This window comes from Hymenobacter metallilatus, assembly GCF_003944705.1.
In the GTDB taxonomy this organism is placed as follows: Bacteria; Bacteroidota; Bacteroidia; order Cytophagales; family Hymenobacteraceae; genus Hymenobacter; species Hymenobacter metallilatus.
The window spans coordinates 1-56730 of the sequence record NZ_RWIS01000020.1; the positions used below are offsets into that span (position 1 = coordinate 1).

General features: G+C 59.8%; 45 protein-coding genes and 2 tRNA genes. 23 read left to right on the forward strand and 24 right to left on the reverse strand.

All coding sequences use genetic code 11. The annotated features are described in order from the left end of the window. Positions 1-141: 141 nt before the first annotated feature. The 3 genes from EI290_RS21155 to EI290_RS21165 all read left to right on the forward strand — a co-directional run bounded on the left by EI290_RS21155 (position 142) and on the right by EI290_RS21165 (position 2505). Positions 142-1542 (forward strand): radical SAM protein, encoded by a 1401-nt coding sequence (locus EI290_RS21155; protein ID WP_125433644.1) that lies wholly within the window; start codon positions 142-144, stop codon positions 1540-1542. Between the two features lie 349 nt (positions 1543-1891). After that, positions 1892-2173, forward strand: coding sequence for a hypothetical protein (locus tag EI290_RS21160; RefSeq protein ID WP_125433645.1), 282 nt, complete (start codon positions 1892-1894; stop codon positions 2171-2173). Positions 2174-2223: 50 nt separating this feature from the next. After that, positions 2224-2505 carry a hypothetical protein gene (locus EI290_RS21165; protein ID WP_125433646.1) on the forward strand — a complete coding sequence of 94 codons (282 nt, stop codon included), beginning with the start codon at positions 2224-2226 and terminating at the stop codon, positions 2503-2505. Positions 2506-2610: 105 nt separating this feature from the next. Here the strand turns inward: EI290_RS21165 and EI290_RS21170 are convergent, their stop codons facing one another. From EI290_RS21170 to EI290_RS21180, 3 genes are all read right to left on the reverse strand, one after another. Next, positions 2611-3099 carry a lipocalin-like domain-containing protein gene (locus EI290_RS21170; RefSeq protein ID WP_185817107.1) on the reverse strand — a complete coding sequence of 163 codons (489 nt, stop codon included), beginning with the start codon at positions 3097-3099 and terminating at the stop codon, positions 2611-2613. A gap of 316 nt (positions 3100-3415) precedes the next feature. Beyond that, on the reverse strand, positions 3416-4234 hold the full coding sequence (mutM, locus tag EI290_RS21175; protein WP_125433648.1) for a DNA-formamidopyrimidine glycosylase: 819 nt from the start codon (positions 4232-4234) through the stop codon (positions 3416-3418). A 186-nt stretch (positions 4235-4420) separates the two neighbouring features. Continuing rightward, positions 4421-5311 (reverse strand): M48 family metalloprotease, encoded by an 891-nt coding sequence (locus EI290_RS21180; protein ID WP_125433649.1) that lies wholly within the window; start codon positions 5309-5311, stop codon positions 4421-4423. 186 nt (positions 5312-5497) lie between these two features. On the opposite strand from EI290_RS21180, the gene EI290_RS21185 reads away from it, so the two are divergent. Then, positions 5498-7564 carry a T9SS type A sorting domain-containing protein gene (locus EI290_RS21185; protein WP_125433650.1) on the forward strand — a complete coding sequence of 689 codons (2067 nt, stop codon included), beginning with the start codon at positions 5498-5500 and terminating at the stop codon, positions 7562-7564. Between the two features lie 16 nt (positions 7565-7580). Here EI290_RS21185 and EI290_RS21190 read toward each other — a convergent pair whose 3' ends face one another. The 5 genes from EI290_RS21190 to EI290_RS21210 all read right to left on the reverse strand — a co-directional run bounded on the left by EI290_RS21190 (position 7581) and on the right by EI290_RS21210 (position 14915). Beyond that, positions 7581-9362 (reverse strand): ABC transporter ATP-binding protein, encoded by a 1782-nt coding sequence (locus tag EI290_RS21190; RefSeq protein WP_125433651.1) that lies wholly within the window; start codon positions 9360-9362, stop codon positions 7581-7583. A 226-nt stretch (positions 9363-9588) separates the two neighbouring features. Next, complete coding sequence (locus EI290_RS21195; protein WP_125433652.1) at positions 9589-11286, reverse strand: MFS transporter; 1698 nt, start codon at positions 11284-11286, stop codon at positions 9589-9591. A 385-nt stretch (positions 11287-11671) separates the two neighbouring features. Beyond that, complete coding sequence (locus EI290_RS21200; protein WP_125433653.1) at positions 11672-13831, reverse strand: hypothetical protein; 2160 nt, start codon at positions 13829-13831, stop codon at positions 11672-11674. Between the two features lie 170 nt (positions 13832-14001). Then, positions 14002-14073: transfer RNA gene (locus EI290_RS21205), tRNA-Glu, on the reverse strand. 125 nt (positions 14074-14198) lie between these two features. Continuing rightward, the gene (locus EI290_RS21210; protein ID WP_125433654.1) at positions 14199-14915 is read right to left on the reverse strand and encodes a TVP38/TMEM64 family protein; all 717 of its coding nucleotides are present in this window, start codon (positions 14913-14915) and stop codon (positions 14199-14201) included. Between the two features lie 176 nt (positions 14916-15091). On the opposite strand from EI290_RS21210, the gene EI290_RS21215 reads away from it, so the two are divergent. Then, complete coding sequence (locus EI290_RS21215; RefSeq protein ID WP_125433655.1) at positions 15092-16879, forward strand: glycoside hydrolase family 15 protein; 1788 nt, start codon at positions 15092-15094, stop codon at positions 16877-16879. Positions 16880-17061: 182 nt separating this feature from the next. Here the strand turns inward: EI290_RS21215 and EI290_RS21220 are convergent, their stop codons facing one another. From EI290_RS21220 to EI290_RS21240, 5 genes are all read right to left on the reverse strand, one after another. After that, entirely contained in the window at positions 17062-19236 is a 2175-nt protein-coding gene (locus EI290_RS21220) for a bifunctional alpha,alpha-trehalose-phosphate synthase (UDP-forming)/trehalose-phosphatase (RefSeq protein WP_125433656.1), read from the reverse strand. 139 nt (positions 19237-19375) lie between these two features. Next, entirely contained in the window at positions 19376-19741 is a 366-nt protein-coding gene (locus EI290_RS21225) for a DUF4260 domain-containing protein (RefSeq protein ID WP_125433657.1), read from the reverse strand. A 184-nt stretch (positions 19742-19925) separates the two neighbouring features. Beyond that, entirely contained in the window at positions 19926-20519 is a 594-nt protein-coding gene (locus EI290_RS21230; RefSeq protein ID WP_125433658.1) for a Crp/Fnr family transcriptional regulator, read from the reverse strand. Between the two features lie 267 nt (positions 20520-20786). Further along, complete coding sequence (locus tag EI290_RS21235) at positions 20787-23546, reverse strand: alpha-L-rhamnosidase-related protein (protein WP_246009026.1); 2760 nt, start codon at positions 23544-23546, stop codon at positions 20787-20789. A gap of 113 nt (positions 23547-23659) precedes the next feature. Continuing rightward, positions 23660-23731: transfer RNA gene (locus EI290_RS21240), tRNA-Glu, on the reverse strand. 140 nt (positions 23732-23871) lie between these two features. Here EI290_RS21240 and EI290_RS22550 point away from each other — a divergent pair. The 7 genes from EI290_RS22550 to EI290_RS21270 all read left to right on the forward strand — a co-directional run bounded on the left by EI290_RS22550 (position 23872) and on the right by EI290_RS21270 (position 30022). After that, on the forward strand, positions 23872-24012 hold the full coding sequence (locus EI290_RS22550; RefSeq protein WP_185817108.1) for a hypothetical protein: 141 nt from the start codon (positions 23872-23874) through the stop codon (positions 24010-24012). Between the two features lie 23 nt (positions 24013-24035). Beyond that, on the forward strand, positions 24036-25043 hold the full coding sequence (gap, locus tag EI290_RS21245; protein ID WP_125433659.1) for a type I glyceraldehyde-3-phosphate dehydrogenase: 1008 nt from the start codon (positions 24036-24038) through the stop codon (positions 25041-25043). 249 nt (positions 25044-25292) lie between these two features. Next, positions 25293-25685: a hypothetical protein gene (locus tag EI290_RS21250; RefSeq protein WP_125433660.1), complete on the forward strand. Its 393-nt coding sequence runs from the start codon at positions 25293-25295 to the stop codon at positions 25683-25685. After that, positions 25672-26244, forward strand: a complete 573-nt coding sequence (locus EI290_RS21255; RefSeq protein WP_125433661.1) for a hypothetical protein — start codon at positions 25672-25674, stop codon at positions 26242-26244. The genes EI290_RS21250 and EI290_RS21255 overlap by 14 nt, the downstream gene beginning before the upstream one ends. A 75-nt stretch (positions 26245-26319) precedes the next feature. Then, positions 26320-27189, forward strand: a complete 870-nt coding sequence (locus tag EI290_RS21260) for a diacylglycerol/lipid kinase family protein (protein ID WP_185817110.1) — start codon at positions 26320-26322, stop codon at positions 27187-27189. Between the two features lie 96 nt (positions 27190-27285). After that, positions 27286-27630 (forward strand): translation initiation factor, encoded by a 345-nt coding sequence (locus EI290_RS21265; protein ID WP_125433663.1) that lies wholly within the window; start codon positions 27286-27288, stop codon positions 27628-27630. A gap of 259 nt (positions 27631-27889) precedes the next feature. Then, on the forward strand, positions 27890-30022 hold the full coding sequence (locus EI290_RS21270; protein WP_125433664.1) for a glycoside hydrolase family 97 protein: 2133 nt from the start codon (positions 27890-27892) through the stop codon (positions 30020-30022). 77 nt (positions 30023-30099) lie between these two features. Here the strand turns inward: EI290_RS21270 and kdsB are convergent, their stop codons facing one another. Continuing rightward, the gene (gene kdsB, locus EI290_RS21275; protein ID WP_125433665.1) at positions 30100-30849 is read right to left on the reverse strand and encodes a 3-deoxy-manno-octulosonate cytidylyltransferase; all 750 of its coding nucleotides are present in this window, start codon (positions 30847-30849) and stop codon (positions 30100-30102) included. Positions 30850-31137: 288 nt separating this feature from the next. On the opposite strand from kdsB, the gene EI290_RS21280 reads away from it, so the two are divergent. From EI290_RS21280 to rlmF, 4 genes are all read left to right on the forward strand, one after another. Then, a complete protein-coding gene (locus tag EI290_RS21280) occupies positions 31138-32166 on the forward strand; it encodes a LysM peptidoglycan-binding domain-containing protein (protein WP_125433666.1) in 1029 nt (342 codons plus the stop codon). Positions 32167-32280: 114 nt separating this feature from the next. Continuing rightward, complete coding sequence (locus EI290_RS21285) at positions 32281-33039, forward strand: TIGR02757 family protein (protein ID WP_125433667.1); 759 nt, start codon at positions 32281-32283, stop codon at positions 33037-33039. A gap of 198 nt (positions 33040-33237) precedes the next feature. After that, positions 33238-35655 carry an endonuclease MutS2 gene (locus EI290_RS21290; protein ID WP_125433668.1) on the forward strand — a complete coding sequence of 806 codons (2418 nt, stop codon included), beginning with the start codon at positions 33238-33240 and terminating at the stop codon, positions 35653-35655. A gap of 207 nt (positions 35656-35862) precedes the next feature. Next, positions 35863-36789, forward strand: a complete 927-nt coding sequence (gene rlmF, locus EI290_RS21295) for a 23S rRNA (adenine(1618)-N(6))-methyltransferase RlmF (RefSeq protein ID WP_125433669.1) — start codon at positions 35863-35865, stop codon at positions 36787-36789. 151 nt (positions 36790-36940) lie between these two features. On the opposite strand, the gene EI290_RS21300 is transcribed toward rlmF, so the two are convergent. The 8 genes from EI290_RS21300 to EI290_RS21335 all read right to left on the reverse strand — a co-directional run bounded on the left by EI290_RS21300 (position 36941) and on the right by EI290_RS21335 (position 46531). Next, positions 36941-39232, reverse strand: coding sequence for a phospholipase D-like domain-containing protein (locus tag EI290_RS21300; RefSeq protein ID WP_125433670.1), 2292 nt, complete (start codon positions 39230-39232; stop codon positions 36941-36943). 129 nt (positions 39233-39361) lie between these two features. Further along, positions 39362-40378 (reverse strand): hypothetical protein, encoded by a 1017-nt coding sequence (locus EI290_RS21305; RefSeq protein ID WP_125433671.1) that lies wholly within the window; start codon positions 40376-40378, stop codon positions 39362-39364. A gap of 193 nt (positions 40379-40571) precedes the next feature. Further along, entirely contained in the window at positions 40572-41600 is a 1029-nt protein-coding gene (gene murB / locus EI290_RS21310) for a UDP-N-acetylmuramate dehydrogenase (RefSeq protein WP_125433672.1), read from the reverse strand. Positions 41601-41767: 167 nt separating this feature from the next. Next, positions 41768-42775, reverse strand: a complete 1008-nt coding sequence (locus EI290_RS21315; protein WP_125433673.1) for a Brp/Blh family beta-carotene 15,15'-dioxygenase — start codon at positions 42773-42775, stop codon at positions 41768-41770. 99 nt (positions 42776-42874) lie between these two features. Then, on the reverse strand, positions 42875-43648 hold the full coding sequence (locus EI290_RS21320) for a bacteriorhodopsin-like (RefSeq protein ID WP_125433674.1): 774 nt from the start codon (positions 43646-43648) through the stop codon (positions 42875-42877). 230 nt (positions 43649-43878) lie between these two features. Beyond that, a complete protein-coding gene (locus tag EI290_RS21325; protein WP_125433675.1) occupies positions 43879-45276 on the reverse strand; it encodes a sugar MFS transporter in 1398 nt (465 codons plus the stop codon). An 85-nt stretch (positions 45277-45361) separates the two neighbouring features. After that, positions 45362-45799 carry a Zn-dependent protease gene (locus EI290_RS21330; RefSeq protein ID WP_125433676.1) on the reverse strand — a complete coding sequence of 146 codons (438 nt, stop codon included), beginning with the start codon at positions 45797-45799 and terminating at the stop codon, positions 45362-45364. Between the two features lie 177 nt (positions 45800-45976). Next, on the reverse strand, positions 45977-46531 hold the full coding sequence (locus EI290_RS21335) for a hypothetical protein (RefSeq protein WP_125433677.1): 555 nt from the start codon (positions 46529-46531) through the stop codon (positions 45977-45979). Between the two features lie 106 nt (positions 46532-46637). On the opposite strand from EI290_RS21335, the gene EI290_RS21340 reads away from it, so the two are divergent. Both EI290_RS21340 and EI290_RS21345 read left to right on the forward strand, forming a co-directional pair. After that, a complete protein-coding gene (locus EI290_RS21340) occupies positions 46638-47819 on the forward strand; it encodes a THUMP domain-containing class I SAM-dependent RNA methyltransferase (RefSeq protein ID WP_125433678.1) in 1182 nt (393 codons plus the stop codon). 134 nt (positions 47820-47953) lie between these two features. Continuing rightward, on the forward strand, positions 47954-49834 hold the full coding sequence (locus tag EI290_RS21345) for a glycoside hydrolase family 13 protein (RefSeq protein ID WP_125433679.1): 1881 nt from the start codon (positions 47954-47956) through the stop codon (positions 49832-49834). 195 nt (positions 49835-50029) lie between these two features. Here the strand turns inward: EI290_RS21345 and EI290_RS21350 are convergent, their stop codons facing one another. Continuing rightward, on the reverse strand, positions 50030-50374 hold the full coding sequence (locus EI290_RS21350) for a four-helix bundle copper-binding protein (protein WP_125433680.1): 345 nt from the start codon (positions 50372-50374) through the stop codon (positions 50030-50032). 158 nt (positions 50375-50532) lie between these two features. Between EI290_RS21350 and recQ the strand changes: the two genes are divergently transcribed. From recQ to EI290_RS21370, 4 genes are all read left to right on the forward strand, one after another. Next, positions 50533-52803, forward strand: coding sequence for a DNA helicase RecQ (gene recQ / locus EI290_RS21355; protein ID WP_125433681.1), 2271 nt, complete (start codon positions 50533-50535; stop codon positions 52801-52803). A gap of 213 nt (positions 52804-53016) precedes the next feature. After that, positions 53017-53823 carry a LexA family transcriptional regulator gene (locus EI290_RS21360; protein WP_125433682.1) on the forward strand — a complete coding sequence of 269 codons (807 nt, stop codon included), beginning with the start codon at positions 53017-53019 and terminating at the stop codon, positions 53821-53823. A gap of 153 nt (positions 53824-53976) precedes the next feature. Continuing rightward, positions 53977-54696: a pirin family protein gene (locus tag EI290_RS21365; RefSeq protein WP_125433683.1), complete on the forward strand. Its 720-nt coding sequence runs from the start codon at positions 53977-53979 to the stop codon at positions 54694-54696. An 8-nt stretch (positions 54697-54704) separates the two neighbouring features. Continuing rightward, positions 54705-55424 (forward strand): GAF domain-containing protein, encoded by a 720-nt coding sequence (locus tag EI290_RS21370; RefSeq protein WP_125433684.1) that lies wholly within the window; start codon positions 54705-54707, stop codon positions 55422-55424. 115 nt (positions 55425-55539) lie between these two features. Here the strand turns inward: EI290_RS21370 and EI290_RS21375 are convergent, their stop codons facing one another. Then, positions 55540-56355 (reverse strand): alpha/beta hydrolase, encoded by an 816-nt coding sequence (locus tag EI290_RS21375; RefSeq protein WP_125433686.1) that lies wholly within the window; start codon positions 56353-56355, stop codon positions 55540-55542. A gap of 285 nt (positions 56356-56640) precedes the next feature. On the opposite strand from EI290_RS21375, the gene EI290_RS23110 reads away from it, so the two are divergent. Next, positions 56641-56730, forward strand: a 90-nt coding sequence (locus EI290_RS23110) for a transposase-like zinc-binding domain-containing protein (RefSeq protein ID WP_449404933.1), incomplete at its 3' end; no start/stop codon positions are given.

A 56730-nucleotide genomic window follows, 5' to 3' on the forward strand; every position in this document is an offset into this window, starting at 1 on the left:
TGGTTAGCCTGCTTTCGCCGCGTGGTCGTTGATTACGAATTCACTCCCGCTAGCCATGTTGCTTGGCTATTACTAGCTAACATCACTATGTCGCTCAATCGGGTCTGAATTCCCAAACACGCTCTAATCCTTACCTCCACCATGCCCGAACGGCCCTACACCTACTACGACTTCACCCTGAGCCTATGCCCGCATTGTTTGCGGCGGGTGGAAGCCAAGATTGTGTTTGAAGATGGTGGCGTGTACATGCTCAAGCGCTGCCCCGAGCACGGCCGGCAGCGCGTACTCATTGCCACCGACGTGGAGTACTACAAGAGCATCCGCAACTACGTGAAGCCCAGCGAAACACCGCGCCGCTTCAACACCGCCACTCACTACGGCTGCCCCTACGACTGCGGCCTCTGTACCGACCACGAGCAGCACAGTTGCCTCACCGTCATTGAAATAACGGACCGCTGTAACCTCACCTGCCCTACTTGCTACGCCGAAAGCAGCCCCCTGCACGGCCGGCACCGCACCCTGGAGGAAGTGGAAGCTATGGTGGACGTGCTGGTGGAAAACGAAGGGGAGCCCGACGTAGTGCAGATTTCCGGCGGGGAGCCCACGCTGCACCCGCAGTTCTGGGAAATTCTGGATATGTGCAAGCGCAAGCCCATCAAGCACCTGATGGTGAATACCAACGGTGTGCGCCTGGCCAAAGACGAGGAATTTGTTGCCCGGCTGGCGACTTACGCCGGGGCCTTTGAGGTGTACCTGCAGTTCGATTCGTTCCGGAAAGAGGTGCTGGAAAGCCTGCGGGGGAGGGATTTGCGCGAGGTGCGGATGCAGGCCCTGGAGCACCTCAACAAGTACAACCTCAGCACTACGCTGGTCGTCACGCTGCAAAAAGGACTGAACGACGACGAAATGGGCGAAATCATCGACTTCGCCCTGAAGCAGAAGTGCGTGCGCGGCGTCACGTTTCAGCCCACCCAGGCCGCCGGCCGCCTCGAACACTTCGACCCCGCCACCGACCGGCTCAGCCTCACCGAAGTGCGCCAGGGCATCATCGACCAGAGCCCGGTGTTCACGGCCGAAGACCTGCTGCCGGTGCCCTGCAACCCCGACGCGCTGGCCATGGCCTACGCCCTTAAGCTCGACGGGGAAGTATTCCCGCTGACCCGCTACGTGGACCCCGCCGACCTGCTGCAAAGCGGCGGCAACACCATTGTGTACGAGCGGGACCCACGCCTGCGCCAGCACTTGCTCAAGCTCTTCAGCACAGCCAACACCGTGGATACCGTGCTGCCCGAAATGAACCAGCTGCTGTGTTGTCTGCCGCAGGTGCAGGCCCCCAACCTTAGCTACGACAACCTGTTCCGCATCATCATCCTGCAATTCATGGATGCCTGGAACTTCGACGTGCGGGCCATCAAGAAGTCCTGCGTCCACATCGTAAGCAAGGATTTGAAAATCATTCCCTTCGAGACGATGAACATGCTCTACCGCGACGAAGAGAAGCTGGCCCGTCTGCAAGTGCTGCGCGATATTCCGGTGCTCTGATGAAACCGCCCAAGTCCACATAAGAAAGCCAACGCCTATATATCTGGCCGCTGGGCCTCAACCTGGGGTTGTTACTGCTACTGATTGGGCTTCGCTGGCCACGCATATACAGCCTCGGCTTTCCGTTGCTATTGGTGGCGACATTTAATGCGTTGCTCGGCTTTCTGTTCCTGTTGATTGAGCGGCGGCGCGATGCTGGCTATGCTGGCGGGCTTTTTCTGTCGTCGTTGCTCTTACTGCTCATTGGCTTTGGGATGTGCTCGAAAGATGCGGAAAACCATAGACGTGCAGAAGCAAGTCCGGCTTCTACGAGCCAGATTGAGCAGTGATGAAATCATAATGCATGCGTATGCAAGCACCCGAACTACCCCCGAAACCTGAAGAAACGACGAGTAATTTGCTGGCCAAGATTGTGGCCGTCAACTTTGTCGTTTTGCTGTTGCTGGGCGCGGTTTGGGGCATCGGGGTAATGTTGGCCCTGCCTGTGCTCAATATGGTTGTGGGCCTGGGGTTGCTGTTTACCCGGCACCGGAAGCTGGGTAAGGTGCTGCTGCTGACGGGGCTGGTAGTAGGCCTGCTGGGCCTGGGTACCTGTGCCCTCATTCTAAGTAACCTGCACGTAAACCATTGAGCCGTGCTGTGCGTGTAAGCCTTACAACAGTGCTCTAACCGTCTGCTGCCATGTCTGAACCTACTCCCACTTCCCGCATTTTGCGCATCAACGTGCTGGCTATCCTGGCCGTGGCCGTGGTGCTGGGGCTGCTGAGCCAGGTATCGAATGGTGCTTCTATGGTGCTGTTTGTGGTGATTTATCTGGGCCTGGCGCTGGTGAATCTGGTGCTGGGTATCGTGCATTTCCGGCGTGGGCCGGCCGCGTATTTTCTAAGTGCCCTGCTGGTGTTCCTCATCGGCTTTGGCTCCTGTGCGGCCATGTTCATGCTGGGCGGGCTGGGGAACATATGAGCGCCAGACTACCTGAGCCGGAGGCCCTTCTAAAAACAAAACAAACCGCCCCGCTGGTGCCAGCGGGGCGGTTTGCTTATGAACGGTGGTGAAAATCGGGGCGGCTTAGCGCGAGAAAACCGACGTGTAGGTAGAACCGTCCTGCGCAAGCTTCACGCGCAACGTGGTAGTGTTCAGTTCCTCCACGAAGAAGTGGCGGGTTACGTTGGGCTGGCTTACGGTGAGCGAGTCGCCGTTCAGCTTCCAGGTGCCAGTGGTTTGCTGAGGGGCTTCGGGGTACGCCTTCAGAGCAGCTTCGTCGAGCACGTAGCCGCCGTCAGCTTTAAACGTGTGCTGATTGTCGCGCTGGGCGTCTTTCAGGCGAGGCAAAATATCGACGGCGGGGGTAGCGGCGGCTCCCTGGGCAGCGGTGCTGAGCGTGAGGCTGGTGAGGTGCCAGGGGCCAGCAGCCAGCAGTTCGGGCTTCGACTGCACGGTGGCGGCGGCAGCTGCCACTTCCTGGGCGGGGTCCTTCATCTCCTCAATTTCTTTCTCACACGAGGCAAACACCAGGGTGCTTGCCAGCAGGCTCAGGAATACGGGCAGTTTCTTCATGAAAACGGGTTTTGGTGAATGTGCAACAACACGCTTTTCGGCGTAGTACATCTGCGGCATATGCCTCACAATTAAACGTCCAACTTCTCTACTACATCGGCTGCCTTCGACTGCCGTTGTGCAAATCTAACTGATTATAAATCGTACTGGTTCAGGTGGTTGTGAAATTTGGTCGTTTCTTCCAATGATGTATCTAAGAAGTACTATAATTGCGTTATTTTCTTGATTATTTGATGGTTAAATCCCTGAAAAACAAAATAGCCCGGTCTGCTGAACAAACCGGGCTACTTCTATAGTAAATTGTACTATACGTAGCTTAAATTTCTGGCTGGCAAATAGGGCATGTGTAAGTGGCCCTACCACCTACGTAAGTTTTTACTATTTCAGTGTCCCGATGACGGGGGCAAAACCGGTGGGCATCTGTCCCGGGAGTCGCGGAATCGTCCCATTCACGCGCATGAATCAGAAAGCTGGCCGGGAATGTACGGTAGTTTGCCTCGTGCTTAATGGCCGTGCGCAACACCAGTTGAATGGCCGCGTGCAGGCTGGAAAACTCCGCTTCGGTTAAGGTGGCCGCCACCCGCTCCGGATGAATGCGGGCCTGAAACAGTACCTCATCCACAATCCAGTTGCCCAGGCCAGCCGTGAGGTGCTGGTCGAGCAGGGCCGGCTTCAATAAGGATTTACGGCGGCTTAGGGCAGTATGCAGCTGTTTGGTGGTAATGGCCAGGGCATCGGGGCCCAGCTTTTTGGCCTGCTGGTACGCCTCCACACTTTCTGCCAGCCGAATCCGCCCGAATTTGCGCGGGTCGATAAAGGCCAGGCGCAGGCCGGAGCCCAGGTGCAGGGCTACCCGCGTAAAGCGGGGCGCGTCCGCCTCGTCGCGGTAGGCACCCACGTCGCCGGTCATGCCGAAGTGGAGCACCAGTACGTGGCCGTCACTCAGGTGCAGAAAGCAGTTTTTGCCAAGGCGGCTGGTGCCGGTAATGCGGCGCCCAACCAGGGCCGTACGCAGGACTTGCTCGTCGGTGGCGAGTACGTGGCGGTCTTTCACTTCAAACGCGGCTACGGTTTCTTCCACTGCCAACTCGTGGAGGAAGCGCCGGTAGGTTTCAACTTCGGGTAACTCAGGCATCAGCAAATAAACAGAAAACGTGTACCTCCCCAACGGAGGAGGTTGGGCATGGGTTGGCGTAGGTAGCAAAACAGCACAAGCCGGCTTCCTGGACAGGAAACCGGCTTGTGTAAGCTGAAAAGCGGTGAGGCAGCACAACACCGTACCAGGCTACTATCCCAGCCCGGGCCGCCTCAGTACCACGGGCTAGGAGGGGTCGGAAAGCGAGGCAACCTGCCGTCCGCTGGTATCGAAGATGCTGCCGGTGCGGCTGATGTACAAGCGGCGCTGTTGGCCATCAACCAGCACAAAGGGATAGTTCACGCTTTCGGAGCGGGTAAGTCGGCCCACTACCTGGGCCGTGCGGGCACCCGTGTCGAAACGAACCACACTCAGGTGGTTGGTAACATAATAGTCTTCATCAGGCTTGTCGCGGAAAGTAATCTTGCCGAGCACGCTGAGTGCAGATGCCGAATTAGCTGCTACCGTTCGGGCGGGGGCGGCGGTGCGGGCAGTCAGTACGGCGGGGGCGGCGGAAGGGGCCACTGTGCGCGTGGTAGCAACAATCTGCTGATTGGCCCGCAGCCAGCCGTCGCTGATGGCGGTGAGGCGGGTATGACGGCCGGGGTGGGTAGGAGAGGCTTCATCGTCGGATACGACGGCCATGCCTGCCTGGGCCTCCGCCATACTGGCGCCCATTTTCCGGAGCACGAAGCCCGAGAATTCATCGGCTTCCAGCTCATCGGTAGGATTAGAGCCACCGGGGCGCAGGGTGTGCCCGTTGAGATGATGCCCCATTTCGTGAGCCAGAATGCTGATGCCAGCCCAGTCGGTGCGCCCGGCGCGGTTTACGGCCGCTACAAACTGCGGATTATACAGCAGGTACCGCTGACCACCATACACGACGGCCGCCGCATTTTGTACCTCAGTAGTAGCCCGCAGCTGAAAACGCGGCTTCAGGCCCACCACATCGGTAATTTCGCGCAATACGTCGCGTTGTCCGGTAGCGGCCGACTGGGCCGCAGCTGAGCCGGTTACGACAAGCCACCCGGCAAGTGCCAGACCTGCGAAGCGGCGGAAGAAGCGGGTGTTGTTCATGGAAAAGTGCTTTTTAGGAACTATTGAAGTTGCAATTACCTTGCCGAAAGTAAGTACCTGGTTTGGCTAGCTGTCAAGCTTTGAGGAACTGACAGAAAGCTTAATTCGGTATATTAGCAAATTCTGATATACTGGTGCAGGCGGGGAGGAGGTGGTAGGAAGGGAAACTGAAAGATTTCATCTCGCATGAAAAAAACACAATTGCTCGGGGAAGGGTTCCGGCCCGCTTGGTTGCTGACCATGGTGTTGCTGATGCTGGCCGGGCCGTTGCGGGCCCAGGAAGCGTGTTTGCTGGAGGCCGTGCCCCTGGCCCAACGGCTGGAGCAGGCCACGCTGGTAGTAGAGGCGCGGGTGAAAGCCACCCGCAGCCAGGATACCGGGGCGCATATCTTCACCTTCAACGAGCTGGAGGTATTTAAAGTATTTGCCGGGACTATGCCGCCTGGCCCCCTCACGGTGGTTACGGCCGGTGGGACGGTGGGGCTGCGCCGGGAGGAGGTATCCAATGAGCCGGTACTGGGGCCCGATGAGCAGGGTATCTTTCTGCTGGAGCCCAGCCCTAACCAACCGGGCCGCTTTCGGCTCACGGCCGGACCGCAGGGGCTTATTCGCTACAACCTGCCCACTGCCACCGCTTCCGACCCATTCCGGCGCTATGCCTCCATTCCGGGGGAGGTGTACGCGGCCCTGGAGCAACTCACCGGCCGTCCGTACGCCCCGCTACAGCCCAACCACGTTCTGGAAACCCGCCTGCGTGAGTCGGCCCGCCCTGGTGCCGCCGCTGTTGTTACTGGTTTCACTCCGGCAGCCGTTGCGGCTGGTACCGGCACGGTGCTGACGATAACCGGCACCGGTTTCGGGGCTGTGCAGGGCAACAGTACGGTAGGGTTTGCAAATGCCAATACGGGAGGTAGTTCCTATGTAACGCCCCTGGCAGTGGATTACCTGAGCTGGTCGGACACCGAAATCCGGGTGCGGGTACCCTCCGTTACGGTGGGTGGCGCGGGCCCGGCCGGAACCGGTAAAATTCAGCTCACGGTGGGAGGTGCCGTTGCGCTGAGCCCGGAGGCACTCACGGTACAGTATGCGCTCAGCAACCTGCAGTACCAGGACGCGCCTTATGCAGTGGCCATGGTTGGCACCAACGGTGCCGGAGGCTACACCCTTACTTACAACGAAAACTTTGCGGCCAACGCTGCCGCTAAAGCAGCCTTCGAGCGGGCCCTGGCTACCTGGCGCAACGGAACGGGAGCTAACCGTATTGTGGCACCTGCTACTACCCCCGTCAACAGCAACATCTCCAACGATAATATCAATGTGGTGGCTTTTGATGACGCCGCGGAGCTGGCAGCGGGAGTACTGGGCGTAACCTACTCGTACTATACGGGATGCAGCGGGGGGAGCGGCATCAGCTGGGTGCTTACCGGTACGGATTACATCTTCGACGGGGAGAGAAGCTGGCAGTTTGGGCCGGCGGCTCCCACGGGCGGGCAGTTCGATTTTGAAAGCGTGGCCCTGCATGAGCAAGGCCACGGTATTCAACTGGGCCACATTATCAAACCCGGCGCCGTAATGCACTATGCTATTGCGGCCAACTCGCAGAACCGGGTACTTAACGCAACGAGCGAAGTAGCTGGGGCCACTGCAGAAATAGACCTGAGCCTGGTGGCTCCGCGCTGTGGCAACGCCGCCTACGCCCGTTTGGCTTCCGCGCTGCCCGTTACGCTGGTGCGCTTCGAGGCTATCCGCAGCAGCGCCGGAGTCCGGGTGAGCTGGGAAACAGCCGCTGAGGTAAACAGTGCCTATTTCGCCGTGGAAGCAACAGTAAACCCTGCCGGGCAGTGGCAGGAACTAGCCCGGCAACCGGCAGCCGGCACCAGCAATACCCCCCGCTCCTACACCTATCTGGACCAGCAGCCACGCCCAACCCAACGCTACTACCGCCTCCGGCAGCAGGATGCGGATGGTACGGTGTACTACTCAGGAGTGGTGGCTGTGGCCGCAGACGAAGTGGCGGAGCTTGGGGCCTACCCAAACCCGTTTACCGATGTTCTGCAGGTGCAGCTGCCCAGCCCGGCCGCCGCAGTGCTGACGCTCTACGATGCCTCGGGCCGCCGGGTGCTGCAGCAACCGGTGGCTCAAGGCCAGCAGCTGCCCACCTTAAGCGGGGCTACCTTGCGGCCCGGGGTATACCTACTGGAATGGCAGAGCGTAACCGGGCAGAAAAGCCGCATTCGGGTGCTGAAGCAGTAGGCGGGCTTGGGTCCGGTTACTTGGCTACCATATCCTTGGCTACTTCCCGCTCCCCGATTTGCTGCCGCCACATGGCGTAGTACAGGCCCCGTTGGGCCAGCAGCTCGTCGTGGCGGCCGGCTTCGGCCACGTGGCCCCGCTCCAGCACAAAAATCCGGTCGGCGTGCAGAATGGTGCTGAGTCGGTGCGCAATGAGGATGGTGATATGCTGGCGGGAGCCGGATAGGTCCCGCACGGTCTGGCTGATTTCCTCCTCCGTCAGGGAGTCCAGGGCCGAAGTAGCTTCATCGAATACCAGCAGGGTAGGGTGGCGCAGCAAGGCCCGGGCAATGCTCAGGCGCTGCTTCTCCCCCCCGGATACCTTTACTCCCCCTTCGCCAATTACGGTATCCAGGCCCAGGGGGGCACGGGCCAGCAAAGAGTCGGCGGCGGCTTGGTGCAGGGCCAGCAGGCACTGGGCGTCGGTAGCCTGGGGCGCTACGAAGCGCAGATTTTCCCGAATGGTGCCGGCAAACAGCTGGGTGTCCTGGGTTACAAAGCCAATCTGTTCGCGCAGGGCATCAAGGTCCAGTTCCAGGCCCGGAATACCGTTGTAAAGAATGTGTCCCTGCGCCGGCGGATACAGCCCTACCAGCAGCTTTACCAAGGTAGTTTTACCCGAGCCCGAAGGCCCTACGAAGGCAATGGTTTCGCCGAGCCGGGTGCTGAAGCTGATGCCATCCAGGGCCGGAGAGCTGGCCGTGAGGTGCTGGAAATGCACGTTGTCGAAGGCCAGCGTTTCAATGGTGTCAATAACCTTGGGATGAGCAGGCTTTACCTCCTTGGGCGTGTCCAGAATCCGCTGGTAGTTGGTGAGGGACGCCTCGGTTTCGCGGTACACGTTGATAATGGTACCCAACTCCTGCAGCGGCCCAAACACGGCAAATGAGTAGAAGAAGAAGGTAATAAACTCCCCGGGCTCAATTACCTCCCGCACCACCAGAAACACCAGCATCAGCAGAATCACGTTGCGCATCAGGTTCACAAACGTGCCCTGCACAAACGACAAGGACCGGAGGTAGCGCACTTTTTTGAGCTCCAGCTTCAGAATCTTTTCCGTGGTAGCATTCAGCCGCTGGGTTTCCTGCTGGGCCAGGCCCAGGCTCTTAATCAGCTCGATGTTGCGCAGGCTCTCGGTGGTGGAGCCGGCCAGGGCCGTGGTTTCGGCCACAATGGTCTTCTGAATTACCTTGATGCGCTTACTCAGGAAAAAACTAAGCGTGCCCAGCAGCGGGATGGTAAGAAAATACACCAGGGCAATAGGTTTGTACACGCTGTACGCAAACCACGTAACGAAGATGATGCCCACCAGGGAGATGAACAGCACGTTGATAAGGCTCTGGATAAGTTTCTCCACGTCGGTCCGCACCTTCTGGAGCTTGCCCAGCGTCTCGCCCGAGCGTTGGTCTTCAAACACTTGGTAGGGAAGCTCCAAAGAATGGCGCAGGCCATCCGAATACAGGGCCGCCCCCAGCCGCTGGGTGATGACGTTCGTGTAATAGTCCTGGAAGTTCTTGGCAATGCGCGACACCATGGCCACGCCCAGCGCCTGCAGCACCAGCAGGCCGGCTCCACCCATCAGAAAGGCCCAAAACGTAGGATGCAGCCCACTTTTTAGTTTGGGCGTGACGTACCGGTCGATAATCTGCCCCAGAATGTAGGGGTCGAGCAGGGAAAAAATCTGGTTGATGGCCGCCAGCAGCAGGGCCAGCGCCAGCAGGCCCCAATAATGGCGCAGGTAGCTGTATAATACTTTCATTCGGAGAGAAAGAGGGGAGAGACGGATGTAAAGCGGCGAAGGGCCAGGAAGGTTTCAGGTGAAGTGGTAAGCTTCTGTCATCCTACGCAGAGGACCTTATTACGTCAGCCCAATGTCGTGCAAGCATTTTTAGCCCGCAGACGCCGCAGAGGGCTTCGCAGAGGGCGCAGAGTCGTGCTGATGTGGGAAGGTCCTTCGCTGCACTCACCATCTCACCACTTCACCGCTAGGCCGTGGCCTCGCCGGCGGTGCCGGCTACCAGGCGGGTACTGCCAGGCACCATCGGGAGCGAATCGGGGGTGGGGCGGTAGTGCTGAGCCAGCAGATGCGTTACCTGGGGCGGGTCGGGGCCCTCGTGTAACTGCCGGATCTGATTTTTCAGCTCGGCCTCGTCGCGGCTGACGCCCCGCTCGTGCTGCTGGGCGTGCTCCTCCCACGATTCCACCATAAAGTATTCCACCATGCGGCCTGGGTCGGCCAGGTCGGCGTACAGGCCCCAGCCAATGGCTCCTTCGCGCCGCCGGATGCGGCCCAGTTGCTCCAGCAGGTACGTAAAAGGCGGGCGGTTGCAGGGCTCAATGCGGTAGGTGGTGGTAATGATAACCGGGCCCTCCGTTGGCGCCGGCGCCTCGGCCAGCACTGGCTCCAGGCGGGGGCGGGCGGGCGTGTGGTCGAGAGCTTCGGGAGCCATGCGTAGCGAAAACTGCAGCCCCAGGGCCATACTCAGGCCCAGCCAGGCGGCAGCTCCGGTGAGGGCCACCGGTAAGCCCCACTGCCCGGCTACCGTGCCCCATACCACGCTCCCGAGCGCCATGCCTCCCTGAATAGTAAGCAGGTACAGACTGATGGTACGGGCCTGTACCCAGCGCGGCACCACCGTTTGTACTCCCACGCTAAACGAGTTAAGGACCAGCATCCAAGCCATGCCAACCATCGTCAACAGCCCGTACAGCAGCCAGTGGTTGTTGGCGTAGCCCAGCCCCAGCAGCCCCAGGGCAAAGGCCGCCGTAGCCAGCGTCACGCGCCAGTCGATGGTGAGGCGACGGTTGAGGCGGGGCAACGTGACGGCTGCCAATACGGCTCCCAGCCCCATACAGGAGAGCAGCAGGGAGTAGAAGGAGGTGGGCAATTGTAACCGCCGGGCCACTACGGCCGGCATCAGGGCAAACAAGGCGCTGGCCCCAAACGTGAAGCTCACGCCCCGCACCAGAATATGCTGTACCGGCGGCGCAAACCGGGCATAGCGTATGCCGCCTCGGATGGCGGCCACTACCCGCTCGGTGGCCAGCGTGGAGGTAGCCTGGGGTTCCCGCTTCCAGCTATACACCATGTAAATGGTAGCCAGAAACGACAACCCATTCAGTAAAAACGCCGCTCCCGCCGAAAAATACCCAATTACGAATCCGCCCAGGGCGGGCCCAAACGCCCGGGCCAGGTTAAAGCTCACGCTGTTAAGAGCTATAGCCTGGGGCAGCTCCTGGCGCGGCACCAGCTCGGGCGTCACGGTTTGCCACACCGGGTTATTCAGCGCCCCGCCCAGGCCCAGCAGAAAAGTAAGGGTGAGCAGCAGCCAGGGCGAGGTAAGGTGCAACAGGGTTGTAGCGGCTAGCAGCAGAGCCACGGCCGCCATCCAGGTTTGGGTGGCCAGCAGCATCCGGCGGCGGTCCACCAAATCGGCCAGGGCCCCGGCAGGCAAGCTCAGCAGAAACACCGGCAGCGCCGAGGCCGTCTGCAACAGGGCCACCAGCACCGGTGAGGCCGTCAGCTCCGTCATCAGCCCCACCGCGCCCACGTTCTGCATCCAGGTGCCAATGTTCGAAACAAATGAGGCTACCCATAACATCCGGAAAAACGGAATCCGGAGCGGGGTAAACGGCGAAGTGGAAGCCGACGGCGGCGCAGGAGCAGTAAGCGGAGCAGACATGTAGCCTCCTTACGTAAAGGGTGGGTAGGAGGGTAGGAGTATGAGGATAGGTAGATAACAGAACGTCATTCCGAGTGAAGGCGGAGCCATAGTCGGGGAGTCTCGCGTGCTGACGCTGTGTGTGTGGGGGGTAACTATTGGGCTTCGTTCTGGCATTGCGCCTCACAGGACCCCTGCGGAGCCGGCCGCCTCTCTGAGAAGGAACGGGGGAGCCAAACGATTGAAGTTGGCTTCTTCGGTCAGCACGCAAGATTCCTCGCAAGCTCGGAATGGCAGTTACTTTGGCAACATCAGCACGCGAGATTCCTCGACTACGGCTCCGCACCCTGGCTTGATGCGCCACATGCTCGGAATGACGTTCTGTTACCCTCATACCCTTATACACTCACAACCGAATCCCAATCCCCGGGCCAAACAGGAAGAACAACGACTTCTTGTTCATCAGGTAGCCGCCGCCCAGGTACAGCGGGAATGTCAGCTTGGCGTCGGAGCGGGTGGGATACACGGAGCCCAGCACCACAATGCCCAGGTCGCGGTTCACGTTGGAGTCCTGGCTGAGGTTGAAGGCATTGAGGGCCACAAAGCCTGCCCCCACCTTGTAGGGCCGCAGCTTGTTGATGCGGGTAGGGTGGTAGAAGCTGAACTGCGCCAGCGTGGCTAGGGAAATACCCCCGAACGAGGTAAAGCTCGACTCTCCCTTGTACTTCGTGAGCAACCCGCCCGGAAAGCTGATATCGATATCAAACTTCACCCGGCGCTGCAACACCAGCTCCAGTTTTTGGGTGAAGCCCGGCTCCGAATACTGCCCCTGGTTGTGGCGGATGGTGATGATAATGGTGCTCCAGTCGTCGAGGTCGTAGGTTTTACGGGAGTTGAGCAGGCTGTTGAGGCTGATGTTGCCCACCTGGCACTGCTTGTCCTGGTAGAAAGGAGCCCGGGCGGAGTTGCCATCGGGACACACCACTATGTTTTCCACAGTGCGCATCTCAATCAACTCCCCCTTGGCATTCTGGGTCCGGATATCGAAGGTGAGGTACTGCTTGCCGTAAAACTGCTGGTCGGAGTCGATGGCCCCGGAGTTGAAGCTGAACACCACGTCCCGGATGGTACGGTCGTAGAGCACCGGGCCGTTGAGGCGGGTAATGGGCCGGGGTGCTTCGCCGAAGGTCACGCCCACGAAATCGAGCGGATGAGGCCGCTGAAACTCCCGTACCGTAAGCCCCGAGCCGGTGGGCTGACCCGCGTTGAAAATGGCAATGCGCTTTTTATCAATGGTGATGGGCACTTTAATACGGTACACCACGGCCGCGTCGGAGCGGATGCTGGAATCGGAGGGAATCACCTGCACATCCTCAAACAGAAACCGTCCCCGCGTCAGCGACTCACCTTCCAGGCGCACGTCCACGGTTTCACCGGGGTTCACGGTGGCGTTGGGGGTCCAGTCGCCGCCCCGGTGCCGCACGCTCAGGGCCGTAATGGTGGTTTTGGGCGCGATGTTGAAGTTGGTAATGTACTTGGCCTGGTCGTTTTCCTTGATGTAGAGGTAGCTCTCCGTCTGGCGGTGGGTGTTGTACACGCGCAGCCAGCACAGCACCCGGTCGTTGGTAAGGTACTGGCGCGTAAACAGCTCGGCAATGAGCGAGCCTCCGGCTTCCTCCTGGTCCTCGATGCGGTAGGTACGCTTCAGGTCAAAGGTGCGGCCGTTGTCCAGAATCAGCTCCACACCCTTGCGACGCGAATTTTCATCCAGGGTAATTTCCTTTTTATCAACGCTCAAAAAGCGCAGCCGGGAGGCCTTTACGGTGAACTCCTGGCGGATGGGGGGCAGGGCATACGTTACCCGGCGGTTATTGTCAGTGAGGAAGGGCCGCTCGGTCTGAGGGCGAAGCGTAAGCTGCCGGGTACCCAGGGCATTGGGCAGCACGTGCAGCTTCAGGAGTCCTTTCTCCTGCTCCAGCCGGTAGTCAATATCCTGGCCATGCGTCCATTCGGTGGTTACCCGAATGTTTTTGGGATTGTTGCTGCTCAGCTCAAACACCTTCTCCTCGCCCACGAACAGCTCCGTATCGGCGGGCCGGAACTCCAGCGTTGTCCGCATAATAGGCAGCAGCTTTACGGTCTGCGTTTGGGGGGCAAATCCCACCGAATCGGAGGGCTGACGGAAGGAGAGGCTCAGAAACTTGTTGCTGCTCAAATCCTTAAATCGTAGCTTGGCCCGGTAATACTGGCCCCCATCCATGGCCGTCAGCGAGTCAATCAGAATAAAATCGGCGGAGCGTTGGAGCCGCAGCCCCTGGCGGCCCGGAGTTTCGGGGTACACCAGCAGCTCGGCCTGCTCATCATCCTGACGATAGTAGAAGTACAGGTGGGGCTCGCCTTGCACCAGGGCAGTATGGCGGCTCAAGCTATAGCGCACGGTGTCGGTTCGAACACTGATGTCGCGCAGGAGGGGGGCACGTTGAGCGCGGGCAGAAAAAGCGCAGAGCGACAGAAGGCCCATGAGCACTACCCACGTGCGCTCACGAAGTCCGGAAAGGTTCAACACAGCAGAAAGGCGGAAAGTGGCTCCCGACCCACCGAAAGCCGCACAAAGGTAGGCAGGCCCACCTGGCAGTTGCACGCTGCCTCCTGGATTTCTCGTAAAAACGCTCAGCCTTTTGCCGCGGGTAACCAACAAAAAGCCTTCCGCTGAGCAGCAGAAGGCTTTTTGTGAAGTAGTCCGTAGGGGAATCGAACCCCTGTTGGTAGAATGAAAATCTACTGTCCTAACCCCTAGACGAACGGACCAGAAACCCAGAGGCCGGAGTTTTTTCCGGTTTGGTGATGCAAAAGTAGAACGTTTCCGGCTCAATGCAAACAGCCTGTTCCGAAAAATTTGCCGGTTTACGCTAAATGCCGCAGAATCAAGCGGATTATTTTTGCTTTGTCCGCTGCCGGTCCCACCATATATAGCCCCCAAACAGCAGTACACTCACGCCCGTTACCCAAAGCAAACCGGATTTCAGCCGCTCACTATCCTCGCCCAGGTAAGCTAATAGCGCAATCAGAGGCACTACCCCGACCACGGTAGCAGCCATGAACTTCCAGTAGCCCATGCGGGCCAGCCCTGCCACGAAGCTGATGGCATCATCGGAAAGGGCGGGGGAGAGGCGGGCAATAATAATGGCCCACACGCCGTAGCGGTCCACCACATCCAGTACTTTCTTCTCGGTTTTGCGACCCAGCAGCCTCCGTACGAACGACTCGCCCAACATGCGGCCCAGGGCGTAGCCCACCGAGGAGGCCGTTACCACGCCCACCAGGGCCAGCAGGGAGCCCCACCACGGCCCGTAGGCCAGAATAGCCACCAGAATCAGCAGCACCACGTTCACCACGAACAGGAACATCTGCACTACCATGGCTACCACCAGCACCACCGGCCCCCAGTAGCCAAACTGCTGCATCCAGGCGGCAATGCGCGGCTGCTCGCCCGACTTGAGCACTACCCAGGCTTCGCGCACGGTTTCCTGGAAGGCCGGCCAGCCAAACCAGCAGCCCGCCAGCGCCACCAGTAAGCCCAGCGTAAGGTAGAGCGGCAGGCGGCTGCTGCGCTTTTTGACGGAGGAGGAGGAAGAAACGGCAGTAGGCAAAATCAACGAAGTAAGCAGGGTGAATACAGGCAACAACCGACTCTGCGGAGCGCGGATTTGCTGGCATACGTAGCCCACGAACCGGTGGCCAACACAACCTCAACGCGGTGGGCGGGGTACTAGCTTGTATCCTATGGCACCCCGGGCCCCCGGGCCTGAGGCAAACTCCCCGCTGCATGACAAAACATACCTATGAGTTCGGCCTGATTGGCAACTGCGCATTTCTGGGCCTGATTGGCACTGATACCGCCGTACGCTGGCTGTGCTGGCCCCGCTTCGATAGTAGCTTCGTGTTTGGCTCTCTGCTGGACCCGGACAAAGGAGGAGAGTACAGTATACGGCCAGCCAACCACGCTGAGTCCTTTTCCTCCCGGCAAACCTACCTGGCAAATACCAACGTGCTGCGGACGGAAATAACTACCCCCACCGGCCGCTACCGCGTCACGGATTTTGCCCCGCGCTTTGCCCAGTACGAACGGTACTACAAGCCGCTGATGTTTATCCGGAAAGTGGAGCCCCTGGAAGGTACACCGCGCATCCGGGTGGTATGCCGGCCGGTGGGCCACTACGGGGAGCTGGCCCTTACCCGCCGCCGCAGCTCCAACCACATTGCCTTTCTAGGCCTGGAAGAAGAAATGCGGCTGACCACTAATATTCCGCTGACTTATGTGCTGGAGGAGGAAGATTTTGTGCTGAATGAGACCAAATACCTAGTACTAACGTATGGAGCTCCCCTGGAAGCGCCGTTGGAAAGCACCGCCGAGCGGTTTCTGCGGGCTACGGTGGACTATTGGCGCACCTGGGTGAAAAGTACCAGCATCAGCGACTTTCACCAGACCCAGGTTATCCGCTCGGCGCTGGCGCTTAAAATTCATCAGTACGAGGATACCGGGGCCATTATTGCCGCTACTACCACCAGCTTGCCCGAGGCCCCCGGCAGCACCCGCAACTGGGACTACCGCTACTGCTGGATGCGCGACACGTACTACATCCTCACTGCCTTCAACAACATTGGGCACTTTGAGGAAATGGAACGGTACTTTCATTATATCGTTAACATCTCCACCAAGATTCAGGGCCGCTACCAGCCCTTGTATGGCATCAGCGGACAGTCGGCGCTGGTTGAGCAGGAGTTGCCGCTGGCCGGCTACCTGGGCAACCAACCCGTGCGCATTGGCAACGATGCGTACACCCACATCCAGAATGACGTGTACGGACAAGTGCTGGTAGCACTGCTGCCTCTGTACATAGATTGCCGGTTTATCGACCCCGAGCGACCCAACCCGGAGAAGCTGGTGTACGAAACCCTGCGTCTGATAGAAGCCACGATGGACCAGCCTGATGCCGGTCTTTGGGAGTTTCGTAACCTGGCTCAGTATCACTGCTATACGTACCTGTTTCACTGGGCGGGCAGTCACGCGGCCCGTAAAGTAGCCCGCGCCCTGGGCAATGCCGATATGGAGGCCCGGGCTGAGCGGCTGATGCAAGCCGCTGCCGACCACATTGAGCAGTGCTACAACCCCGGGCTGGGGGCTTATACCAATGCTATTGGCTCGCCCCACCTCGATGCCAGCGGCCTGCAGCTGATTCTGATGGGCTACCTCGACCCCGGCTCCGAACGGGCCCGCCGCCACCTGGAGGCTCTGGAGAAGGCCCTGAAAACCCCGGAAGGACTGTTTTACCGCTACCGGCACGCCGACGACTTTGGTACGCCCGAAACGACCTTTCTTATCTGCTCGTTCTGGTATGTGGAGGCTTTGGCCAGTGTAGGCCGGGTGGAGGAGGCAATCCGGGAGTTCGAGAAGCTGACCACTTACACCAACCATCTGGGGCTGCTTTCGGAGGACGTAGATGCCAAAACCGGCTCGCAATGGGGCAATTTTCCGCAGGCGTACAGCCACGTAGGGCTCGTAAATGCCGCCTACCGCATTGCCCAGAAACTGGCCAAACCCAACTTTATATAGGCTAGCCCGGCCTTGTGTACAGGCTACTCACAGTAGCATGAATTTGGCAGTCTGTGCTATTGCGGCCGATACCCCGCCCCCCGCCGAAGCCCCCGACGTCAGCTGATGTCAGGGGGCTTTGGCGGGGGGCAGGTTGCTGGCCGCAGTAGCACCCTCTCGCGGTGGCAGGTCGTGCCAGCCAGTTACAACAGGCCTCGAAGCAGCTTCCGCACATCGGTGGTGGAGGCAACGTGGTAGCGAGCCAGGGAGCGGGGGGCTGTGCCCACCTTAATGGTATAGGCTTCAGGAGGCATGGCCCGGAAGGTGTCTTCATCAGTCCGGTCGTCGCCGATGGCCAGGGTAAAATGGGGTTGGTAGGTAGCCAGCCAGCGGGCGGCAGCCGTGCCTTTATTGATACCGGCCGTCTTGACTTCGATTACCTTGTTGCCTTCCATAACCTGTAACTCACTGTTGGACGTCATGAAGGTGAGGTGGTTGAGCAGGTCGCGGGCCCGTACGGCTCCCAGCTCAGCGTCGGCACGGCGGTAATGCCACACCAGCGAGTAGTCTTTGTCCTCAACAAAAGCGCCGGCCGTCCGGGCCACGTATAGCTCCAGAATCGGCCGTATTTCCCGTTTCCAGTCGTTGTTGAGGGTTTGGAACAGCTGCCACTCTTCGCCCGCGGCCCGCAGCCATACCCCGTGTTCGGCAATGAAATCGACGGGCAGATGGCCCAGCCATGCTTCCAGGGTTGCCCGGTCGCGCCCACTGATGATAACCACCCGGTTGCGGGGAATTTCGGTGAGGGCCCGCAGCAGCAGCAGCAACTCCTGGTCGGGTTGGGCCCGCTGCGGATTACCCGTAAAAGGGGCCAGCGTGCCATCGTAATCCAGCAGCAACAGGCGGGAGGGGGCGGTATGGTAGTCGGCCAGCAGCTGCTCCATTACCTCGGGCTGCAGAACTTCGGTGGCCAGAGTATGTTGCTTCATCTTGCTGTACGCCAAGCGGCCCATGAACAGCTTTGACCAGGCAAACACGTTGTACTGCCGTACCAGGGCCTGCATGGCACTCATGCGGGCTACCTGCTCTTCCTCAGGCATCACCAGAGCATCATGCATGGCCTCGGCCAGCTGGCCCGTATCGGTGGGGTTGATAATGAGGGCATCGGACAGCTCCCGGGCGGCACCCGCCCGCTCGCTCAGAATAAGCACGCCGCGCTGGTCGGCCTTACTGGCTACAAACTCCTTGGCTACCAGGTTCATCCCGTCGCGCATGGGCGTTACCAGGGCCACCTCGGCCAGCCGGTATAAGGAGGCCAGCTCTTCCAGCGGAAAAGACCGGTAGAAGTAGTGAATGGGCGTCCAGCCAATTGTGCGGTACTGGGCGTTAATGCGGCCCACCAGCTCATCAATTTCTTCCTTGAGACTGGCGTATTGCGCCACCTGGTCGCGGGAGGGCACTACCACCATAATCAGGCTTACCTGCTCGCGCCACTCGGGGTAGCGCTGGATCAGCAGCTCAAATGCCCGCAGCCGCTGAGCAATACCCTTGGAGTAGTCGAGGCGGTCGATGCTCAGAATAACGCGCACCGCGCGCAGTGCTTCCCGGTAGGTGGCCTCGTGTTGGATAGCTGTTTCCGAGGCCGCCGCCTGTACGTACCGTTCGTAGTCAATACCCATCGGAAACGCATCCACCAGTACGGTGCGGGAGCCGGTTTCGATCTGCCCGTTCTGGGAGGAGAATCCCAGCAGCTGCGACACGGCGCTGAGGAAGTGGCGCATATAGCCAAAGGTGTGGAAGCCCAGCAAATCGGCCCCCAGCATACCCTCCAATAGCTGCTGGCGCCAAGGCAGTACCCGAATCAGCTCGTACGAGGGAAAGGGAATGTGCAGGAAGAAGCCGATGGTAGCCTCGGGGCGGGCCTGGCGTAGCAGGGCCGGCAGCAGCAGCAGTTGGTAATCGTGCACCCAAATGGTGTCTTCGGGACCGGCCAGCTCCAGCACGGCCCGGCAGAATTTCTCATTTACGGCCACGTACGCCTCCCAATGGGCCTGCTCGTAGGTGGCGTACTGAGCGAAATAATGAAACGTAGGCCAAAGGGTTGAGTTGCTGAACCCTTCGTAAAAGTCCCTGATTTCAGCCTCGGTCAGGAACACTGGCACCATGCTATCCTGGCGCAGCTGCTCGCCTACGTATTCTGCTTCGGCCGCATCTTCCACAAAAAGTCCCGGCCAGCCCACCCACACATTTCCTTCCTGCCGGTAGATGGAGCCCAGGCCGGTTGCCAGTCCCCCTTCGCTGGGCTGGAAAGTAAGTCGGTCTTCAGTACGCAGAATTTTGGTGGGGAGGCGGTTGGAGACGATAATCGTGCGGGGCATAAGCCAGTATAGGTTGGTGAACCTGTAGGCTTACGACAGAAAATAGGGTACGGCTATTATTTTCTTTGCCAGTTTCTGTTACCAGGAGGTGCTCCTAAATGGCTAAGCACAACCGTATAGCACACCTTTTCAGTCAGTATCAGGCCTCGGCCGGCTGCTGCCTGAGTACACCCAGGTGGGTATGGTGGAAGCCTGTGCTCAGCTTCAGGCCGTAGCCCAGCAACCGGTCGAAGGCGCTATGAAACAGGAGCACTGAGCCTGCCAGCAGCAGCAGCGGCTGCGCAAGTGCCCAGCCGGCCAAACCTATCAGCAGGGCCACAGCCTTGTGGTGAGCCAGGTTGTAGCTGAAAGCACCCACCCGCGGGCCTGCCAAGTAACCCAACATGCTCAGATCAGGTACCAAGAATAAAGCTGGTAGCCACCACCATGCGTAGGGTAGTTGAGAAAAAACCAGGGTAGCCACCAGCAGCTCGGCTAGCTCTTCGAGTTTGAGTACAGTTTTCATCGCCTTGAGAATGAAGTAAAACAACAAGCCAAAGGTCGGTGGCGCACTTGCCGGAAAACGTTAACAAAAGCTAAGGAATTGGGGGCAACGATAGTTCTGGCGCCGGTTTGCACAAAGACCCGCGGAGGGGTATGCAATAGGTAGCAGAGCTGCTCTGAGCTACTCCGGCCGTAGTACAAAGCAGCTACCTGCTGCCTTCATCCTCTGCCTGCACCCGCGCCCGGATGCGGCTAAGCGACACCGGCGTTACGCCCAGGTAGGAGGCCACGTACTGCTGCGGCACCCGCTCCAGAATCTTGGTTTTGTGGCTGCGCAATAGGGCCTGATAGCGTTGCTCAGGACTGAGTAGCAGCAGCTCGGCTAGGCGGGCATCGGTGCCCAGCAGGTGATACTCGGCCAGCAGCCGCCCAAACCGCTCATACACCGGAAATTCATCGAATAGCCGGCGCAGCAATGCGTACGGAAACGTCAGCAGCTCGGTAGGGGCCAGGGCCTGAATGCTGAACTGGCTGGGCTGGCCCGTCAGGCAGCTCTGGTAGCTGCCCATCAGGTGGTTTTCAAAGAAGAAATAGGTGGTGCGCTCCTCGCCATCGGGCCGGGTGTACAGCAGCCGGCAGGCCCCCGACACCACCAGCGCCAACTCCAGGGCCGGTTGGTCCTGCGTCACAAAATTCTGCTTCCGCCGCAACGTGCGCGGGGTAATGCCGGCCGCCAGTGGTGCCCATTCCGCCTCAGTAAGCGGCACAAACCGATGAATGTAGGCGCGGAGCGGGTGCATGGCCGCAAGGTAGCGGCAAAACGCCAGTCAATCAGAACGTCATTCCGGGTATACCCTCATTCCGAGCGTAGGTAGACCGTCATTCCGAGCGGAGCCGAGGAATCTCGCCTGCTGAGGTTGCAATTGTATGCAGGCATCAGCAGGCGAGATTCTTCGGCTCCGCTTAGACTGATAATTAGCATTGCACCGTCAGCACGCGAGATTCCTCGGCTCCGCTCGGAATGACGGTCTGATTGATTTCTATCCCCTCCTCCAACCCCAACCCCGCTACTGCACCCGCGTCAGGCGCAGGTAGTCCAGCATGGCCTGGTTTATCTCGCCGTTCATATTCTCGTTGGCTGGCTCAAAGCGCAGCGTCAGCGTGTGGGAGCCTTTCGGGAGCCGCACCAATATCGGGTTGGAGAATCCCCAGCTCGACCACTCCGCCACGCCGCGCTGGGGCAGTACTACGGTGCCCAGCTGCCGCTGGCCCAGGCGCAGGGTGCGGAGGGCGCATTTGTTATCGGTGTTGAGGGGGCCGTTGCCGTTGGCGTAACGGAAATCGAGGGCATAGAGGCCGGTTTCGGGCACGGTTACGGGAATGGTGAGGTGGGTATTCACCGTCCGGCTGATTTCTACGAAGCCCGTGCCGCTGAAACCTTTATAGGCTTTGCTTGATTTGGCGGCGCGGGTTTCCAGCTGCACCAGCTGGGCCGGTTGGCTCGGCACCGGCAGCGGCTCACTGGCAAACGACTCCTGCCCCCCGGCATCCACGGCTACTACCTGATACTCGGCGTACAGGCCAGGCGTCACGGCCAGACTGGTTCCGGTGGTGCGGGCCGCAAACTGCCCGTTGCGCAGCACCTGGTAGGCCGAGGCCCCGGCCACCGGAGCCCAGCTGAGGCGGCCGGCAGCATAGCGCACGGCGGGCGTTTCGGGAGCAAACCAGTTGGCGACGCGGTTGGTAGAAGCCGCCGCCGGAGCCTGGTTTTTCAGCTCGATGCGGATGGTGTGGCGGCCGGTAAGCGTGGCGGGTACCGTGGCAGCAGGCAGCGGCTGCCCATCCAGCGTGATGGTGCTGATTTCATTACCAAAGCCTTGCAGCTCAATATCCAGCACCGCGCCCCGGTAGCGGAAGCCGGTCAGCTCCCGGCGGCCCTGAAACGCCTGCGGCACGAACGGCCGGAACACTAAGCCGTCAGCCTGAAAATCCATTCCAAACAGCCCCTTGTACACCAGCCCCAGGCTGCCGGAAAGGCTCCAGAGCATGTTGCTGCTGTTGATCTGGGTGCCGGCAAAGTCGCCATTCTGGGCCACGAAGTTCTCCTTATTGGTCAGGAATAGCGCGGCCGGGCGGTACACCGCCACCATGCTTTCCAGCACCGACGCCTCGTTGCCGGCCCGGGCCGCCGCCAGCCCCCAAAAGCTCTGCATGAAGGGCCACACGGCGTTGTTGTGGTAGGGAGGAATGCCCGGAATCTGGGGGTAGAGGCACGGAATGCCGTAGGCCGTTACGGGCGTGCGGGCTACCACTGTTTTGGCCCGCGCTTCATCGGCTACGCCGTACAGCACACTCAGGGCCTCACCCAAGGCCTCTGCTTTAGGCGACAAACTCAGGAAATTACCGCCGTACAAAAACTGCCCGTAGTAGCCCTTTTCTTCCTGCCAGAGCTGCTGGTTGATGCCGGCTTTGATGCGCCCGGCCTGCTCCCGGGTCTGCCGGGCCACGGTGGCTTCACCCAAGTGTTCGGCCATCAGCGCCAGCACCTGGTTGGCCTGAAAATGCACGATGTTGGTACCCAGATTTTCGCTCTGATAAATGTCCACTGGCTGCATCCAGCGCGGGTACGTCTGCTCCCGCCAGTCCAGAAACGACGATTCCCCGCGCACCAGGCCGGTTTGCGCGTCGTAGGCGTTCTGCTGGTCATCCTCAATGGAGTTCCTGATAATCGGGTACACTTGGCGCAGCCAGGCCTCGTCGCCCGTCACCAGGTAGATTTCCCAGGCCGCCACCGCCCATATCATTCGGTCGGTGGAGCAGGGGTAGGCCCCGCCGGTGCCGGTATCCTGAATAATGCGGCCCTGCTTCGATACTTTGCGCAGCAGGCTGTTCATGGCCACCCGAGGCTGCAAGGTGGCCTGGGCCAGGATAATACTGTAGCTGATGTCGCGCGTCCAGACGCCGGCCCACTCCTGGCCGGTGCGGAAGGTGCTGTCGGGCTCCACGGCCCGGCGGGCTTCTTCCAGGGCCAGGTTGTAGAGGGCGTCGGTGATGGGGTAGTCGGAGCGGTATTGCGGCAGGTCAGCGGTGTTGAGGGTTTGCTGCCAGCGGCCGGCCGTGGTTTTGGCGGCGGCCGGCGAGTTCAGCACCAGCGTCACCTCGTAGATGCCGTTGCCGTCGGGATCCTTTAGCTCCTGCTCCCGCTTGCCCGCCAGGTTGGCAAAGTCCCAGGTGAGCGGAGCCGTATTGCCGGCCACGAATACACCTTTGAAATCTTGTTGGTACAGCTTCTGACCCTGGTAGGTGGTGTAGTAGCCCTGCTTCTGGAAGGCCGCCAGCACGGGCCGCATATCCAGCCACAGCTTCAGCCGGGTGTTCGGGGCCAGGTAAGTATTGGCGGGAACTACCGTTTTATCCACGAACTGCCGCCCAAACGTGAGCAGTGGGCTTTCCAGCTCCGCCGCCCCCGCCGCCGGCAGCGCCACGAGACTGTGGTCCTGGCCCGGAGCCATTTCGTTGTCCTGGCCGTTGAGGCTGAACTTGAACGTGATGCGCGGGTCCTGGTAGGCGTTGGCGGGGCTCTGGTAGTTGGAAGTCAGCTCGGTGCGCGACACCGCCCGGGCCACGTACGGCCCCTGCTCCACCCGGTCGGCGTAGAGGGCAAAGGCCTCATTTTTCCAGATCAGAGGCATGTCGGCCGACGGGGGCGGGGGCGGAGTCGGGACGGAGAAGGAAGCGGGCACGGGCGCGGCGGATTTGGGCGTTTGGCAGGCACCCAGCAAAGCCAGCGCCAGCAGGCCGTTCAGCGAAAAGGAGTGGGGCATCATGGGTACCAGACGCAGAACGCCCGCCTGCGGTTGCGTAGCGCGGGCACAAGCGCCGCCGAAGTCAGCACAACGAAAAAAGCCTTCCGCTGAGCAGCAGAAGGCTTTTTGTGAAGTAGTCCGTAGGGGAATCGAACCCCTGTTGGTAGAATGAAAATCTACTGTCCTAACCCCTAGACGAACGGACCAGAAACCCAAAGACCGGAGCGTTTTCCGTTTTGGTGTTGCAAAGATAGGCGGCGGAACTTTCGGCGCAATACCTGGTTTTGAAAAAATTAGTCGGTTCGGGATAAATCGGCTGATTTTCAGTCGGAAATTTTTTACTGACATGAAGGCCACAGGAACCGAATCGGTGGGGGCTGCCCGGGTCGTCACAGCTCCGGCTACCTACTTTGGGTTCGATTTGGCAGAGTACCCCCAGCCCGTTACCTTCGCTCCGCGTTTTCACCCGGCCCTCCCGGACCGATAAACCTCCCATTTCCCCATACCACTATGGCTAAAATCAAAGTTGCCATCAACGGCTTCGGCCGCATCGGCCGTCTCACGTTTAAGGCGCTGCTCCAGCGCGAGAACGTGGAGGTCGTGGCAATCAACGACCTGACCGACAACAAAACGCTGGCCCACCTGCTCAAGTACGACTCCGTACACGGCCGCTTCGACGGCACCGTGGCCTACGACGAGGACAGCCTGACCGTAAACGGGCAGCGCATTCACGCCCTGGCGGAGCGCGACCCCAAGCTGTTGCCCTGGGGCGACATGGGCATCGACGTGGTGCTGGAATCGACGGGCCGCTTCGTGGACGAGGCCGGCGCGGGTCAGCACCTGACGGCTGGTGCCAAGAAGGTAGTTATTTCGGCTCCCGCTACCGGCAACATCCCGACGGTAGTGTTGGGCGTGAACGAGGACATCCTTACCGGCTCGGAAACCATTCTGAGCAACGCTTCCTGCACCACCAACTGCCTGGCTCCCATGGCCAAGGCCCTCGATGATGCGTTTGGTATCGAGAAAGGCTACATCACCACGGTGCACGCCTACACTTCCGACCAGAACCTCCAGGACGCGCCCCACAAAGACCTGCGCCGCGCCCGCGCCGCCGCCTATAGCATCATCCCCACCAGCACCGGCGCCGCTAAAGCCGTGGGTCTGGTGCTGCCCCAGCTGAAAGGCAAGCTCGACGGTATTGCCATGCGCGTGCCCATTCCAGACGGCTCGACTACCGACCTGACCGTAATTCTGAAGCGGGAAGTAACCAAGGAGGAAATCAACGCCGCCGTGAAGGCTGCCGCTGAAGGCCCGCTGAAAGGCATCCTGGAGTACACCACCGACCCCATCGTGAGCATCGACATCGTGGGCAACACCCACTCGTGCATCTTCGACTCGGAGCTGACTTCGGCCAACGGTACGCTGGTGAAAGTAGTAGGCTGGTACGACAACGAAACCGGCTACAGCACCCGCACCGCTGACCTCATCCAGAAGCTGGGCGAAAAAATGAACGGCTAGTTCTTGAGCTGTAATTGATAAGCCGCCTGTTCGGGAAACCGGACAGGCGGCTTTATTTTGCGGAGGTATAGCTGAAATATCAGGTAGCCACCCGATTGTATAAGAGCGTGAGCCGCTGAAATTATGTGTAAATATATTTGCTTGATTATTTGCCTGTTTCTCGTCTGCTGTAGCAAACCGGTAAAGGAAAAAGAAGCTGGTACCGCGGCCTCCGCCTTGCCCTTCAGAAAGCAACAGGATGTAAAGCACATGGCCTATTCCGATGAGCAGCTAGAGGCTTTTTTGGATAGCATTGGTCGGTTGCCGTCCCAGCCTTTGGCCAAGGAAGCAGCCTTTTTTGCTGATTCCATCTTCCAGCAGCACACGCTGCTTAATCGGGCATTGTCGGCGCAGGATTTTACGCTTGTGAAGCAAGCGGCGCGACAAGGGAGAATGACGCTGGCGGCAGCGCGGCGGATTTTCAAAGACCCTGCAATCGGACGAGAATGTAATAAGGAAGGCTTGTTCAGGTCATTTCCGGTAGATAGTATTTCGGTTGCGTTTTATTCGTTTGCCAACAATTATTTTGAGAAATTTGCTGTTGGTATTGGGTTTAAGGAGCATTGCAAGTCAGCGTCATTATATTTTTTTGCAACAGAATAAGCTACTGGCAGTTCATAAAGGTTATAATCACTATGGATTAGATTTGAATCACTTCGTGGATGTAGATAATAAAACTATCGTATACTATACTCAGGAATTTCAAAGTGGTTCAGGTATCTGGTGGAACAACTATTTCTTTTATAAATATGATGGTAATAAACTGCTGCCTGTGTTGAAAGAACTGAAAGATGGAAACTCTCAGTTGTTTTGGGGCTTTCGGGCATGGGAGCTAGTTTCCACGGTGCAATCAACCAATCCACTTCGAATAAAAATGGTGTACTACATTCAGCTGCCAGATACGGCAATGGCAGACGGAGGGCCGTTGCTGGTGGACGATTCTACTGTCGTGGAGTACAGGTGGAATGAAAAATCGAAAAGGCTTGAAGGTAATTATCAGGCATCTAAATTGAATAGTTCACAAATACTATCTTATAGTTTACATGGTAATGATATATTGTTCATTAATGCGCATTATAAGATACTCAAAAATTCACTCTATAATCCCTCTGTTCGTCTTGCTACCCTGAATTATCTGCGAATAGTCAAAGATCATTATTGAGTGTGTTGATTAGTAAAAGTTTGATGACTTGCTGACTTCGCAATTGTTCTTTTTCACCTACTCGTAGCTTACCCCGTGCGTATCTGCTTCATCCTCAACCCGGCTTCCGGCACCAAACGCACCCAGGATGTGCCGGCTTTGCTCACGCGCTACGCCACGGCCGCCGGGGCTGAGTTTGAGATTCAGCTGACCCAGCGGGCCGGCCACGCCACCGAGCTGGCCCGCGCAGCCGCGGCCTCCGGCTGCCGGGTGGTGGTGGCCGTGGGCGGCGACGGCACCGTGAACGAAGTGGCCCGGGGGCTGCTGGGCACGTCGGCGGCGCTGGGTATCGTGCCCCGGGGTTCGGGCAACGGCCTGGCCCGCCACCTGCGCCTGCCCCTGGACTTACCGGGAGCCGTGCGCCGGGCCTGCCAGCCGACATTTCAGCGGATTGATGCGGGCCGTATCAACGGGCACTGGTTTTTTTGCACGGCGGGGCTGGGGTTTGATGCCCACGTGAGCAAGATGTTTGCCCAGGCCGGCACCCGGGGCCTGAGCACCTACGTGAAAGTGGCGTTGCGCGAGTACCGCCGCTACCGGCCCGTGCCGGTGCAGGTGGAGCTGGAAAACGCCCGGCTGCTCGATACGCACTGCTACGTACTGGCCTTCGCCAACGCCGCCCAGTACGGCAACAACGCCTACATTGCCCCCCGCGCCGATATTCAGGATGGTCTGCTGGATGTGTGCCTGATTGACGAGCTGCCTATGCTGCGGGCCGTGCGGGTAGGAGTGGGGCTGGCTCTGGGCACCCTGGCCACCTCCGGCGGGGCTGCCTACCACACCAGCCGCCGCATCCGGGTGCAGGCCGCCGAGCCCCTGGGCTTCCACGTCGATGGTGACTACGTAACCGACGCCACCGACTTCGAGGTGGAGCTGGAACCTCTGGCTCTGGAAGTGGCGGTGTAGTGGTGAGATGGTGAACTTGTGAAATGGTGAGTTTACTTGTCTCTTTGTACGGATTCAACGACAACTCACCATCTCACAAGTTCACTATCTCACCGCATGAAAGCCAAGAGCAACCGCCGGGAAGGCGTGGTGTACTCCACCAACCCCGATTTTGAATACCAGGACAACGCCGAGGAAACCGCCGCCACCCTGCCCCCGCAGCAGCAGAACCTGCGCGTGCAGCTCGATAAAAAGGCCCGGGGCGGCAAGCAGGTCACGCTGATTACTGGCTTCGTAGGCCAGGATGCGGATTTACAGGAGCTGGGCAAGCTGCTCAAAACCAAGTGCGCCGTGGGCGGCAACACCAAAGACGGTGAAATCCTCATCCAGGGCGACTTCCGCGACAAAGTGCTGGCCGTGCTGCTGGAAAAAGGCTACAAAGCCAAAAAAGCCGGCGGGTAGGGGAAACGTTCGGAACTGTCATCCTGAGCTTGCGAAGGACCTTACGGTGGTTGCACGACAACCTACCGAACACCTCCGCGAACCTCCGCGCATCCCTCCGCGAACCTCAGCGAGAAATGACGCCTGAACAGCCGTTAAAATCAATACCGCCGGGGAATTGGGTAACGGCAGCGTAGTGGTTGTGGCGGGAGAGTAGCAACTTGCGGCGAATAACCCTTTCCCGGCCACTGGGGCCGCCACGCACTCCTATTTCATCCGCATGAACCCACTCCGTATTCCCGTTTCTGCCCGCCGCCTGGGGCTGCTGACGCTGCTGTGCCTGCTCTGGGGTACCCTCCGGGCCGAAGAAATTCAGTCGCCCAACAAGCAGCTGACGCTCAGCGTGACGCTGGCCGAGGGTGGCGTACCCACGTACTCGCTCACCTACAAAGGCCGGCCGGTGATTAAGCCCAGCAAGCTGGGTCTGGAGCTGAAAAACGTACCGTCCCTGCTCACTGGTTTCACCCAGGCCAGCGCCGAGCGGCGCAGCTTCGACGAAACCTGGACGCCGGTATGGGGCGAGTCGAAAACCATCCGCAACCACTACAACGAGCTGGCCGTCACGCTCACGCAGCCCGCCACCAAGCGCACCATGCGCCTGCGCTTCCGGGTGTTTGATGATGGCCTGGGCTTCCGCTACGAGTTTCCGCGCCAGCCCGAGCTGGGCTACTTCACCGTGAAGGAGGAGCGCACCCAGTTTGCCCTGGCCGGCGACCATAAAGCCTTCTGGCTGCCCGGCGACTACGACACCCAGGAGTACAGCACCGTCACGTCCAAGCTCTCGGAAGTGCGCGGGCTGATGAAGTCGGCCGTAACCGGCAACGCCTCCCAGACCACGTTTTCGCCCACCGGCGTGCAGACGCCCCTCATGCTCAAAAGCCAGGACGGCCTCTACATCAACATCCACGAGGCGGCACTCATCGACTACAGCTGCATGCACCTGGAGCTGGACGATAAGAATATGGTGCTGGAAAGCCACCTAACTCCCGACGCCGTGGGTGACAAAGGACTGCTCCAGACGCCGGCCAACTCGCCCTGGCGCACCGTCATCGTGAGCGACAAAGCGGGCGACATTCTGCTCTCCAAGCTGGTGCTGAACCTCAATGAGCCCACCAAGTTCAAGGACGTGTCGTGGATTAAGCCGGTGAAGTACGTGGGCGTGTGGTGGGAAATGATTACGGGCAAGAGTACTTGGTCGTACACCAACATGGACAATATCAAGCTCGACTCGGTGGACTACCTGAAGGTGAAGCCCAATGGCACTCACGGAGCCAACAACGCCCACGTGAAGGAGTACATCGACTTCGCCGCCAAGCACGGGTTCGATGCCGTGCTGGTGGAAGGCTGGAATACGGGCTGGGAAGACTGGTTCGGCAAGCACAAGGATTACGTGTTCGACTTCGTGACGCCCTACCCCGATTTCGACGTGCAGGAGCTGAACCGCTACGCCCAGAGTAAGGGCGTAAAAATCATCATGCACCACGAAACTTCCGGCTCGGTGCGCAACTACGAGCGGCATCTGGACACGGCCTTCCAGTTCATGAACAAGTACGGCTACAACGCGGTGAAAACCGGCTACGTGGGCGACATCGTGCCGCTGGGCCACCACCACTACGACCAGTGGATGATTGACCACTACAACTACGTGCTGGAAAAGGCCGCCGAGCACAAAATCATGGTGAACGGCCACGAAGCCGTGCGCCCCACCGGCCTCTCGCGCACCTTCCCCAACCTGATCGGCAACGAAGCCGCCCGCGGCACCGAGTACGAGGCTTTCGGCGGGAGCAACGCCGACCATACCACCATTCTGCCCTTCACCCGCCTGATCGGCGGGCCGATGGACTACACGCCCGGCATCTTCCAGACGCGCATCAGCACCTTCAACCCCGGCAATACTTCCTTTGTACACAGCACTCTGGCCCGGCAGCTGGCCCTGTACGTAACCATGTACAGCCCTTTGCAAATGGCCGCCGACCTACCCGAGCACTACAACCAGCACCTCGACGCCTTTCAGTTCATCAAGGATGTGGCCGTGGACTGGGATGACACCAAAGTGCTGGAAGCCGAGCCCGGCGACTACATCACCTACGCCCGCAAGGCCAAAGGCAAAAGCAGCTGGTTCATCGGCAGCACCTGCGACGAAAACGGCCGCACCTCCCGCATCGACCTGAGCTTCCTGGAGCCCGGCAAAAAGTACACCGCCACCATCTACGCCGACGCTCCCACGGCCCACTACGAAAAGAACCCCCAAGCCTACCAGATCCGCAAGCAAACGGTAACCAGCAAAACCAAGCTCACCCAACTCTGCGCCCCCGGCGGCGGTTATGCTATCAGCCTGGTGGCTGTCAATTAAAAATTAAGAATTAGGAATTAAAAATTGGGCCGCTGAACGACTCCTTATGTTTCGTTCAGCGGCCCAATTTTTAATTCCTAATTCTCAATTTTTAATTGATATAAAGCTCGTTCCACATCCTCCGGGGTGTCGATGCCGATGGTCTCCAGCTCGGTTTCGGCGGTTTGGATGCGGTAGCCGGCTTCCAGCCAGCGCAGCTGCTCCAGGCTTTCGGCCAGCTCCAGCGGAGATGGGGGCAGCTGGGTGATGGCACGGAGCACATCGGGGCGGTAGGCATAGAGGCCAATGTGGCGCAGGTAGCGGTGGTGCTGGAGCCACTCGGCCTGCGGGTGCTGGCGCTGGTAGGGCAGGGGGTGGCGGCTGAAGTACAGCGCCTCGCCCCGGGCGTTGAGCACTACTTTGGGCAGATGGGGGCTGAACAGCTCTTCCTCATTCACTACGGGCTTCACCAGCGTCGCCAGCTGCGGTGGCTCGGCGGCGCGAAATAAGTTTACCAGCGCGTCAATCTGCTGGGGGTGAATGAAGGGCTCGTCGCCCTGAATGTTGACGATGCAGTCGGCCTGCACGTTCAGCTGCTGGTAGGCGTCGTGCACCCGGTCGGTGCCGCTGGGGTGGTCGGCAGCCGTCAGCACGGCCTCACCCCCGAAGCCGCGCACGTGGTCCAGAATGCGCGGGTCGTCGGTAGCCACTACCACCCGGCTCAGGCTCGACTGTTGGGCCCGGCGCACGACCCGCTCAATCATGGTCTGGCCGCCCAGGTCTACGAGGGGCTTGCCGGGTAGGCGAGTAGAAGCAAAGCGGGCGGGAATGATGCCGATGGCAAGCATAGTAGTTGGAAAGGGATGAGCCGGCAAAAAACGCAAAAAACTGCCGAAGCTGAGTAGATGCGTGTCCACTAAGCCGCCAGCACGTGTATCCCGGAGCACAGCTCCGGGGTACAAGGCCAACGACGGCCCGGCAAACCAGCTCATCCCCAAAATCAGCAACTCCAACCCGTCAGCGTGCTAAAAAACATCGGCACTCCGCGCCGAATCCGTAACTTTCGGCAAATTGTATGCAAGCGGGGCCTGGTTTGCCGATATTGCCTGGCCACTGCTTTGTGCCTGCCGACTAGTATGTTTCGATTTCCGTTGCTGACTGCCGCGTTTGTATTTACCGGTCTTTCTGCCGGGGCTGCGTCCGGCCCCGTTGCCCCTCCCGATTCCATAGGCGTTGAGTACCGGGGCAATAAGCTACTCATCAAACACCGGGTAACGCCCGGCGAAACGCTGTATGGCGTGGCTCGGCGCTATAAAGTGCCCGTGGAAGACATTGTGGAGGCCAACTCGGGGCAGAAAGGAGCTCTGGTGACAGGTCAGCTTATTTTGGTGCCCCGCAACCGTGTAGTACTCACGCAGCCGGCCGCGCCCAAAGCTACGGTAGCAGCTCCCGCCGCCACCCGGTCCCTGCCTACCGATGCGCGCGGCAACCGGGTGTATAAGGTAGAGCCCGGCATGACGCTGTTTGCCATTGCCCGCCGCTTCCAGACTACCCCGGCAGAGCTTGCCCGCCTCAATGGCTTTCCGGCCAACTACAATGTGCGTGTGGGGCAGTTGGTAGTGGTGGCAGGCTCGGCCGCGGCTCCTGCTCCGGTAGCCCGGCCCACAACGCCCGTTGCTACTACCCGTCCGGCTCCCACCACCCGTCCGGAACGGGACGAGGAAGCGGAGCGCGACGCCCGGGAAGCCCGGGAAAAAGAGGCTCGGGAACGGGCTGCCCGGGAGCGGGCCCGGGACTCGGCCACCTCGCCGGCCGTAACGCCTCCCGCCCCGGCTCCCACAACCCCAGCACCGGCTCCCGAAAAGGAAAAAGCACCTTCCCGGGCCAGTGAAATCGTGCGGCGGGTATCGGAAAGCGGGCTAGCTACGGCCATCCAGACGGATGCTTCGGACAAATACCTGGCCCTGCACAAAACCGCTCCAGTCGGCACCATCATGGAGGTGAAAAATATCATGAACGGGCAGTCGGTGTACGTGCGCGTGATTGGGCAGCTGCCCGATACCGGCGAAAACACCAACATCCTGGTGCGGCTCTCCAAGCGGGCCGTGCAGCGCCTGGCCACTCCCGACCAGCGCTTCCGCGTCGAAACCAACTATGTACCGTAACGGTGAAATTGTGAAGTGGTGAAATTGTGAATCTGATGTTCTGCTTGCGCAGTTTGTGCGAATTGAACGTCCAACTCACAATTTCACCACTTCACAATTTCACCACTTCACCGCATGAACCACGCCCAGGTGCGGGCCCTGCTCGACGAGAAATACCGCCACTACGACCAGCCCGGCTTTATTGCCCTCGACCCCATCAGCATTCCGCATCAGTTTACGCTGCGGCAGGATATAGAAATTAGTGGGCTGTTTGCGGCGCTGCTGGCCTGGGGGCGCCGGCCTACCATCATCAGCAAGTGCCGGGAGCTGTTGCAACGCATGGACAACGCGCCCTACCAGTTCATCCGCCAGCACCAGGACGACGACCTGAAGCGGCTACTGGGCTTCTGTCACCGCACCTTCTGCGACACCGACCTGCTCTACTTCGTGCACTGGCTGCGCTGGTTTTATGCCAGCCACGAAACGCTGGAAGATGCCTTTTTGGTAGGTAGCACTCAGAAGGAGCGGCTGGAAAACTTCCACAACTTGTTTTTTAGCCTGGAAGATGCGCCCCAGCGCACCCGCAAGCATGTGGCTACCCCAGCCCGCGGCTCGGCCTGTAAGCGCGTGAATATGTACCTGCGCTGGATGGTGCGCCGTGACGAGTACGGTGTAGATTTCGGCCTCTGGCAGCGTCTTTCCCCCGCCGACCTCATATGCCCCTGCGACGTGCACGTGGAGCGCGTGGCCCGACGGCTGGGCCTGCTGGAGCGCAAGCAGGTAGATTGGCTGGCCGCCGAAGACCTCACCGTCCACCTCCGCACCCTCGACCCCCATGACCCCGTGAAGTACGATTTCGCCCTGTTCGGGCTGGGAGTAGAAGGGGAGATGTAGGGAATGTGCAGAATGTGGGCAATGAGCTAAATATGATAGCAAAAGATGGACTGCATAGCTCTAAGGCAGACTACACGTAGCGGCATTTCTATCCCATTTCCACATTATATACATTCGGCACATTAAAGAAGGTGAATCTTTCCGGCCCTGTCTGCTGTTTATCTTCGCATTCCATTCCGATTTCCAAGACCCCCCGATTTGATTTTACCCCAGAATTTCGAGCAGAAGATTGGCTTCACGCAGCTGCGTGAGTTGCTGGACGGCCTGTGCCTGAGCGCGCTGGGCCGGCAGTTTGTAGCCAAGATGAGCTTCCTGACCAAACACGACCAGCTGGAAAAGCTGCTCCTGCAAACCGACGAGTTCCGCCAGCTGCTCAACAGCGGCGCGGAGTTTCCAGGTGCCCATTACCACGATGTGCACCAGCACCTGGTGCGGGCCAACCTGCCCGGCTCTTACCTGGAGGTGGCCGCCTTTTACGCCATCAAGATGAGCCTGCGCACCATCCGTGAGGCGCTGACGTTTTTTACCCGGGCCGAAGAGGACTTATACCCCACGCTGCGCCTGCTAGGCATTGGCGTGCAGGTAGACCGCAACCTGCTGGCCGCCTTGGACAAAGTGGTGGATGATGAAGGCCTCGTGCGCGACGATGCCTCCCCGCTGCTGCGCCAGATCCGGCAGGAGCTGATTGCCCGGCAGGTGCAGCTGCGCAAGCAGATTGCCGGCATCCTGCGCCACGCCCGCCAGGAAGGCTGGGTGCCCGAGGGCTCCGAGCCTACTATCCGGGGTGGGCGCTTGGTGCTGCCCGTTATTGCCGAGCACAAGCGTCGGGTGAAGGGCCTGATTCACGATGAGTCGGCCACCGGCCAGACGGTGTACATTGAGCCGGAAGCGGTGTTCGAGCTGAATAACGACATCAAGGACCTCGATAATGCTTATCACCGCGAGCTGGTACGCATCCTCACCCAACTCACGGTCCAGCTGCGCCCACATATTCCGGATCTGCGCAAGGCCTATCAGTACCTCGGTCTACTCGACTTCATTCGGGCCAAAGCCCAGCTGGCGCGCCGCCTGGAGGCTTCCTTGCCCGTGCTGCATCCGCGCCCCATGATGCGCTGGCAGCAGGTGCGCCATCCGCTGCTCTACCTCACTTTCCTGAGCCACGCCAAGGACGACCCGCGCGAGGTGGTACCCCTGGATATTGAGCTCACGCCCGAGCAGCGCATCCTGCTGATTTCGGGGCCCAACGCGGGTGGTAAGTCTGTGAGCATGAAAACGGTGGGCTTGGTGCAGTACATGCTCCAGTGCGGCCTGCTGATTCCGGCTGGCGAAACCTCCGAGGCCGGTATGTTCGATGATATTTTCCTGGATATCGGCGACGAGCAGAGCCTGGAAAACGACCTGAGCACCTACTCCTCGCACCTGCTCAGCATGAAGCAGTTTGTGACCCTGGCCGGCAAGCGCAGCCTGGTGCTGATTGACGAGTTTGGTACCGGCACCGAGCCCAGCCTGGGCGGGGCCATTGCCGAGGCGGTGCTGGAGCAGCTGAACCGCGCCCGGGCCTTCGGCGTCATCACCACCCACTACACCAACCTGAAAAATTACGCGGAGCGCACGCCCGGCATCGTGAACGGGGCCATGCGCTACGACCCCGACCAGCTGCAGCCGCTCTACCGCCTCGAAATTGGGAAGCCGGGCTCCTCGTTCGCCATCGAAATTGCCCGTAAAATCGGGTTGCCGAAGCAGCTGGTGGAGCGCGCTACGCAGTTGGTGGGCAAGGACAAAATCCGCTACGACCGGCTGCTGGAGGGTCTCGAAAAGGAGAAAACCGAGCTGGAGCAGCGCACCGCCGAAGCGGCCAAGGCCGAGCGGCGCATGAAAAAAGCCGCCCAGGAGTATCAGGACCTCAAGAAGTACCTCGATGATACCACGCTGGAGGTGCTGCGCGACGCCAAAGCCAAGGCCAAGCTGCTGCTTAAGGATGCCAACCAGCAGATTGAGTCTACCATCCAGGAAATCCGGATTGGGCAGGCCGAGAAGGAACGTACCAAGGAAGCCCGCGGCAAGCTGGAAACCTTCGTGCGCGAAAAGCTGCACATTGAGCCGCCCAAGCCCCGGGCCACCCGCGAAATGGCCGACCCCAACACCCTCAAGCCCGGCGACAAGGTGGCGCTGCTGGGGCAGGAGGGCCACGGCGAAATCATGAGCGTGAAGGGCAAGACGGCGGAGGTGAGCTTCGGCGGGCTGAAAACCATCGTGAAAGTCAGCCAGCTGGAAAAGCTCACCCGCTCCGAAATCCGGGAGCGGGAGAAAACCGCCGCCCGCAAAGCCCCGGCCCAGCACGCCACCCTCGACATTACGGGCCGCATGGCCGGCTTCAACACCACCCTGGACCTGCGTGGGGAGCGGGCCGAGGATGCGCTCAATAAGATCATGGCCTACGTGGATGACGCCGTGATGCTGGGTGTGCCGGAAATCAAAATCCTGCACGGCCGCGGCAACGGCGTGCTGCGACAGATTGCCCGCGACTACCTGCACCGCACCCGCGCCGTAGCCAGCGTCGCCGACGAGCACGCCGACCGCGGCGGCGACGGGGTGACGGTGGCCGTGTTGAAGTAAAATCACAGATGATGCAGATAGCGCAGATTCGTTCAGGCAGTGCACGACGGTGATAGTAGATTCAAGGGTACTTTTCCCCAACTGTTATGATAGCCAACGGTTGCCCTCACTATCTGCTACCAGCCTGTATCTATGAAGTCCACTTAGTTCACAAGGCCAGCCAGAATAAATCTGCGCTTTCCTCCTCATCTGTACCACCTGTGATTTATGCACCCTCGTAACCCCCACAACGCCCGCTACGATTTTACGCAGCTGCTCAGTCACAGCCCCGAGCTGGCAGCCTTCGTGGTGCCCAACCCCACCGGCGACCAGACTATCGACTTCGCCAACCCGGCCGCAGTGAAGGCGCTGAATCGGGCGCTGCTGCGGCAGTTTTATGGCGTGCAGCACTGGGATATTCCGGCCGGCTACCTCTGCCCGCCCATTCCCGGCCGTGCCGACTACCTGCATTACGCCGCTGATTTGCTGGCTGAAGCCAACGGCGGCGAGGTGCCCCACGGCAAAGCGGTGCATGTGCTGGATGTGGGCGTGGGGGCCAACTGCGTGTACCCCATCATCGGCTCCCGGGCCTACAGCTGGCGCTTCGTGGGCTCCGAAATTGACCAGGTAGCTCTGAAAGCCGCCCGTAATATGGTGGCCGTCAATCCCGGGCTGGCCGGCCGCATTGATTTCCGCCTGCAAACCCACTCCGATTACGTGTTCGATGGTATCGTGAAGCCCCGGGAGGAGTTTGACTTGGTGGTGTGCAACCCGCCGTTTCATGCTTCGGCGGCGGCGGCGGCCGAGGGCAGTCAACGCAAAAATCGCAACCTGGGCTACCCCAAAGCGGCCGCGCCCGTGCTGAACTTCGGGGGGCAGAACTCGGAGCTGTGGTGTGAAGGCGGGGAGGAAGGCTTCCTGAAACGCATGGTGGCTCAAAGCGCGCCGCTGGGCCAGCAGGTGTTGTGGTTCAGTACGCTCATTTCCAAAAAGGAAACCCTGCCCAGCATTCAGCACTTCCTGAAACTGGCCGGTGCCCCCGAAACCCACGTTATTCAGATGAGCCAGGGCCAAAAAATCAGCCGCCTCGTGGCCTGGTCCTTTCAAACACCCGAGCAACGCCAGACCTGGGCCCAGCGGCGGTGGAAAGCGTAGGTTTTACCACTTGTCATTCTGCGCGACATACTCAGGATGACAATCGAGAAAAATCAATCAATAAAAAGGCGGCTTCCTGTACGGGAGCCGCCTTTTCTACTGTGTGAGCCGCCAGAAAGCTGAGTTCTAGCTTCTCATATCTAACCTCTGATTACTCTACCACCACGCGGCTAACCTGCGTCTGCTCGGCAGTTTCAATGTGCACTAGGTACAACCCGGCGCGCAGCTGCGAGGCATCTACGCTGATGTCCTGACCATTTAGCGGCTTGGTTTGGTCGAGCACTACGCGGCCGGTGGCGTCGCGCAGGGTTACGCGGGCGGTGCGGGCGGCACCCGACTGCACGCGCAGCTGGAACTGGCCACGGGTGGGGTTGGGGTACACCTGTACGCTGCTCTGCTGCACCGTGGCCGTTTTGTTGCTCAGCACCAGGTTGCACACCTGCACACCGTTGTTCTGGTCCTGAATGCGCTTGGCGAATTCCTGGTAGTACTGGTTAGTAACGCGGGCATCGTGCACGATGAGCGTGTTCTCGTCGTTTTCGGTGTTGGCCGAAAGGCTCCAGTTGTGCGAGCCTACGAACACCTGCGGGTCCGACTGGGCGGCGCCGGCATCGATGATGGCGTATTTGTGGTGCATGATGCCGGTACCATTGTATAGCATGATGCGGTTGCCGATGGTGCTCTGGATGTTGTCGAAGATGCTCTGCGCGGCCGTGTTGGCGGTAATTTCGTTCAGCAGCATCTCCGAGCAGCTACCGATGTTCTTCTGCTGAATCTGGTTGCGGATGGCGTTGCCGATGTCGCTCTGAGTGAGCAGCATGGTGGCAATGTGCAGGTCGTTGTCGGCGGTTTGCACGGCCTGAATCAGGCGGCCATTCACGTTGTCGGTGGGCGAGAACCACGACTCGACCGATTTGCCGGCAATGTTGAGGTAGTGCGGGGTGTTGTCGGTTTTCAGGGAGCCAAACTTAGCCGTAGCCAGCGTGCCCGAGCCCCACATCTCGTTGAACTCCACGGCGTACACCTTGGCCAGCGACTGGTCCTGGATGGCAATGGAGTTGTTCCGGTCGGTGCTCAGCTGGGCACCGGTCCAGTTGGTTGAGCCGGTCCACACCCAGGGCTGGTTGGGGTTGGTGCTGTTTGCGTCAATCACCACAAACTTATTGTGCATGATATTCATGGTCGTCTGGCGGCCAATACGCGGAATGCTGGCATCGAGGCTCTGGATGCTGACGTTGGCGTTGTCATTCTCGAACAGCACCCGCACGGCCACGCCCCGGGCCTTGGCCGCATTTACGGCTGCCAGAATGGTGGGGCTGTTCCAGTTATAGATGGCAATGTCCAGCGTTTGTTGGGCACGGGAAATGTAGCGGGCAATGGTATCGGCCATGGCCCCGCCCGGTAGCGACAGGGCATTGTTGCCGGGGCTGGCCAGTGCCGTATTCACGGTGCTGGTAAAATAGGTGCGCATTTTACCCGTCGACTGCGAAGCCGTAATCATAGGAATTACGCGCGACTCAGAAAGGCCGGCGGCGTTGGTGCTGCTGGCCTTCACGTAGTAAATAGTGGCCGGCTGCAGGCCCGAAATGGTCAGGCTGTGGTTAATGGTGCTGGTGGCATTGGTAACAGCCGTAAAGGGGCCAGCCGCCGAGGTAGCATACTCCAGCTTGGTATCACCGGGGTTCTGGGTGATGTAACTCACCGTAAAGCCAGTGGTGGTAATGTTGGTGGGAGCCGGCACGTTCACGAAGTTGGGCGTATTGCCCTGGCGGAAGTCGGCGTAGAGGCGGGGTAGCAGCTGGTAACCCGTGTTGCCAGCCGTATTAGTGAACTGGCTCATAATGCCCACCACATCGAAATTGCCGGTAGGGGAAGGCTTACCAATCAGACCGTCGGGGCCGTTGGAGGCCGCGTTAACGTACATGATGGTGGTGGCGTTGCCGCTGATGCGGTAGGTAGTGCTGGCAAATGCCGTAACAGCCGCCCCGGCCGTGGTGGTAACGGTGGTGGCATTGGTGAGCTTCACCAGCTGGCCTTCGTAGGCTTCGGCATAGGCTGCGGAGGCATTGGTAGCCGAGAAGGCCACCGGGGTGGGCAGCGGCCGGTTGCCGGCCAGTACCGTCAGCGTCGTAACCGGATCCAGCTCCAGCAGCCCTTTATAGTCCTTAAGGGTACCCGTAACCTGAATGGAGTCACCCTGGCGTACGTTGGCAGTCAGGGTGGAGGAGTACACACCAATGCCTGCTGTGCCATCCTGCAGGTAGCGGATGGCTCCCAGCTCGGAGCCGTTGGTAACCACACCGCGTAGCGTAACCGTGGCCCCGGAAGCGCCATATGCAGGTGCCTGTGCCCGGGCGGCGGCAATAGTTATGGCCGTTTGCGCGTGCGCGGGCAGCCAGGAGGCAAGGCTGAACAGCAATGCCAGCAGGGGTAATTTTTTCATCAAAGCGAAAAAGGTTGGGGGGAAGGTGTGCAACTGAAAAACGGATACAAATATCCTGATTTTCAGCCTAAAGTTGGGCGCGGCCAGATGAAGAGTTTATGACGCTTCCCGGATGGTGGTGCGTAGCAGTTACCGGCCGGCTGGTTTCTTTTTGTTGTCGGTGAGCATGGGAACAGCCGGCGAGTTGGAGGTGCCATTGGCATTGGTGGAGGACACCCGCACGTAGTAAGTGGTGGTAGGCTCCAGGTTGGTCAGCTCCACGCTGTGCATGGTAGTAAGGGCGGGCAGATTGACGACGGTACCCAGGGCTGCCGTTTTGCCGTACTCCACCTTGCTGCTGCCGGGGTTGGCCGTCTGGAAAATAACCGTGAAGCCGTTCCGGTAAATGTTGGTAGGCACTGGCTCGCCCTGAATAGCAGGCAAACCGCCCGCCACCACAAAGTCGGAAAACAGGCGGGGCAGCAGCTGGTAGCCGCCCGCACCGGTTTGGGTAAACTGGCTCACGGTGCCAATCAGGTCGTAGGTGCTGGTGGGCGGCAGTTTATCAATCAGCCCATTCTCGCCAGTAGAGGCCACATGGATGCGAATGGGCGTGGTCTTCTGGCCGTTGAGCAGATAGTTGGTGTTGCCCTTAAGGGCCTCGGCCGGAGCACCAGTGCCGGTGGTGAGGCTGCTGAGCCCTTTGATGCGCACCAACCGGCCTTCGTAGGCATCGTCGAACACCGTGTTTATATCTGCCGCGGCCACCTCCAGAGGAACCACCCGCCGGCCCGAAGCCACCTTGCTTACGCTGGCAACGGGGTCCATTTCCAGCAGACCGTTGTAGTTCTTGAGCGTCCCGGTTATGTGCACACTGTCGCCGGCAACCAGGGCGTGCAAATCGGTGTTGGTGGTAGAGAAAACCGCCAGCCCAGCCACTTTATCCTGCACAAAGCGTAACTGACCCAGCTCCGGGCCATTGGTTACCACGCCCCGGACTGTTACGGTAGCGCCGGGACCTGCCGCCCGGGCGGCACTAATGGTAGGTGGGGGGGCTGGGGCTGCTACGGTCGCCGCGGTAGCAGGTTTAGGACGAGCCGGTTGGCGCTGGGCCTGGGCGACCAGCGTACCGGAAAGCAAAAGAACCGGGAGTACAATGCGTTTCATGGAGTGTGAGGGTTGTGCGCGGGCAGTAAAAGAGAGCAAGTGGGTGGTAGGTGATGAAGGAACCGTATTACCAGTTGAGGTAAAAATACGCCATCGGATTCCGAAAATGCTGTACTTTTTTCCAGAGATGGGAAAAAAGCGGGAAATACAACGGGCCCGCCGCGTCTGCCGCAACGGGCCCGTTTTCAAGGGGCTACAGAATATTTACCTCGGGGTGCAGCTCAATACCAAACTTCTCCCGCACGGAGGCAATAATATCGTAGGCCAGCTCCCGGATATCCTGGCCCTGGGCGCCGCCATGATTCACCAGCACCAGGGCTTGTTTATCGTGCACACCGTGGGCCCCGCGGCGCTGGCCCTTCCAGCCGCACTGCTCAATCAGCCAGCCGGCGGGCACCTTTACGCCCCCTGGCACGGGGTAGCCCGGGATGCTGGGGTGCTGGGCTTGCAGCTCATCGTACTTGGTCTGCGACACCTCGGGGTTCTTGAAGAACGAGCCGGCATTCCCAATCTGGGCCGGGTCGGGGAGCTTGCTGCGGCGGATGTGCATCACGGCCTCGCTTACCTGTCGCGGAGTGGGCTCTTCGCCAATGCCCATATCCTCCAGCGTCGTTTGGATGGCCCCGTAGCTAACGTTGGGCTGAGCGCGGCGGTGCAGGCGCAACACCAGTCCGGTTACCACATACTGGTTTTTGAGCGGCCCCTTGAACACCGATTCGCGGTAGCCGAAACCGCACTCCGCGGCCGTAAAGGTGCGCACGTGGCCGGTAGCCAGCTCCAAGGCCTCCAGGTGGTCGAAGGTGTCCTTCAGCTCGGCCCCGTAGGCTCCGATGTTCTGGAGCGGTGCCGCGCCTACCGTGCCCGGAATCAGGGATAGGTTTTCGATGCCGTTGAGCTCATTATCCAGCGTAAACTGCACCAGCCCGTGCCACGACTCGCCGGCCCCGGCCCGCACCAGGGCCGAGTCCTCGTCCTGGCTTACCACTTCCAGCCCCCGGATTTCGTTTTTCAGCACTACGCCGTCGAAATCCTGAGTGAACAAGAGGTTGGACCCCCCGCCCAGAATCAGCTTCTCGGCCTGCTGCACCTCGGGTAGCGCCAGCAACGCCCGCAGCTCATCGGTGGAGGCAAAGCGGGCAAACAGCCGGGCCTTTACATCGAGCCCAAAAGTGTTGAAGGGACGCAGGGAAACGGAGTGTTCAAGTAGGGGAGCCGGGGCCATAGCGCAGGAAAACGGATGATGCAGGCGCAAAGGTAGCCGTTTGCCGCCTCGTTGAGGTGCGGCCTCGCGCACGGCCACCCACCCCTGGCACCGGCAAGGCCAATAGGATACCTGGTCGGCAGAAGAATCAATAAAAGGATGAGGCAGGCCGGCAGCCCGCGGGTAAGTCAGAATGCTTTGCGCTTACGGTGGGGCGCATCCATCACCAGTGTTACCAGCAGGGCGTGGGGCAGCGTTACGATGGAGGCCACCACCAGCGCCAGGCTGAACCAGGCAGCGGCATCGGGCAGGCGGTGAGCCAGCAGGCGGCCCAGCACCAGCAACGCCATACAGCTCAGTAGGAGCAGCGGCGTGGCTCGCCGCAGGAAAAACACCAGCTGGGGCAGCAGGGCCCAGCCGGTTGGCAGCAATTGCCCATTATTCAGCCAGCTGGTCAGGCGCAGTACATGCTGCAGGCTGTGCCAGTACACAAAGTACACCGCCACCGACCAGCGCGGCGGCAGCAGCAGGAGCAGCCCGGCCAGTACCAGCAGCTCCACCAGCTCCTGGCGTAGCAAATCCCAGCGCCGCTGCCGGGCATACCAGCCCCAGAGTGCTGCGTGCCCGGTCATCACTACTATTCCCAGCCCGCCCGATACCGCGCCGAACATGGACGGGGAAATAGCTGCTGCTCCGGTGAAGCGCAGCAAATCGTTGACGATGCTGGCCGTCTCGACGGGCCACCAAGTGGCCGGTACCGCAAACAGCAACGTGCCGCGCAGCAGACTATGACTGAGCCAGACCGCCCCTGAAACCTGGGTGGGTGGGGGAGCATCGGCCGAGCCCCAGTGCCACATGGTGAGCAGAAAGAACAAGCCAACGGTAGCGGCCGGCCAGCGCCACCAGCACAAGCCCACGACAACTGCCAGGCCCAGGTACCCGACCAGAAACCGGCCCCAGTAGCGCCAGTCGCGCAGCGCGTTTGCGGCCGGCGCTGCGGCGGGCACTACCAGTTGGTCGCAGGCTCCGTGGGCAAGGCCCAACGCCACCATGCCCACAGCCAGCGGTACGCCCAACACGAAGTTGGTGTAGGCTGGAAACAACTGCCCAAGCCCGACTAGCAGGCTAACGGCCGCATAGGAATAATAGCGTGGGGGCCATGGCACCGCCGCCATTGTACCGGGAGAAGAAAGCATACGTAGCGGAGAAAGAACAAGCAGGCTGCACGACCCGGGGTGGGCAACGCAGCCTGCCAGCCGGTGAATTCCAGAAAAGCCGGAGTAACCCCCCCGCCGCTACACCACCGAGGCGGCGTTGGCTGGGGCTACCTTCACCACCGATTCGCTGCGGGCAATGCCATACACCACCAGGCCGAAGCCGATTTTGTTGATGGCATCAGCAATGTTATAGAGCAAGTCCAAGTCGTGCGGCCGCAGAATATTGGCTCCATCCGGCCCGAGCCAGCCGCCGGGCATGGCCATGTACCCGATGGGGTAAATAGCCCAGCCCACCAGAATAAACCACGCCAGTGCCCGTACACCTTTCTGTACCGATACCGAGTTGGACGCCGCGGCCAGCTGCGCCACTTCGCCCATCCAGGCCGCGTACAGAATATACACATAGCCCAGCGTAGACAAGGAGCCCCACAGCACCGAGTGGCGCATCGACCCATCGGTAAAGGCCTCGCCGATATAGCCGAACACCAGCATGATGAAGGCCGCCAGAATCAGTTTCCAGAGCAGGGAGGCCTTGGCCCCGGCCGCCCGCACCAACAGGTAAAATTCCACTACCATCAGCGGCACGGTTAGGGTCCAGTCGATGTAGCGGAGGGCAATGGGGGTTTCGTGGGTGGTCACGTAGTAGTCGCGCATGTAGTAATAATGCACGGCTGCAATGCCCGTAATCAGGCCCGAAACCAGGAGGGAGGTTTTCCATTTGTCGGCCACCGTACTCCGCTCAAACAGGAAGAATACGGAGGCTGCCGCCATGGCCATGTACCCCGTGAAGAACGTAAAGGCTACTGGGTCGTCAACCGGAATGCGCATGACGTCGAGTATTATCGTTTGCATGAGATAAGTGGTTGATGGTGAGAGAAGAAACTATACTGCATTAAGAGAGTAATATGTTCGAATGTTTAAACTTTGATGACAAAAGATTAAACAAAATAATTATCCAGTATCGAGGGCAGCCCTTGCTGTATTCTTCGCACATCAACCGGCTAACCTGGTGCAAAAGGAAGCGGGGTCGGAACCAGGCAGCAGACTGGTTCCGACCCCGCGGAGGAGGAGAAATAGTTCGACTACCGCAGCCGGTAACCCCTGAGCGAGTAATACAATAGATAGGCGTAGCACAGGGCTGGCAGTACAAAGGCTACCCGCAGGCCCCCGGCGTAGGTGGAAACAGCTCCCATCAGGAAAGGAATAAGGGCCCCGCCCACAATGGCCATAATCAGGTAAGAAGAGCCCTGCTTGGTAAGCGGCCCCAGCCCTTTGATAGCCAGGGGGAAGATAACGGGCCACATAATGGAGTTGCACAGGCCGCAGAGTACCACCAGCCACAAGGCCGCTTCGCCGCGCACCAGCACTGCGGCCACCACGCTCAACAGCGCCACGGCGCACACCAGCACCAGGGCCAGCCGGGCATTGATGCGGCTAAGCAGCGGAATGCCTACCACCCGCCCAATCAGGGAGCCAAACCAATACGATGATACCAGTACCGCGCCAACGGCCTTAGTGAAGCCCGCCGTGGTATCAATAGGGGCTGGCGCCTGTCCGAACAGGGCTGCGCCCCAGTTGGTAGCCACACTCAGGCTGCGTACCAGGGCCTGAGTAAAGTCCGACAGCTGCTGAATATTCTGGGTTTCTCCGAAGCGGATCAGATAATCGCCCAACCCAACCTCTACGCCCACATACAGGAAAATAGCCACTACGCCCAGCACCAGGTGCGGGTACTGCAGGGCCGAGCGCCGGGCGGGTAGGGCCGTGTCGGCAGCGGCCGTTTCTTCGTCGGTGAAGGTTTCCAGCTCCGGCAGTTTCAGCAGGGCAAACACGCCCGCCAACACGGCCAGAAACATGGCCAGGCCAATGTACGGACCCTTTACCAGGGCGGCTTCCTCGCCCAGGCGCTGGGCCACGGGCATGGCCGCCAGCCGGGCCTTCAGCACTTCGGAGCCGCCAAATAGTAGCATACCGCCCAGCAGGGGAGAAAGAGTGCCGCCAAAGTTGTTGGCTACGCCTACCAGGCTCACCCGCGACGCTGCCCCACTGGCCGGGCCCAGCACCGATACGTAGGGGTTGGCCGCCACCTGCAGCAGAGTAATACCGGCCCCCAGAATGGCCAGGCCCAGCAGAAATACCCCAAATACCCGGGAGTTGGCCGCCGGAATGAACACCAGCGCCCCCACGGCCATAATCAGCAGCCCCACTACAATGCCGCGCTGGTAGCCCAGCCGTTTCAGCAGCACCCCGGCCGGCAACGACATTAGGAAATAGGCCCCGAAAAACGCCACCGATACCGTGGATGACTGAAAATCAGTGAGCTGGCACACATCCTTCAGGTAGGGCATGAGCACCCCATTGAAGTTGGTAACGGCCCCAAATAGGAAAAACAGGCTGGTCATGGCCGCCATGGGCAGCGCGTAGCTACGCGCGGCGGTGCCAACGGTGGCCGAGCCGGAAGAAGTAGAAGGAATAGCCATGCAAAGGCGGAAATAAATAGAAAGAAGAAGCCGGCCCGAAAGGCCGGCTAAGCAATGCTACGGAGTTTTTCTGAATAACATCTGCCTAGGTGGGTGGCAGCGCTAGCGCCCAACCCTGCGCCCGCAAGTGCCCGGTGCAGCGGGGGCAGAAACCAGTTTCCTGGTCGGTGGGGTTGCCGCCTTCCGCGTCGCGCATGAAGCAGGTCGGCTCCGGGCAGTGCGGCAGGCCCTGCGTATGGCCAATTTCGTGCAGTACTACTTTATAAAACTGTGTACTCAGATTGTGGTGTCGCAGCCGAAAGCTGGATACCATGGCCGCCCGGCCCGGCTGGTAGCCCAGCCCCAGCACGCCCCAGTCGGGGTGGCCGTTTTTGGTGGTGCTGATGTCGTGGCGGGTCAGGCCGATAACCAACGTGTCGGGTTGGTAGTGCCGGGTCAGGTAGCGTAGCAGGGAGTCGGCGCGGTACCGGTGACGGGGTGGGTAGTACGCGGCTGAGGGCAGCGGCCGAACTGGCGCTACCACTACCGGTACGGCCGCGCGCCGGAGCTAGTGCCGCACCGAATCGGTGAGTGCCCGGGGCATCCCCCGAAACGGCTGGAGCACCAGCACCGGTGGGTGTGGGGTGAGCCACTGGCAGCCGGCAATGGCTGAGGCGAACAAGAGAACCAGGTATGCCGTGCGCAATGCCATAAAACTAACCTATGAGTTTGGGCTCTGCACCGGTCGTTCTACAAAATAAAATAGGTCCCGTTTCAAATCATTGGCCATTTTCTGCATGCCACGACGGGTTTTGAAATATGGCAAACCAACCAAGAATGCTCCCTGAAACAGGAACGCAAGCAACAACATTATTACATTTAAAAAAGTCATCTTCCCGGTCTGTGAGACAAAGACGGTCAGGACAAAAAGTATGAATGCAGAATATAAGAGAGCCGGTGCTACTACATGTAAAGACGCTCCGTTTAACTCTCCTTCTACTCGCACTCCGGCTGGATCCGGTAACAGTGTTGCCCGAAATGAAGGTGCGAAAGCCCAGTTTTCTTCCGCTCGGGGCTTCATTTGGACGGTATCAGTATTTATTATTCCGGTGTAAGGCGCAACCTCAGGCGAAAAAATGCGGCCCAAACGCCCAAACGGGTTGATGTGAGGCGGTGCAACGTGCGGCTGGAGCCGTTGTATAAATTGGTCTTTGTCAATAGAGAAATGCAGAACGAGAGGGGTAATCAATCGAATCTTACGGAACAGCCCTTGCATGTAAGGATAGGGTATGGTTATCGGGTAAAGAAGGGGTAAATATAGCAGCCGGAGCCGCCGTCACCCCGTACCTTTGCGCTTCTTTTCGCTCATCTTGCCCCGTACCATGCCCCAGTCCAGCCGCCGCTCCGCTCCGTTTTACATGACTGCCACCACCCAGTTCGGGCTGGAAGAAGTACTGGCCGAGGAGCTGCGCCAGCTCGGGGCCAAAATTGAGAAAGTGGGCCAGCGCGCCATTGAGTTCGTGGGCGACACCCAGCTGCTCTACGAAGCCTGCCTCTGGTGCCGCACGGCCATGCGCATCCTGCGGCCCTTCGCCGGCTTCTACGCCCGCGACGAAAAAGCCCTCTACCGCGAAGTCGGCCGCATCGACTGGAGCCGCTACATCCGGCCCGATCAGACGTTTGCCATTACGGCCGTGGTCAACAAGTCCACCTTCGACCACTCCCTGTTCGTGGCCCAGCTCACCAAGGATGCCATTGTGGACCAGTTCCGCAACCGCACCGGCTCGCGCCCCAGCGTGGACGTGAAGAACCCCGACATCCGGCTGCACCTGCACATGATTGAGAACGACGTGGTGCTCAGCCTTGATGCCTCCGGCGAATCCCTGCACAAGCGCGGCTACCGCCAGCAAACCAACGTGGCCCCGCTCAACGAGGCTCTTGCCGCCGGCCTGCTGCTGCTGGCGGGCTGGGACGGCAAAAAGACGCTCATCGACCCCATGTGCGGCTCGGGCACGCTGCTCACTGAGGCCGCCCTCATTGCCCAGCGCATTGCCCCCGGCCTCTACCACCAGGGTAAGTTCGGGTTCGAGAACTGGGCCGACTTCGACGCCGCCCTCTGGGAATCGGTGCAGCTGGATGCCCGCCAGGCCCGCATCGAGGAGCCCCAGGCCTACCTGGCCGGCTCCGACCTCTCGCGCGAGTTCATTGAGCTGGCCCGCGAAAACGTGGCCGCCGCCGACCTGGAGGACTACATCCGCTTCGGGGTGCGCGACGTGAAAGAGGCCAAGGCCCCGGCCCGCGAGGAGCCCGGCATCGTCATCATGAACCCGCCCTACGGGGAGCGAATCGGGGAGGAGGCCGAAATGGATGCCCTCTACAAAACCATTGGCGACACGCTCAAATCGGGCTTCCAGGGCTACGACGCCTACATTTTCACCGGCAACCTGGAGGCCGCCAAGCGCATCGGCCTGAAAGCCAGCCGCCGCATCCCGCTCTACAACGGCCCCATTGACTGCCGCCTGCTGAAATACGAGCTGTACCAGGGCACCCGGAAAGCAAAGTAGCGCGCAGCTCCGCTTCGCGCACGAGCGGAGCGAGTAACGGGCGTCTGGCTCTCTCGCGTAGGAACTCGCTTCGCTCGTGCGCGAAGCGGAGCTGCGCGCTACTGCTTATCTTCCGGTCCCCAATTTCCCCGAAGATGAAAAAGACGCTCCACACGCTGCTGCTGGCCGCCGCACTGCCATTGACCGCCGCGGCCCAATCCATCACCCGCCTGAACCCCACCAACTGGTGGGTGGGCATGAAGCACAACACCGTGCAGGTACTGGTGTACGGCCCCCAGGCCGGCACGCTCACCTACACCGTGAACTATCCCGGCGTGAAGCTGGTGAAAACCAATACCGTCGAGAACCCCAACTACGCCTTCCTTGACCTGGTAATTACGCCCACGGCCAAACCCGGGCAGGTGGCGCTAGTGGGCAAAAAGGGCGCGAAAACCGTGACCCAGAACTGGGAGTTGAAGGCCCGCGACAACGCCGTGAAGGCCCAGGGCGTCACGCAGGCCGACTTCATCTACCTGGCCATGCCCGACCGGTTTGCCAACGGCGACCCCTCGAACGACAAGTTTGCCGACATGGCCGACCCCAGCTCGGACCGCACGAACCCCTTCCTGCGCCACGGCGGCGACCTGCAGGGGGCCAGTCAGCACCTCGATTACCTCAAGGAGCTGGGCGTGACGGCCGTGTGGTTTACGCCCGTCATCGAAAACAATCAAACCCTCACCGACGAAGGCGGCGCGAAACGCTCGGCCTACCACGGCTACGGCTTCACCGACCACTACACCGTGGACAAGCGCCTGGGCGGTAACGCAGCCTACAAGGCCTTCGTGCAGAAAGCCCACGGTATGGGCCTGAAAGTGGTGCAGGATGCCGTGTACAACCACATCGGCAACAACCATTGGTTTATCCAGGACTTGCCCATGAAAAGCTGGCTGCACCAGTGGCCCACGTACACCAATACCAGTTACCGCCAGCAGCCCATTACCGACCCCCACGCCGCCCAGATTGACCGCAAGGTGACCCTCGACGGCTGGTTCGTGCCCTTTCTGCCCGACCTCAACCAGCAGAACCCCTACGTGGCCAACTTCCTGATCCAGCATGCCCTCTGGACGGTGGAGAACTTCGGGGTGGATGCCTGGCGCATCGACACCTATATGTACAACGACCAGCCCTTCATGAACCGCTGCAACGCGGCGCTGCTGGCCGAGTACCCCAAGATTCACATTTTCGGGGAGTCGTCGGTGACCAGCATTGTGGACCAGGCCTATTACGTGCGCAACAAGATTGACTTCCCCTTCAAGTCCAACCAGCCCGGCGGCCTTGATTTCGTGCTGGAAAATGCCATGCTGGCCGGCCTGAAGGAAGTGGGCACTCCCGGCGCCACCGGCTGGGACAATGGCGCCCAGCGCGTGTACCAGGCCCTGGCCCAGGACGCCGTGTACCAGGACCCCACCAAGCTCGTGACCTTCATCGACAACCATGACCACAACCGCTTCCTTTCGGAAGTAGGCGAGGACGTGGCCAAGTACAAGATGGGCCTGACCTGGCTACTGACTACCCGCGGCATCCCCAGCATGTACTACGGCACGGAAATCCTGATGAAGAACTTCAAGGACCCCTCCGACGCCGAAGTGCGCCGCGACTTCCCCGGCGGCTTTCCAGGCGACCAGCAGAACAAGTTCACGGCCGCCGGCCGCACCGAGGCCGAAAACGACGCCTTCCGCTTCGTGAGCACCCTGGCCAACTACCGCAAAACGCACCCGGTACTCAGCTCCGGCCAGCTGATGCAATACCTGCCCGAAAACGGCCAGTACGTGTACTTCCGCTACGCCGACGCCGGCACCGTCATGGTGGCCTCCAACACCACCGACAAAGCCGCCAGCCTGCCTACCGCCCGCTTCTCCGAGCGCATGGCCGGCTTCACCAAAGCCCGCAACGTCCTCACCGGCGAAACCATTTCCGACCTCAAAACCCTGCAACTCCCCGCCAAAACGGCCGTGGTGCTGGAGCTGATGAAGTAGGAAGCCGGATTTAAGTCAAAAGGAAAAGATAGAAAGTCAGAGCCCCGTTTGTCATCCTGAGCGCAGCGCAGGACCTTACTACGGCAGTACGAGTCGTTATTACGATTGTCGTTCTACTGTCAAAAGGTCCTTCGCTGCGCTCAGGATGACAAACGGGGCTCTGACTTTCTATCTTTTCCTTTTGACTTAAATCAATTACCCCGCGTACTGCTGGCAGGTCTCGGCGCAGGCGCGGCAGGCGGCGGCGCACTGCTGGCAGTGGGGGTGGTTGTGCTTGGCGCATTCGTTGGCGCATTTCGTGCATACCTCGATGCACTCTTTGATGAGGTGCTTGGCGTGCTCGGAGCCGCGGGCCACGAGGCGGGCCACCAGGGCGCAGATGTCGGCGCAGTCCCGGTCGAGGCGGATGCAGTCGGTCATGTGCTGCACGTGCTCTTCGCCCAGGCAGGCAGTAGCGCAGTACTCACAGGCGGCTACGCAGCGGTTGAGGGCATCGAGCACGGCCTGGTTCTGAGTGGCGGAGGCGGGGGAGTTCGTCATGGAGGAAAAAAGGATGAAGGAAAGAGGAATGCCAGGTTGTACGTAGCTGGCCGGAGCCATGGGCGTGCACGATTCGGGCTGGCTGGGTGCACCATTTTCGCCCGGGCAGGGTTAACTTCCTGCTTTTACCCCGCCCGCTTTAGCCGTATCTTTACCCCATGTTATTTGCCGCCGAACCACTCGCTCCCACGCTCGAATCAGCCCGTAAAGTCCTTAAGCAGTACTACGGCTACGATTCCTTCCGGCCCATGCAAGAAGACATCATCCGCAACGTGCTGAGCGGGCAGGATACGGTGGTGCTCATGCCCACGGGCGGGGGTAAATCGGTGTGTTTTCAGGTGCCGGCCGTGGTGCAGGAAGGCGTGTGCGTGGTGGTGTCGCCCCTCATTGCTTTGATGAAGGACCAGGTGGAGGCCCTGAAGGCCAACGGCATTTCGGCCGCCTACATCAACAGCAGCGTGGGCCAGAGCGAGCAGAACAACATTGCCGCCGACTGCCTCAACGGCTACCTCAAGCTGCTGTACGTAAGCCCCGAAAAGCTGCTCTCCGAGGGCTTTCTGACGTTTTTGCGGCGGCTGCGTATCAGCATGTTCGCCATTGATGAGGCCCACTGTATTTCCAGCTGGGGCCATGATTTCCGGCCCGAATACACCCAGCTGCGGGTGTTGCGCGAGCAGTTTCCGCAGGTGCCCATTATTGCCCTCACCGCCACCGCCGACCGCCTCACCCAGCGCGACATCCAGACCCAGCTGCGCCTGAACAATCCGCGCGTCTTCCTTTCCTCGTTCGATAGGCCCAACCTCAACCTGATTGTGCGGCCGGGCCAGGACCGCGTGGGCGGCATTCTGGAGTTTCTGGAGCGCCACCCCGGCGAGTCGGGCATCATTTACTGCCTCTCGCGCAAGCAGTGCGAAACCCTGGCCCAGAAAATTCAGGTCAAGGGCGTAAAGGCCGGGTTCTACCACGCCGGCATGACGCCTAACCAGCGCGCCGCCGTGCAGGAAGGTTTCCTGAAGGATGATCTGCAGGTGATTGTGGCCACCATTGCCTTCGGCATGGGCATCGACAAGAGCAATGTGCGCTGGGTGATTCACTACAATCTGCCCAAGAACATCGAGGGGTACTACCAGGAAATCGGGCGGGCCGGCCGCGACGGGGCTCCTGGCACGGCTGTGCTGTTCTACAGCTTTGCCGACGTGATGAGCCTGCGCGACATGCTCACCAAGGAAAACCCCAACCTCACCCAGCTCAACCTCACCAAGCTGGAGCGCATGCAGCAGTTTGCCGAGGCCGCTGGCTGCCGCCGCAAAATCCTGCTTAACTACTTCGGCGAAACCCTGCCCCAGGACTGCGGCAACTGTGACATCTGCCGCAACCCACCCACCACCTTCGACGGTACCGAGCTGGCCCAGAAGGCTCTTTCAGCGGTAGTGCGGGGGCGGGAGCGGCTCAGCATCAGCCTGCTGATTGATGTGCTGCGGGGCATGCGTAACCAAGCCGTGCTCAGCCAGGGCCTCGACCAGATTAAAACCTACGGCGCGGGCCGCGACCTGCCGTACCTGGATTGGTACAGCTACGTGCACCAGATGCTGAATGATGGGCTGCTCTACATTGCGTACGAGGAAGGCTACGCGCTGAAAATGACGAGTTTAGGCCGGGAGGTGCTGCAGGGCCAGCGTCCGGTATCCATGAAAAAATTCCAGCCCGCCGAAAAAGCCGAGAAGCCTGCCAAAGGCCGCAAAGCCGCCGCGGCCAAAGCCGCCGCCACCACGCCCGAAGCGGGCTTGTTCGAGGCTCTGCGTGCCCTGCGCAAGCGCATTGCCGACGAGCAGGGCGTGCCGCCCTACGTTATCTTCACGGATACCACCCTGCAGGAAATGGCCGTAGAGCGCCCCGTCAACCGTAATGCCATGCTGGCCATTTCGGGGGTGGGCATGAAGAAGTTTGAGAACTACGGCGAGGCCTTCATCCGGGAAGTGCTGGCCCACGGCGGCAACCCCGCGGCCCTGGCCGACCTGGACGAGGACGATGTGCCAACGGATCTGGGCTTCGATGCGGCGGCCCCGGCCCGGGCCCCGCGCAAACGGGCCGCCAAGGCCGCCCCCGAGCCGGCCGGCGAAACCACGGGCACCCTGGAAACCACGTTTCAGCTGCACCGCATGGGCCTGAGCGTGGAAGCCATTGCCGAGCGCCGCGACCTGGCCGTATCCACGGTGCAAACTCACCTGACCACCGGCTACGCCAAAGGCCTGGCCCTGCGCCTGGAAGAATTCCTGAAGCCCCAGGAGCTGGCCGAAATCCAGACGGCCCAGGCCCAGCTCGGCGGCAGCCCCATGCTCCGCGACCTGTTCGACCACCTGCGGGAGCAGTACGATTACTTCCGGTTGCGGCTGGCACTGCTGTATTTCAAGCGGCTGCGGGGTGAGTAGACTGCGCCGGTCTGGCTGGATGCCCCGTCGGGCCGCGGGAGTCAGCCGCTCAGGCCAGGGTCTTCAGGTATCCTTACCCCTAGAACTGTGCCTGTCCTAAAATTTTAGTAAAAATTTCGGCTAATTGAATTAGTATTCGCGTAAACGGGTTCGTATCTTCGTGAGCCGGTACTTGCTTGCCGTCGCAGCCCTATTCCCCGGCTCCCCTGCGTTATGATTAACACCAACCTTAAATTCTGGCGGCGCGAGCTGAGCCTCACGCAGGCCCAGATGGCCGAAAAACTTGGCATCAAACGCTCCCTCGTGGGGGCGTACGAAGAAGGCCGGGCCGAACCCAAGCTAACCACGCTGGTAAATATGGCCCGCCTGTTCGGTATTACCCTGGATGCGCTGGTAACCACCGACTTCACTAAAAAGAAGAATGCCAAAGCCGCCGCGCAGCTACAGGCCCAAACGGCTCAGGCTGCCACCGAGCAGAGCAACCGCGGCAACGGCCTGCGTATTCTGGCCCTGACCGTAGACCGGGACCAGAACGAAAATATTGAGCTGGTGCCCCAGAAAGCCGCCGCCGGCTACCTCAACGGCTACGCCGACCCCGAGTACCTGGAGGAGCTGCCCAAGTTCCGGCTGCCCATGCTGGGCAACACCGGCACCTACCGCGCCTTCGAAATTGCCGGCGACTCGATGCTGCCCATTGCCAGCGGAACCGTTATTGTGGGCCGCTACGTGGATGATTGGCTGAGCATTAAGGATGGGACGCCCTGCATTGTAGTGTCGGGCAAGGAGGGCATTGTATTCAAGCGTGTGTTCAACCGCCTGAAGGATGCCGCCCGCCTCACGCTGCACTCCGACAACACGCTGTACTCGCCCTATGAGATTGAGGTGGAGGATGTGGTGGAAATCTGGGAGGCCAAAGCCTACATCAGCAGCACTTTCCCCATTGCCGACCTTTCGCTGAACCGGCTGGCCAGCATTGTGCTGGATTTGCAACAGCAGGTCTCAACAATGAAAAAGGTTTAAGCATCAGCGGCTCTCTGCTATACATAACGCCTCCCACCGTGGAGGCGTTTTTTTTTTGACCTAGTACAGAGAGGAAGTTATTGGGGCAGTGCCTGAGTTAACCGCGGGTGTGCCGCTTGCGTACAGCGGGGTATTCCATCAACCAGACTCCCGATGCTTAAGCTAATCCCCTCCACCGACCGTCATCATGCCGCACCCGTGGCCTGGCTCAATAGTTACTTTCTGTTCAGCTTTGCCGATTACTATGATCCGCAAAACGTTCATTTCGGGCCTTTGCGGGTGTTTAATGATGATACGGTGCAGGGTAACGCGGGCTTTCCTCAACACCCGCATTCCGAAATGGAAATAGTAACCCTGGTGCTGGATGGCGAGCTGACCCACGAGGACACCATGGGCAACAAGCGCACCATCACCAAAGGCGAAGTGCAGCGAATGACGGCCGGCACCGGCCTGGCCCATTCTGAGCTGAACCAGACTGAGCAGCCAGTCCACCTCTACCAACTGTGGTTTCTGCCTAACCAAAAGAATCTGGCCCCGAGCTATGAGCAGAAAGACGTTGACTTTCTGGACACCAAAAATGAGTTGGTGCCCCTGGTTTCGGGGCAGAAGGTGCTGGAAGATGTGGTGTACATGAACTCCAACAGCACTGTGTACTGGTGCAACCTGCGGGAAGGCAAAACGGTGTCGTTTAAGACGTTTCCTATCCGCAATACCTTTCTGTACGTGAAGGAAGGCAAGCTCTATGTGAACGGAGTGGACATCGGGCCCAACGACCAGATTCGTTCCACCGATGAGCATGTACTGGAAATCCAGGCATCTGCCGATGCGCAGTTCATTCTGATAGACTTGCCCGGCAGCGAGGCGAATTATTAACCCTGTTCATGACCCAACACTTTCCTGATGAGTTGGTGCCCGCAAACGAGGCCATCCGCCTACGGACGCTGCACCTGTACCAGATTGCCAACACCGCACCCGAGAAAATCTTTGACGACTACGTGGCCTGGGCTGCTCAGCTGTTTGATACGCCTATTTCCCTGATTTCATTGGTTGACGAGGAATACGTGCACTTCAAGGCGGTAGCCGGGGCCGAGGGAGTGCCGGGTTTGCCGCGCACGGAAAGCATGTGCTCGGCCGCCATTCTGCTAGATACCCCTATCATTACCTCTGACTATAAGGCGGAGAGTTGCCGGCTTATCAAGCCCGACGTAGCGCAGGCGCTGGGGCTGAATTTCTATGCCGGCTCGGCTCTGCAGATGCCGCATGGGGAGCGAATTGGCATGATGGCCGTAATTGGGAGGGAGTATCGGACGCTGTCGGCGGCGGAGCAGGACGTGTTGGTGAAACTGGCTAATCTGGTAAGCCGCACCATAGAGCTGCGTTTTCAGTATTTGCATGCTGCTCGGGCAGAACAATGGGAAACAGCGCAGCAGGAACTTACGGCTACCCTAGATGATAATGCGGCCCTGACCCGCTACCTGGTCACGCGCAACAACGGCATCAACCTCGACGATAATGAAATACAGGATTTGGTGCTGCGTCGGTTGAGCGGGGTGGGTAAGGTGCTGGACCGGCGGATGCAGGAAACTCAGCGGGCAGCTTAAGAGCGTGATTGGGAATTTAGAACGAACGTCATGCGTCAACAAGTGGACGCGAGATGAAGCATGACAGAAACGACGCTTTTATACATTCTCAAAAATGCCAGTAATATCTTGGTAATTAACGATTTGTAGTAGTTGAGGAAGGTTTGAACACGCGCCGGAATGCCATGAGTGCCGCCGGGTGGTAAATGGTGCCGTGTGTTTCCTGCGGCATGGATTCGTAGTGCCACTGAATGGCCCGGTTATTAGCCGCTCTTAATGCTTGCACAAACGCGCCAGCATCGGTTACTATTTCGGGCTCGTTGCTGGAGGCAATGAACAGGGTTTTGGGCGCACCCTTGTACGTGTTCAGAAATGTAGGAGCCTGCTGTACAAGCTGCCGGTTGTTCCACCACAGGCTGGGGTCGAAAGCTAAATACGTGTTGAACAGGTCGGGTTCCAGCAGCAGGGTTTCCACCACAAACAGCCCGGCCAGCGACTCGCCTACCACGGCAGTTTCCTCCGTAGTGCGGTAGCGCCGCTTGATTTCGGGCATCAACTCCGTATGGATGAACCGACGAAACGCCGCCGAGCCACCCACACGTGGGGCTATTTTCTTATCCTTTTCATTGGTAGTTGGGCCGGTCATGTCGCGCCGACGCTCCGTGTTTTCGATACCCACCAGCAGGAAAGGCCGCATGGTACCATTGCCCACCGATACCTGCACCAGGCCCGCTACGTGCAGAAAGTCCTCGGCTAGGCCCCCATCCGGCATGTACAGCACCGGCACCCGCATATTAGCCGATTCCGCGTAGCCCGCCGGTAAGTACACGTTGATGCGCCGCGTTTCGCCCAGGGCTTTGGAGGCAATGGTAAACGTCTGGCCGATGCAGAGCGGTACGGCTTGCGTTTGGGCGTGAGCAGAATGAGGGTAGCCCAAGAGGTAACACAACATAGTGAGCCACCAAAAGGAGTTCAGCAAAAAAATGCGCATACGCTTAAGTTGGGGAAAATATAGGTCTACGTTGATACTGGTCTTCAAGCTTTACTCCGGCGAGTAAGGCTTAGCAAGAGAGCTATAATCGATGTAACCAGGGATATGCCCGTGATAAGCAATAAGGTAGATTGGTCGGGTTTACGCTCTCTCATTTGCTGATACCGGTAGCCGTTCAGGATGACGTATTCGCTTAACCAGTTTTTGTGGGCGGTGGTCTAAATCGTGGTTTTGCTATCTTGTGTGATGCTACAGACTACCCTTACCTGTGCTAAATGTGGGAGCACAGCCTTGCGCAAAAATGGGCATAGCCACGGCCACGCCAAGTATTTGTGC

Excerpts from the sequence above, each read along its gene's own strand:
- EI290_RS21155 (WP_125433644.1), top strand. The coding sequence starts at position 142 with ATGCCCGAACGGCCCTACACCTACTACGACTTCACCCTGAGCCTATGC.
- EI290_RS21160 (WP_125433645.1), top strand. The coding sequence starts at position 1,892 with ATGCAAGCACCCGAACTACCCCCGAAACCTGAAGAAACGACGAGTAAT.
- EI290_RS21165 (WP_125433646.1), top strand. The coding sequence starts at position 2,224 with ATGTCTGAACCTACTCCCACTTCCCGCATTTTGCGCATCAACGTGCTG.
- EI290_RS21170 (WP_185817107.1), bottom strand. The coding sequence starts at position 3,099 with ATGAAGAAACTGCCCGTATTCCTGAGCCTGCTGGCAAGCACCCTGGTG.
- mutM (WP_125433648.1), bottom strand. The coding sequence starts at position 4,234 with ATGCCTGAGTTACCCGAAGTTGAAACCTACCGGCGCTTCCTCCACGAG.
- EI290_RS21180 (WP_125433649.1), bottom strand. The coding sequence starts at position 5,311 with ATGAACAACACCCGCTTCTTCCGCCGCTTCGCAGGTCTGGCACTTGCC.
- EI290_RS21185 (WP_125433650.1), top strand. The coding sequence starts at position 5,498 with ATGAAAAAAACACAATTGCTCGGGGAAGGGTTCCGGCCCGCTTGGTTG.
- EI290_RS21190 (WP_125433651.1), bottom strand. The coding sequence starts at position 9,362 with ATGAAAGTATTATACAGCTACCTGCGCCATTATTGGGGCCTGCTGGCG.
- EI290_RS21195 (WP_125433652.1), bottom strand. The coding sequence starts at position 11,286 with ATGTCTGCTCCGCTTACTGCTCCTGCGCCGCCGTCGGCTTCCACTTCG.
- EI290_RS21215 (WP_125433655.1), top strand. The coding sequence starts at position 15,092 with ATGACAAAACATACCTATGAGTTCGGCCTGATTGGCAACTGCGCATTT.
- EI290_RS21220 (WP_125433656.1), bottom strand. The coding sequence starts at position 19,236 with ATGCCCCGCACGATTATCGTCTCCAACCGCCTCCCCACCAAAATTCTG.
- EI290_RS21225 (WP_125433657.1), bottom strand. The coding sequence starts at position 19,741 with ATGAAAACTGTACTCAAACTCGAAGAGCTAGCCGAGCTGCTGGTGGCT.
- EI290_RS21230 (WP_125433658.1), bottom strand. The coding sequence starts at position 20,519 with ATGCACCCGCTCCGCGCCTACATTCATCGGTTTGTGCCGCTTACTGAG.
- EI290_RS21235 (WP_246009026.1), bottom strand. The coding sequence starts at position 23,546 with ATGATGCCCCACTCCTTTTCGCTGAACGGCCTGCTGGCGCTGGCTTTG.
- EI290_RS22550 (WP_185817108.1), top strand. The coding sequence starts at position 23,872 with ATGAAGGCCACAGGAACCGAATCGGTGGGGGCTGCCCGGGTCGTCACA.
- gap (WP_125433659.1), top strand. The coding sequence starts at position 24,036 with ATGGCTAAAATCAAAGTTGCCATCAACGGCTTCGGCCGCATCGGCCGT.
- EI290_RS21250 (WP_125433660.1), top strand. The coding sequence starts at position 25,293 with ATGGCCTATTCCGATGAGCAGCTAGAGGCTTTTTTGGATAGCATTGGT.
- EI290_RS21265 (WP_125433663.1), top strand. The coding sequence starts at position 27,286 with ATGAAAGCCAAGAGCAACCGCCGGGAAGGCGTGGTGTACTCCACCAAC.
- EI290_RS21270 (WP_125433664.1), top strand. The coding sequence starts at position 27,890 with ATGAACCCACTCCGTATTCCCGTTTCTGCCCGCCGCCTGGGGCTGCTG.
- kdsB (WP_125433665.1), bottom strand. The coding sequence starts at position 30,849 with ATGCTTGCCATCGGCATCATTCCCGCCCGCTTTGCTTCTACTCGCCTA.
- EI290_RS21280 (WP_125433666.1), top strand. The coding sequence starts at position 31,138 with ATGTTTCGATTTCCGTTGCTGACTGCCGCGTTTGTATTTACCGGTCTT.
- EI290_RS21285 (WP_125433667.1), top strand. The coding sequence starts at position 32,281 with ATGAACCACGCCCAGGTGCGGGCCCTGCTCGACGAGAAATACCGCCAC.
- rlmF (WP_125433669.1), top strand. The coding sequence starts at position 35,863 with ATGCACCCTCGTAACCCCCACAACGCCCGCTACGATTTTACGCAGCTG.
- EI290_RS21300 (WP_125433670.1), bottom strand. The coding sequence starts at position 39,232 with ATGAAAAAATTACCCCTGCTGGCATTGCTGTTCAGCCTTGCCTCCTGG.
- EI290_RS21305 (WP_125433671.1), bottom strand. The coding sequence starts at position 40,378 with ATGAAACGCATTGTACTCCCGGTTCTTTTGCTTTCCGGTACGCTGGTC.
- murB (WP_125433672.1), bottom strand. The coding sequence starts at position 41,600 with ATGGCCCCGGCTCCCCTACTTGAACACTCCGTTTCCCTGCGTCCCTTC.
- EI290_RS21315 (WP_125433673.1), bottom strand. The coding sequence starts at position 42,775 with ATGCTTTCTTCTCCCGGTACAATGGCGGCGGTGCCATGGCCCCCACGC.
- EI290_RS21320 (WP_125433674.1), bottom strand. The coding sequence starts at position 43,648 with ATGCAAACGATAATACTCGACGTCATGCGCATTCCGGTTGACGACCCA.
- EI290_RS21325 (WP_125433675.1), bottom strand. The coding sequence starts at position 45,276 with ATGGCTATTCCTTCTACTTCTTCCGGCTCGGCCACCGTTGGCACCGCC.
- EI290_RS21335 (WP_125433677.1), bottom strand. The coding sequence starts at position 46,531 with ATGCAAGGGCTGTTCCGTAAGATTCGATTGATTACCCCTCTCGTTCTG.
- EI290_RS21340 (WP_125433678.1), top strand. The coding sequence starts at position 46,638 with ATGCCCCAGTCCAGCCGCCGCTCCGCTCCGTTTTACATGACTGCCACC.
- EI290_RS21345 (WP_125433679.1), top strand. The coding sequence starts at position 47,954 with ATGAAAAAGACGCTCCACACGCTGCTGCTGGCCGCCGCACTGCCATTG.
- EI290_RS21350 (WP_125433680.1), bottom strand. The coding sequence starts at position 50,374 with ATGACGAACTCCCCCGCCTCCGCCACTCAGAACCAGGCCGTGCTCGAT.
- recQ (WP_125433681.1), top strand. The coding sequence starts at position 50,533 with ATGTTATTTGCCGCCGAACCACTCGCTCCCACGCTCGAATCAGCCCGT.
- EI290_RS21360 (WP_125433682.1), top strand. The coding sequence starts at position 53,017 with ATGATTAACACCAACCTTAAATTCTGGCGGCGCGAGCTGAGCCTCACG.
- EI290_RS21365 (WP_125433683.1), top strand. The coding sequence starts at position 53,977 with ATGCTTAAGCTAATCCCCTCCACCGACCGTCATCATGCCGCACCCGTG.
- EI290_RS21370 (WP_125433684.1), top strand. The coding sequence starts at position 54,705 with ATGACCCAACACTTTCCTGATGAGTTGGTGCCCGCAAACGAGGCCATC.
- EI290_RS21375 (WP_125433686.1), bottom strand. The coding sequence starts at position 56,355 with ATGTTGTGTTACCTCTTGGGCTACCCTCATTCTGCTCACGCCCAAACG.